A 57671-nucleotide genomic window follows, 5' to 3' on the forward strand; every position below is an offset into this window, starting at 1 on the left:
GAGGGCGGCATCCTCCGCAACGGCCTCGGCGAGCGCTTCATGGGCAAGTACGACGCCGAGCGCCTCGAGCTCTCGACCCGCGACCGCGTCGCCCTCGCCTGCTACACCGAGATCAAGGAGGGTCGCGGCACGCCGAACGGCGGGGTCTGGCTCGACGTCTCGCACCTGCCGCGCGAGACGATCATGACCCGGCTGCCGCGGGTGTACCAGACGATGCTCGAGCTGCAGATGCTCGACATCACGAAGGACCCGATCGAGATCGCGCCCACGGCGCACTACTCGATGGGCGGGGTCTGGGTGCGCTCGGACGACCACAGCACCGACGTCCCCGGGCTCTACGCGATCGGAGAGGCCTCCAGTGGACTGCACGGCGCCAACCGCCTCGGCGGCAACTCGCTGATCGAGCTGCTGGTGTTCGGCCGCATCGTCGGTCAGGCGGCGGCGGAGTACTCCGCCTCACTGACCGCCCAGACGCGCTCGGCCGCGTCCGTCCAGGTCGCCCGCGACGAGATCGCCGGCCTGCTCGCGGCCGACGGCACCGAGAACGTCCGCGCCCTGCAGCGCGCGATCCGCAACACGATGACCGAGCACGCCGGAGTCGTCCGCGACGAGGAGGGCCTGCTCGCCGGGCTCGCCGAGCTGGACGCGATCGAGGCGCGCATCGCCGACATCGGCGTGCACCCGGACATCGCCGGCTTCCAGGACCTCGCCCACGCCTTCGACCTCAAGTCGGCCGCGATGGCCGCGCGGGCCACCCTCGAGGCCGCCCTCGAGCGCCGGGAGAGCCGCGGCTGCCACAACCGCAGCGACTACCCGGACATCGACCCGGCCCTCCAGGTGAACCTCGTATGGTCGCCCTCCACGGGGATCACCCGCGAGGAGATCCCCGCGGTGCCGGAGGAGATCCAGGCGCTGATCAGCGGCGAGGTCGCCACCGCGGGCAAGCTGCTCGAGTAGCCGGAACCGCGACGGCACGACGCCGGTCGCCCTCACCGCCTGCTCGCCGGGCACCACCGGCGCCCAGGCGCCCCCGGGATCCTCCTGGGGACCACGGACAAGGTCACCGCCCTGGATCCCGCCGGCTCCTGGGATCTCGGCTCGGCAACGCTGCAGAACCAGGTCTTCTCCTGGCTGCTGACCTCCGCCCCCGGATCGACGGATCCCGTGCCGGACCTCGCGGCCTCGGCCGAGTTCACCGACCCCACCCACTACCGCGTCGCCCTGCGCGAGGACGCCGCCTTCGCCAACGGCAATCCGCTCACCGCCTCGGACGTGGTCTTCACCTTCGAGAGCCAGGTGGCGATCACCGCTCCGAACGGCCCCTCGTCGCTGCTCTCCGACATGGTCTCGGTCGAGGCGGAGGACGACTCCACCGTCGTCTTCACGCTGGCCACCCCGGACAACGCCCTCTGGCCCCAGATCCTCACCAGCCCCGCCGCCGCGATCGTCGACGAGGACGTCTTCTCGGCCGACTCCCTCACCACCGACGACGACATCGTCGCCGGCGACGCCTTCAGCGGGCAGTACTCCATCACGAGCTACACGCTGAACTCGCTCGTGCAGCTCACCCGCAGCGACTCCTATGACGGCCTCCTCGGCGCCGCCGCCAACGAGTCCATGATCATCCGCTACTACGCGGACGAGAGCAACCTCAAGCTCGACATCCAGCGCGGCGAGATCGCGGTCGCCTACCGCACGCTGAACGCGACCGACACCGAGGACCTCCGCGGCGAGGAGGGCCTGACGGTGCACTCCGGTCCCGGCGCCGAGATGCGCTTCCTCGTCTTCAACCCCGAGACCATGCCCTACGGCTCCGCGACCCCCGAGGCCGACGCCGACAAGGCGCTCGCCGTCCGCACCGCCGTCGCCGACCTGATCGACCGCGACGAGCTGTCGGACCAGGTCTACAAGGGCACCTACGCGCCGGTCTACTCGATCGTCCCCAGCGCCCTGACCGGATCGACGCCGGCGTACGAGCAGGCCTTCGGCGACGGGAGCGGCGGTCCCAGCGCGGACGAGGCCGCCGCCGCGCTCCAGGCCGCCGGGATCACCTGTCCCGTCGATCTCAAGCTGCAGTACAACACCGACCACTACGGCTCCAGCACCTCGGACGAGTACGCGCTCATCAAGAACCAGCTCGAGCGCAGCGGGCTGTTCACGGTCGACCTGCAGTCGACGGAGTGGACGCAGTACGTGAAGGAGAAGTCGACGTCCTACCCGCTCTACCAGCAGGGCTGGTTCGCGGACTACCCGGACTCGGACAACTACCTGAACCTGCTCTACGGCACCGACGAGGCCCCCTCCATCCTCGGCGCCGCCGTGAAGGACGACGCCTACAACGAGGTCGTGCTGCGCGAGCGGAGCCTGGCGCCCGGCGACGAGCGCACCGCGGCGATCGAGGAGGCGCAGCGCCTCGCGGCGGAGAAGGCGATCACCGTGCCGCTCCTCGAGGGCACGGAGACCGTCATCGCCTCCTCCACGATCTCGGGCATCGACGACACGCTCGACGGCTCCGGCCGATTCCGCTTCGGGCTGCTCCGGAGCGAGTGATCGGGGCGCGCTGATCGGCCGGACGGGCCGCGGCGCCGCAGGAGGGGGAGACCCTCGGCGGCCGCCGCGGCCCGTCCGTGCGTCCGGGGGCGGCACTGCGAGGGCGGCTCTGCCAGGACGGGGCACCCGGATCGATCAGCGCGCCAGCGCCGCCAGCTCCGCCCGGGTGCGGGCCCCGGCCTTGCGCAGCAGGTTCGACACGTGGAACTTCACGGTGTTGCCGCTGATGCCGAGGTCGTCCGCGATCCGCTGGTTCGAGGCGCCGAGCGTGATCAGGTTCAGCACCTCCCGCTCGCGGGCGCTGAGCTCGGCGAGGTCGAGCCCGTCGGGCTGCGCCGGCGGATCGAGGGGGAGGCGGATCGACAGGGTCGACCCCCAGCCCGCGGTCGACGCGACCGAGAGCTCCCCGTCGAGCCCGCGCACGCGCTCGGCGATCGGGCGCAGGGCGTCGTCGCGGGTCGTCAGCTCGCCCCGGCCGTCGTCGCGGATCTCGATGAGCAGGTTGAGCCCGTCGCAGTCCCACTGGATCCGCACCCGGCGCGTCTGCTCCGACTCCACGAACGCCAGCACGGCGCTCCGCACGATCGCGCGGGCCCCGTGCGCCACTTCGCCGGGGAGGGCGCGCCCGGTGGCGGGCGGCTCGACGAACTGCACGTCGAGGTCGCCGAAGCGCACGAGCGGACGCAGGTCGCTCCGGAGCCGCGCGAACGCGCCCACGACGGGTTCCAGCATCGCGCTGCGCTGCTCGTCCGAGGCGGTGCGCAGCTCGACCAGGGCGTTCGCGGCGATGTCGATCGCGACGGTGCGGGCCGCACGGTCGTCGAGGCGCTCGGCGCGCAGGGCGGCGAGCACCGACTCCAGCGCCACCGCGTGCCGGTCGGCCTGCTCGGCCACCGTGCGGGCGTGCTGCTGCAGCAGGGTGCGGGAGGCGGGGGACTCGGCGGGATCCATCCTCCGAACCTACCCGTCCTACCCGCGAGCGGCATCGCCCACCCGATCGGGTAGGCGGACCTCCTCGATCAGGTGGCGCGCGGATCCGGTCGCCGGGCGCACTGTGGATCCATGCCCGCTGACGACCGCACCACCGACCCCGCAGAGGCGCTCGCCGTGATCGCCGCCGAGGTGTCCGCCGCGACCGCCTCGCTGACGACCGACCGCCTCGAGCCCGTCCTCGAGCTGCTCGCCGGCGCCGATCGCGTCTTCATCCACGGTGCCGGCCGCTCCGGCCTCGCCCTGCGGATGACCGCCATGCGCCTCATGCACCTCGGACTCGTCGTGCACGTGGTCGGCGACGTGACGACCCCGGCGATCCGCAGCGGCGACGTGCTGCTCACCGCGAGCGGCTCCGGCACCACCGGGGGCATCGTCCGCGCCGCGCAGGCCGCCGTCGACGCCGGAGCGCGGGTCGCGGCGATCACGACCGCCGCCGACTCCCCGCTGGCCGGGCTCGCCTCCGCCGTGGTGGTCGTGCCCGCCGCCGACAAGCTCGACCGCTCCGGGGCCGCCTCGGCGCAGTACTCCGGCGGGCTCTTCGAGCAGGTCGTCGTGCTCACCGGCGACGCCCTGTTCCACGCGCTCTGGCAGCGCCGCGGCGACAGCGCCGACGAGCTCTGGCCGCGCCACGCGAACCTCGAATGACCCGACTCCCCACCTCGACAGGAAGAAGAACCCCGTGAAGCTCCAGTTCGCCATGGACACCCTCAGCACCGACGCCGCCCTCGAGCTCGCCGCTGCCGCCGCCCCGCACGTCGACATCCTCGAGCTGGGCACCCCGCTCATCAAGAGCGCCGGCCTCTCCGCCATCACCGCCATCAAGGAGGCGCACCCCGACAAGACGGTCTTCGCCGACCTCAAGACGATGGACGCGGGCGAGCTCGAGGCCGACATGGCCTTCGCGGCCGGCGCCGACCTCGTGACGGTCCTCGGCGTCGCCGGCGACAGCACCATCGCCGGCGCGATCGCCGCCGGGAGGAAGCACGGCAAGGGCGTCGTCGTCGACCTCATCGGCGTGCCCGACAAGGCCGCCCGCGCCCGCGAGGTCGTCGCCCTCGGCGCCGAGTTCGTCGAGATGCACGCCGGTCTGGACGAGCAGGCGGAGGAGGGCTTCACCTTCGAGACCCTGCTGCGCGACGGCGAGTCCTCCGGCGTGCCGTTCTCGGTCGCGGGCGGCGTGAGCACCGCCACCATCGAGTCGGTGCAGCGCGCCGGCGCCCTCGTGGCCGTCGCGGGCGGGGCCATCTACGGCGCCCCGGACGTCGGCGAGGCCGCCGCGGCCCTCCGCGCCGCCATCGTCTGACCCGTCGGCGCCGCCGCCCCCGAGGCCCGCTGATCCGGGTCGCGAGGGCGGCGGCGCCCGCGTCCGCGCGGGAGGCGGCAGCGCATCCCCGCCGGACGCCCGGCCCCTCTCGACTCGCCGACGGCGCGGTCCTACAGTGGCTGCGACGACCCTCGACTCCCGCCGCGGGACCGACGGCGCCGTCGCGAGCGGAGGGAAGCCGTGTCCTCGACCGCCCCCGTGCCCGGAGCCGACGCCGACACCTCGACGAAGCTCCGCGACTTCCACCAGATCCTCCTCAACACCGCCGTCGCGAACGTGACGACGAGCTTCCTCTGGTTCGCACTCACGTTCTGGGTGTACCTCGAGACGCGCTCCGTCCTGGCGACCGGGATCATCGGCGGCGCCTACATGCTGCTCGTCGCGGTCTTCGCGATGGCCTTCGGCACGATCGTGGACCGGCACCGCAAGTTCCGCGTCATGGTGTTCGCCGGCGCGGTCACGCTGGTGTCCTTCGGCGTCGCGGGCGGTCTCTTCCTCGCGCTGCCCGAGGCGGCGCTCCTGGACTTCCGCGCCCCCTGGTTCTGGGTGTTCTCGGGCACGATCCTCTTCGGCGCCGTCATCGAGAACATGCGCAACATCGCCCTGTCCACGACGGTGACCCTGCTGGTCCCGGTGGAGGGGCACGCCCGCGCGAACGGCCTCGTCGGCACGGTCCAGGGCCTCGCCTTCGTAGTGACGAGCGTCTTCAGCGGGCTCGCCATCGGCCTGCTCGGCATGGGGTGGACGCTGGTGATCGCGATCGGCCTCTCCGCCGCCGCGCTCCTGCACCTCCTCTTCCTGCGCATCCCGGAGGACCGGCCCGCGCCGACGGGGGAGAGGGCGCCGCTGATCGATCTCCGCGGCAGCATCACCGCGGTGCGGGCGGCGACCGGGCTGTTCGCGCTCATCGTCTTCTCGACGTTCAACAACCTGATCGGCGGCGTCTACATGGCGCTGATGGACCCGTACGGCCTCGAGCTGTTCCCGGTCGAGCTGTGGGGCGTGGTGCTCGGAGTGACGGCGACCGGTTTCGTCATCGGCGGTCTGCTCGTCGCGAGGTTCGGTCTCGGGAGGAACCCGATCCGGACGATGCTGCTGCTCGTGATGGCGATGGGCCTGATCGGCGCGGTCTTCACCCTCCGCGACTGGTGGTGGCTCTACGCCGGCGGCATCTGGATCTACATGACCCTGATCCCGGCGGTCGAGGCCGCCGAGCAGACGGTGATCCAGAAGGTCGTCCCCTTCGAGACCCAGGGGCGCGTCTTCGGCTTCGCGGCGGCGTTCGAGTCGGCCGCCGCTCCGATCACGTCGTTCCTCATCGCCCCGATCGCCGAGTTCGCGCTCATCCCGTACATGGAGTCGCCGGCCGGGCGCTCGGCGTTCGGCGGGCTGCTCGGCGACGGCATCGGCCGGGGGATCGCGCTGGTGTTCCTGGTCGGCGGAGTCGTCATGATCATCGCGGCCGGCGCGGCGATGCTCACCGGCTCCTACCGCGTCATGTCGGCGCAGTACCTGCGGGAGGCCGCGGCGAGCGGGGAGGCGGAGCCCGTCGGCACGGAGGCGCCGGAGACGCACCGGACCGCGCCGAGCACCGTCGAGCAGAACCGCTAGCGCCCGCAGACGCCGCCCGTCATGCGCCTCCGGGGGGTCCGGCGGACCGGACGGCGCCGACACGAGGAAGACGTGCCGGACGCCCCCTCCCCAGGGTGCGGCGTCCGGCACGTCGGCTGCGACCACCCGGTCGAGGGGCCCTCCTCGACTCCCGAGCGCTCCGCTGCCCCGCGCCTCCGGAGGGAGACATCGGGGCATGCGGCGCCGGCGGGGGGGAGGGCTCTGGTTCCCCGCCCCGCCGGCGCCGGCCGCCCGCGAGGGGCGGCGAGGATGCTCGTTCGGGCGTGCCTCGAGTGACGGCTACATGCCGTCACTGAGCATGGACTGCACCAGCTTCACGTGGCGCTCGAGGTTCAGCTGGCTGAACTCGCTGTTGTAGTTGAGGCCGTAGTTCAAGATGTGACCCGGGGTGCACTGGATTGTCGCGTCCGGTCCGTCCCAGGTGCGCAGCAGTGCCAGGGCCGAGTCCCAGCTGCTGTTCTCGCAGTTCGTGTTGAAGGTGGTCGACGTGCCCAAGCCCGCGGTGTGCGAGATCTCGTGCATGGCGGTGCCCTCCACCATGTAGACGCGCTCCTTGCCGAAGCGGATCTGGCCGTAGATGTTCGCATCGGCCGTCGGGGTTCCGGGGCTGTACGAGACGGTCAGGGAGCGGGAGATGTTGCTGAGGCGGTTGTAGCGCGCCACGGCGCGGTCCATCGCGTCGGTGATGCGGGCGTAGGCGTCGGCCTCGTCCGCGGTCGGGCTCGCGACGCGGTTCAGCGTCCAGGTGATCTTCTGCACGGTCGGATCGGTCAGTGCCCAGCGCTGGGCCTTGGAGCCGGTGCAGGTCCACTGCTGAATGGGGGAGCCGTCGATCTGGCGGAAGTCCTTGTTGTCGAGGCAGAGGTCGCTGTGCCGATTGGCGATCTCGGCGTAGCCTCCGCCGACGGAGGTGATCCGCCACTGCTGGGCGGTGCTTCCGTTGCAGCTCCACTGCCGCACCTCCGAGCCCGGAGTGGTGCCGAAGTCGAAGTTGTCGAGGCAGAGGTTGCTGAAGGTGTTCTTGATCTCGGCGTAGCCGGTGCCGAGGTCGGTGACCTGCCAGCGCTGGTTGCTCCCCTCGGTGCAGCTCCACTGCCGCACCTCGGCTCCGGGCTGAGTGCCGAAGTCGAAGTCGTCGAGACACATGCTGCTGTGCTGGTTGCGGATCTCCTGCGCCGATCCGAGGCCGGCCGGGGCGGTGGCTGCAGAGGCGGGCGAGCTGATGCCGAAGGTCGTGATGCCGACGACGGCCGCGATCAGGGCGCCGATCAGGCGCTTGGAGGGGTGGGACTTCGTTGTCCGGGACATGGGTGCCTTTCACAGACATCCGGCGTCCCCGAAGGGACGCGGATGAGGGTCGCAGGAAGGAGCCGTGTCCGAAGGGATCGGAGCACGGCAGAGGATGCGCCGGAGCGACCGGGATGGTGATCCGGTCGTCCCGCCGCGGGACGCGTCAGCGCCGACGCTCCGAGTGGGATGGGAAGCTGATCACGACCTGCATGTTGACGTGGACAACCATCGACCGGTCGCGGAGCCGGTGTCAAGTGCCGGTCTCGAGCGGATCCGGTCCGAGCCCCGCCGGGCGAGGGTGATCCGTCCACGCGGATCCCCGTGCTCGCAGGGAGAGAGCGCTCACACCCGCCGTCGCTGCGGCATCGCCCGGGAATCCGCCATTGTTACCGTTAACAAAAGTCGGTACGGTGTCACCTGAAGTGGGCAAGCGCGTCCTCGCGCCTCGCGTCCCACTCCGACCGGTTCGAAGGCGAACCTGAGAGGAACGTCGATGATGACGACAGCACCACCCTCCCGCCGCACCCTCCCGCCGCAGGCCCACGCCCGGCCCCGATGACTGTCGGCCCGGCCGACACCTTCCACGCGGTGACCGCGGTCGGCGCCCGCAGCGCGCGACGTCTCGTCCTCGCACCCACGTCGACCTCCGCCTCCCGATCACGGGTCGCCAGGCCCGCGTCCCGGGCCGCCTTCCGGCGATTCCCTCCCCGCCAGACGGACGCCGGACTCACCACTCCGCCGGCCGATCGCGCGGGCTCCGTCCTCCCCCTCCGACCCCTCACCTGAAGGACCCCCCATGTCACGAACCCCCCGGCAGGAGCGCACCCGGCGCTCACGCCTCCCCCGAGCGGGCGCCGCGCTGACGCTCGCCATCGCCTGCCTCGGCGGCGTACTCGGACCGATCGGCGCCGCCGGCGCCGCAGAGACCGTCCCCGCTCCCGCGCTGCAGTACTCGTTCGACGGCATCGGCGCGACGCTCGCCAACGGAGCCGTCGTCGCCGACTCCGCTCCGGGCAACCACCCCGGCACCCTGATCAACTCCGGCGCGACCAGCGTCGCGGGTCCCTCCGGCGCCTCCACCGACCGCGCTCTCTCGCTCCCGGGCGGATCGAGCACGTCGGCCGCGCCGCACGTCCGGGTCGCCCCGGGCCTGATCCCCGCCGGCACGCAGGACGTCACGATGTCCGCCTGGCTGCGCTGGAGCGGTGCTCCGGACTGCACCTGGCCCTTCACGCTCGGCTCCAGCGTCGACTCCCACGTCCTCTCCACCACGAAGTGCGGACCGGCCGGCTTCGGCGCGATCAAGAGCGGCTCCGAGGTGCGGGCCGCAGGCAACACTCCGGTCGCCGCGAACCGCTGGGTGCACATGGCGGTCGTCGTCAAGGGCGGCCAGTCGGTCTCGACCTACTTCGACGGAGCTCTCGTCGGCCAGGGCAGCACGACCTTCACCGCCGCGTCCGCGATCGGCACGTCCACGTTCTCCGGCTTCCTCGGCAAATCGTTCTACGGCGCGGACGCCTACTGGGCCGGTGCCATCGACGACATGCAGGTCTGGACCTCCGCGCTCACCGCCGGCCAGGTGCAGCAGAGCGCCGCATCCGTGCACTCGGTGCTCGCGAACCAGGACGCCGCCGTCTCGCTCGGCGACACCTCGAACGTGACCTCGAACCTCGCCCTCCCCACGACCGGCGCCAACGGCTCCACGATCACCTGGACGTCGAGCGCCCCCGGCGTCGTCAGCACCAGCGGCGTCGTCACCCGGCCCGCCGCGGGCAGCCCGGACGCCACCGTCACGCTGACCCCGACCGCCGTCCACGGCGGCATCACCGTCGTCGGCCGTGCCACCACCGTGTTCGTCCCGGCGTACGCCGCCGGTGACAGCGCCGAGGCCGAGCTCGCCCGGGCCGTCGCCGACGGCATCGCCAACGATCCCGCCCTCGCCGGACCGGTGCGCGGCAGCCTGAACCTGCCCTCGACCGGAGCCGACGTCGCCGCCACCGCCGCGCGCGCGAACAGCTCCAGCGCCGTGGTCAGCTGGACCTCGTCGAACGAGGCCGTCATCACCTCCGCCGACAAGGGCACCGCGCCGAACGTCGTCGCCAAGGGCTCGCTCACGCGTCCGTCCACCGACACGACCGTCACCCTCACCGCGACGGTCACGGTGCCCGGCACCACGCCCCTCGTGCGGACGCTCACGCGCACCGTTCCGGCCGCGGCCCCCGTCGCCGCGAGCGACCTCGACGCGTACCTGTTCGCGTACTTCACCGGCGACAGCATCGAGGGCGAGAAGATCCGCTTCGCGACCTCCGACGGCAACGACTCGCTCACGTGGAAGACCCTGAACGACGCGCAGCCGATCCTCACCTCGACCCTGGGTACGAAGGGCCTGCGCGACCCGTTCGTCTTCCGCTCGAAGGAGGGCGACCGCTTCTTCCTGATGGCCACCGACCTCTCCGTCGGCACCACCGGCTTCGGCGGATCGACCAACCGCGGCAGCCGCTACCTCGAGATCTGGGAGTCCACGGACCTCGTCAACTGGGGCCAGCAGCGCCACGTCGAGGTCAACCTGCCCAACGCGGGCATGACCTGGGCACCGGAGGCCACCTACGACCCCACCATCGACGCCTACGTCGTCTACTGGACCTCGGCCCTCTTCACCGACAGCACGCGCAACGTCGAGGACGGCAACGGACCGCAGATCCTCACGTCCACCACGCGCGACTTCCGCGACTTCACCACCCCCGAGGTCTGGTTCAAGGCCGCTGACGTCCCCTCCCTCAACAAGAGCAACGGACTGATCGACGCCACGATGCTCAAGGACGGCGACACCTACTACCGCTTCACGAAGGCGACCCAGACCAGCGGCTGCCCCTCGCCCGACATCATCGGACAGAAGTCGACGAACCTCCGCGCCACCACCGCCTCCGGAGCGTGGAGCCTCATCGACACCTGCATCGGCCGCACCGCCGGAACGCCGGAGGTCGAGGGTCCCGAGATCTTCAAGACCAACGAGGGTGACCGGGCGGGGTACAAGTACTTCCTCTGGACCGACAACTACGGCGGACGCGGCTACATCCCGCTCGGCACGAACTCGCTCGAGGGCGACATCCAGTGGACGATCCCCAGCAGCTTCTCGCTGCCGACGTCGCCCCGCCACGGATCCGTCGTCTCCATCACCGCGAAGGAGCGCGACGGGCTCGCCGCGAAGTGGAACCCGTCGCTCCTGGTGACCTCGATCGACGCCGTGGCGCGGACCGTTCAGGCCGGATCGACCACCGTCGACCTGCCCGCCACGGTGGGCGCGACGTTCAAGGACGGCCACCGCGAGACGGTCGCCGTGACGTGGGCGACCGCCGATCTCAGCTCGCTGAAGAAGGCGGGCGACACCGTGCAGGTGCGCGGACAGCTCGCCAACTCGGCAGCGACGCCGGCCATCGCCACCATCACCGCCACGGCTCCTCCCGGACCGTCGCTGACGGCCTCGGCCGCGAGCCGCTGCGTCGCCGGCAAGGTGACGGTCACCGCGACCGGCACCAACACGAGCGGCTCCACGGTCGAGATGACCGTCGGCTCGCAGTGGGGGAGCAGGACCTTCGCCGGGGTCGCTCCCGGCAAGTCCGTGTCCGCCGCCTTCACCACCCGGGCGACCTCGGTCACCGCGGGCGAGGTGAGCGTCGCCTCGAAGGACGCGAACGGCACCAGGACGGCCACCGCGCCGTACTCGGCGCTCACCTGCCGCTAGGCCGGTGACAGGGGAGGGGCGGCGTCCAGCCGCCCCTCCCCTGACCTCCTCCGTTCCGGGGCCTCCGGCCACCGGAGCAGGGGAGCATGGACCCTGGGTCCGTGCTCCCCGCATCCACCTCTCCCACGGAAGTAGACGAACAATGCGGTTCCGACGCACGACGGCCCTCCTGGTCGCCGCGAGCCTGACAGCGGGAGGGGCTGCGCTCGGCGCGGCACCCGCACAGGCCGCGGTGCCCAGCCCGGTCCTCTCCTACGACTTCTCCTCGTCCGCCGCCGTCGGCTCCGCCGTGGGCGCGGGCACGACCCTGACCGACTCCGCTGCCGGCCGCTCCGCCACCGTGCGCGGGACCGGAGCGACGACCGTCGCCGGTCCGCGCGGCGGCACCGACCGCGCACTCCGCCTCCCCGGCGGCGCCGCAGGCAGCTCCGCCGCCTACGCCGAGATCGCGCCGGGACTGACCACGGCGGCCACCACCGACGTGACCATGTCGGCCTGGCTGCGCTGGGAGGGGAACCAGAACTGCAGCTGGGCGTACGCGCTCGGGCAGTCGACCGAGCGGTACCTCTTCACCACGCCCCAGTGCGGAAGCAGCCTGATCGGTGCCGTGAAGAACGGCTCGGAGCAGCGCGCAGCCGACTCCGGTCCCGCCGCCACCGGCCGCTGGAGCCACGTCGCCGTGGTCCTGCGCAGCGGCGTCAGCGTCTCGACCTACGTCGACGGCCGGCTCGCCCAGACCACCCCGACCTCCGCGACCGGAGCGGCGACTGTCGGCACCTCCGCCTTCTCCGGCCTCCTCGGCAAGTCGTTCTACGGGCCCGACCCTCTCTTCGCCGGGGCGATGGACGACGTGCACGTCTACTCCTCCGCACTGACCCAGGACCAGGTGCGCGAGGACGCGGCTCCGGCCGCTGCCGCGATCGCTGCATCGGACGCCGCCGCGGCGACCATCGCCGTGACCGGACCCGTCACCAGCGACCTCTCCCTCCCGACCCGCGGCGCGGGCGGCTCCGTCCTCACCTGGGCGAGCAGCGACCCCGCGGTGATCGGCACCGACGGCTCCGTGCGCCGCCCGGCACCCGGCTCGGCGAACGCCACCGTGACCCTGACCCCGACCGCGACGTTCGCCGGATCCGCCGCCACCGGCACCGCGCGAACCGTCACCGTCGCCGCCGACACCGAGGCCGACGCCACGGCGCGCCTGCGCACCGCCCTCGTCGTCCCGCCGACCGTCGCCTCCGGAACCGCTCTTCCCACGGTCGCCGGCTACACCGTGTCGTGGAGCGCGGACGGTGCCGGCCTGTCCGGCAGCCGCCTCGTGAACGACTCGGCGACCGACCGGGCACTCGCGCTCACCGCCTCCGTGAAGGTCGGCGCCACCACGCTGACGAAGACCTTCCGCACCACCGTCCTCAGCGCCTCCACGGCGAAGACCGTGGTGTCGTACACCCGGACGCCGACCGGCGAGGACAAGGCGAACCAGGACACGATCGCCCGCGGCCTCCACCTGGCACTCGGCTCGTCCGTCGCCGACGCAGCACCGCTCTCGGGCAACTCGGGAGTCCTCTTCGCCGACGGGGTCTTCCTCGGAACCGACAAGGCCGACAACCGCGGCCTCGCGAACCCCTCGCTGTTCACCTTCGCCGACGGCACCGTCGGCGTGATCGCCACGCGCGTCCTGCAGTCGGGCGCGTCCGACGGTACCGGGGCCTCGAGCGCTCTGATCTTCAAGGCCACGGACGCCACCGCGTCCGACTTCACCGAGCTCGGCCTCATCGACCTCGGCACCACCGGCGGCGTCGTCGCGCCGAAGGCCGTCTTCGACACGGACCAGAACCGCTACCTCGTCTCCTGGACGGACTCCTCCGGGGCGGCGAAGTACACGACCGTCACGGACCTCGCCCGCACCGAGCTCCGCGCGCAGGCGTTCTGGCCGAAGGACGGCGGCCGTCGCAGCGTCGTCGTGACCGACGGGAACCGCGGTGCGGTCCTCGGAGGAAGCCCCGCCACCGTCGCCGCTCCCGACCTCTCCGGAGTCCCGGGCCGCGTCGCCGACGCTCTGCCGGGCGGCGCGCTGACGGTCTCCGGCTCCGTCGCCGACTCGCTCGTGAAGAAGTTCGGCCGCACGGTCAACACCGGATCCTCGGTCGCACCGCAGACGATCGATCAGGGCGACACCTCCGCCCTGTCCGGAGTGAAGGCGCAGCTCTCCTACAACGACGGCTCGACCGGCAGCCTCGGCATCGACTGGAACCAGCAGCAGCTCGCCGACCTCGCCGCGAAGGGCCCGGGAACGTACGACCTCTCCGGGACCGTCCGCCAGCGGCAGTACAACGAGCCGTTCGCCTACAACCGCGCGGATCCGACGATCTACCGCTACGAGCGCAACGGGAAGACGCAGTACCTCTTCACCGCCACGGACGACACGAACAACAACAACGTCGCCTCGCAGCACCTGCCGATCCGGGTCGCCGACAGCATCGACCAGCTCAGCGACGACAACGGCGGACGGGCCCGTGAGGTGGACCTCCTCAACCGCACCACGCGGATGGACCGCACCGCCGAGGGCAAGGTGATCGCGGGCTGCTACTGGGCCCCCGAGATCCACGAGATCGGCGGCAAGCTCTCCATCCTGTTCGCCCCGTGCTTCAACCCGGACAACGACCAGTCGAACCAGAACGGTCAGTGGTTCACGGTGCAGGCGCACATCATGCAGCTGCGCGACGGCGGAGACCCCGCGAACCCCTCCGACTGGAGCGCGCCGCGCGCCGTCGTGAAGAGCGACGGGAGCGCCCTCGGACGCCCCGGCACGGGACGCAACATCAGCCTCGACATGACCTACTTCGAGTCCGGTGGAACTGCGTACTACGCCTGGTCCCAGCGCTACGTCGACAACGGAGTGAGCGACCCGGCGACCTGGATCGCCAAGGTCGATCCCGCGAACCCCACCCGCGTCATCGGCGAGCCGACCCCGATCATCGTGCCCTCGCTGACGTTCGAGGACCACCTGTCCGAGGGAGCGTTCGCGATCCAGCGCGACGGGAGGATCACGCTCGTCTACTCCAGCAGCGGCGTCAGCCCGAAGTACATCGTGGGCGGCGCCTGGGCGAAGGAGGGCAGTGACCTGACCGACATCGCGAGCTGGACCAAGTACGACGCCCCGCTCCTGCAGAGCGTTCCCATGCCCGACGGCGTCCTCGACTACCGCACCTACGAGCAGGGTCCCGGCCACGGAGCCGTCACCCAGGACGAGGACGGCAACGACGTGTACGTCTACCACACCTGGGGCAACGGAGTCGGGGGTGACGGCCGCGACACCCGTCTCGCCCGCATCCACTACGCCGCCGACGGCCGGCCGGTCTTCGACCTGACGCCGACGGAGGAGGTCGCACCCGCGAACCGGACTGTGACCGCCAAGGTCACCGTCACGTCGCCCCTGACCGTGACCGCCACGGCGTCGACCCGCTGCGTCAGCGGGAAGGTCGTCCTGACCACTGTGGTCAAGAACGACAGCCGCTCGATCATAGACATCACGACCGTCACCGCCTTCGGCTCGAAGACCGTGACCGGAGTAGCTCCGGGATCGTCCGCGTCGAGCGCCGTCACCACCCGAGCGGTCTCGATCCCCGCGGGGTCGGTGGCCGCGACAGGAAAGGCCGTCGTCGACGGGAAGACGGTCAGCACGCAGACGAGCGTCGACTACCCGGCGCGCAGCTGCCGTTGAGAAGGCGGGGGAGCGGGCGCCACGATCGCCCGCTCCTCCGCTGTCCCGCCCCGACCGGCACTGCGCCCGACCTGCAGCGCCGCCACCTCTGGAGGACGACCGACGAGATGCACCACAGAGTGAGAACCAGGACCGTCCCGACCACCGGGCTCGTGCTGACGAAGGTCGTGCAGTCGCACCCCCTCACCGAGGAGAAGGACGACGGAGCGGCCGGGAGCGCAGCTGCCGTCGGAGGACACGACCTCCTGCTGATCAACGGCAACGCCCTCCCTCTCTCCTGAGCCCCCCTGCGCCGTACGGACGGGTCCTCGACCCTGATCGCCCGACGATCCCGCCGCGGCGGCATCACCACCGGCTGCGGACCGGGGCGGCGATCGGGCCGTATCCTGCTGTCCGGACCGATCGCTGATGTGCGAACCTCTCCTGAGCGGACTCCCGGATGCGGGCCGACCGTGACCGGTCCGGCCCGTTCCTCTCGTTGCAGCAGGAGACCGCCGTTCCCCAGGAGATACCCGTGATGCGCCTCGATCGATTCCTCGTGTCCCTGGCACGCTCTGCGCGGTGCACGAACCGCTGCGGAGCCTGCGGGCTCGACTGCAGCATCGACGTCTTCATCCTGATCGCGCTCGCGACCGGAGAGAACCGCGACGAGACCCGCCTGCGAGCAGTCCTCGACCTCCGCTCCGGCGACCGTGTCGAGGTCCTCGAGGTGCGCAAGCGGCTCCTCCGGCTCTCCCGCCGGGGCCTGGTGCTCCTGGAGAGAGGCAGGAGGACCGCACTGCAGCGCATCGAGCGCTTCTCGATCACGCGCGACGGCCGGGCCTTCCTGGCGTCCCACGCCAGAGCACTGGACCTCCTCGCCGAGGAGATCCACGTCGCGCTGCTGTCCCGCTGACGAGCGGAGTGCCTGTGCGGGCGCACGCGGGACGTCTCCTGGTCGGCCGTCGTCGGATCGGTCGTGTCGGTGACGCTCCACGTGGCGCGACTTCGACATGGACGTCGCCTCCGGCTGCGTCCTGGGCGCTCCGGGGCAGCACGAGGCGTCGCCGACCATCCTGGGCGCCGCGTTCGCGACCGTGCTGCCGTGGCGCGACGCGATGGCGGCGCTCCTCGAGGAGGCCGTCCCTGCTGCATCCTCAGCAGTGCGAGGCCGGCCTGGGGCTCGCCTCGACCCAGGAGCCGGGTCCGGGGACAGGCCTGTCCTGATCCTCGACCGCAGAAGGAAGAGTCTCGGTCCCGGTCGAGCTCCTCCGACCGGGATCCGCCTCGCGCCGGAAAGTGCCCTTCGTGCATCACCCCGTGCTGGAGAGCTGGATGATCTCGGAGATCACCGCGGCTCGAGTGTCGTCCGGTATCCGATCGCCTCCGAGGGAGTGGTGTGACCACAGGCCGTCAGCCGCAAGGCAGGCGATGAACTGGCGGAGAGTGATCGGATCGGTCGCGGTCTCCTCTGCGGAGGGCGTCCACCTTCGGCGCACCTCCGCTACCGGCGCTCGGAGAGCGGTGTCGCTGCCCGTGGCCTGGAGGAGTCCGATCTGCATGTGCGTCGACGGCGTCAGGGCGACGGTGACGTAGGCACTCACGCGCTCCGTCAAGGTGGCCTCGTCCGCCGTCTTCCCCGCGACGTCGATCAGCTGGGCTTCCCAGCCGGCCGCGACGTGCTCCTGGAGAGCATGGGCGAGATCGGCTCGATCGCGGAAGTGGTACATCATTCCACCGCGTGTCAGCCCAGCCTCTTCGGCAGTCGCTTCGAGCGTGACGCGAACAGAACCTTCCCTCGCCGCGACACGGACCGCTGCGTCGAGGATCCGAGTCCGGTTGTTGGGTCGCGTCGCGCGAGGAGACGTCCGAGGAGAGGGCAGGACCCCCTCACCGCTGGGCGGGTTCGGTTCCATGTCGTGATCGATTCCGCCGCTCCCTCGGTCCGAGTGAGCGGCTAGGGACGGCGGGTGCTGCGGCGCCCGGAGGGTGTCGACGCGTCACCGCACGAGCGGGTGCGACAGCGTCGGCCGCCAGTCTGCCATCCTCTCCTGCCGACGTCGGAAGGTGAGGCCCGACCCCCTCGGTGTCGAATCGTCCTGACGACGGACTGCACCCGGAGGGATGGCTGTCGCGATCGATGAATCAGGGAGAAACAGTACATTCATGATTGTAAAGTTATGGTACCGTGATCGCCTGCCCAGCTTCGGAGCTGCGGGCGGTCAGATGCACTGCCGGTGCGGGATCCGAGGCTGAAAACCTCCAGCAACTTCATTCCTCAGAAGCCTGGAGGTTTCTTCATGTCCAGAATCGCGGACAAGCCGAACGCCCGCTGGTGGGCGCTCGCCGTTCTCGCCATGACCCAGCTCGTCGTCGTCCTCGACACGATGATCGTCACCATCGCCCTGCCTCAGGCCCAAGTGGATCTCGGGATGAGTGACAGCCTGCGCCAGTGGGTCGTCACCGCCTACGCCCTCGCCTTCGGAGCACTTCTCCTTCTGGGCGGTCGGATCGCCGATTACTGGGGCCGCAAGCGCACCTTCATGGTCGGAATGATCGGCTTCGGAGCGGCCTCGCTCTGGGCCGGACTGTCGCAGAGCGGCATGGAACTCGTCATCGCTCGCGGCGTCCAGGGCGCCTTCGCGGCGCTGCTCGCCCCCGCCGCGCTCGCCATGCTCACCGTCACGTTCACCCACGGCAAGGAGCGCAATCTCGCCTTCGCCGTCTTCGGCACGGTCGCCGGATCCGGAGCCGCCATCGGCCTGATCCTGGGCGGCGTGCTCACCGAATTCACCGACTGGCGCTGGTGCCTCTTCGTCAACCTCATCTTCGTCGCCTTCGGCCTCGTCGGCGGGGCTCTCGTGCTTCGCGAGAGCAAAGCAGAAGGAGACAACCGCTACGACGTCTGGGGAACCGTCACCGTGACCCTGGGACTGGGCGCGATCGTCTACGGGTTCACCCGAGCCGAGCACGGATGGGGCGCGATCGACACCGTCGCCTTCCTCACACTCGGCATCGTCCTGCTGACCGTCTTCGTGCTCAACGAACGCACGGTCGACCAGCCGTTGCTGCCCCTGCGCGTCATCCTGCGTCGTGTGCGAGGCGGCGCGATCCTGATCCAGGCCGCCAATGGCGCCGTGATGATCGGGGCCATCCTCTATCTCGCGTTCTACTTCCAGATCGTGCTCGGAATGGGACCGCTGATGGCAGGACTCGCGAACCTCGCCATGACCGTCGCGATCATGGCGTTCTCGCCCGTCACCACGAAGATCCTCAACACGTTCGGCCCCCGACCCCTGATGATCGTCGGGCCGCTCGTCTCGGCAGCAGGGCTCTTCCTGCTCCTCGGCATCACCCCGGACGGAAACTACTTCCTCCAGGTCCTGCCCGCCCTGGTCGTGCTCGGAATCGGACTCTCCATGCTCTTCGTGCCCGTCCAGAACCTCGCCCTTCTCGGGGTCGAGAACGAGGACGCCGGAGTGGCCTCCGCCGTCGTCAACTCCGTCTTCCACATCGGCGGGTCCATCGGTCTCGCGGTGTTCACCGTGTTCTACGCGAGCACCGCGGACTCCGCCATCGCGTCCGGAACGGCCGAGCTCACCGCATTCACCGACGGCTACAAGGCCGTGTTCCTGGCCGCAGCAGTGACCATGGTCGCCGCCTCTCTCACCGGATTCCTCCTCATCCGAGGGAAGAAGGAAGACCTGAACCCCGCCTGGGACGAGGCGGAGGCCGCCCTCGTCCACTGAGACGATGCCGAAGGGGCGGGCCGGTTCGTGCAGCAGCGGCAGACCGGCTCGCCTCTTCCCGTCCGACTCACGACACCCCGTACGTCGCCGACCGACGACCTCCCCTCGATGGGGAGTCGTTCGTGGATCGCAACGGTCCGGTCGTCCGACGCGGCCGCGTCATCCGGTGGGTCTTCTCCCGCGATGCCGGCTGCACCGCCGAGATCATCGAGGGTCGCGACCCGGTCGCCCGGCACATCACCGCAGACCGGAACGACGACGCCCGGCCGCCCTCAGGTGAGAGGCGGCCGGGCGTCGTCGGTCGGAGGACCCGGTCAGGTCAGCCGCAGCGGAGCGCCGGGTAGGCGGCGCTCACGGGAGCGGAGGCGCTGCCGACGGTGGCGACCCCCTGGACGGTGCCGGCGGCGACCGAGGCGGCCCGCGTGGTCACGGCCAGCGAGGCGGTCCGGCCCGCATCGATCTGCTGCGTCTTCGCGCCCCACAGGGTGTTCCAGCGGAGGTCGGCGGTCGACGCGGCCTTGTTGACAGTGGTCAGCGTGACCACCACCTTGCCCGCGACGCAGCGAGCCGCTGCAGTGGCGGTGACGGGCACAGCCGGCGCCTTCACGGTGATCGTCGCCGTGACGGTGCGGTTGGCCGAGGCCACCTCCTGCTCCTTCGAGAGCGAGAGGTCGAGCCGGCCGCTCGCGCGGATGTTCACACCCTTGAACCAGGTGTTGCGGTCCGAATCGAACAGGCCGCCCGCGTTCTGCGGATCGGTCGCCGTGTGCGGGTCCGGGTAGGGGCGGGCGTGGTAGGCGAGGAGCAGGTTGCCCGACTCGTCCTCGACGAACGAGTTGTGCCCGGTGCCGGCCTGCTGGCGCGAGAAGTACTGCGTCTCGTCCGCGCCGAGGCGGCCCAGGTAGGTGTCCTCGGTGTCCAGCACGGGGAACGCGGTCTGCGTCCACGTCGCGGGGTTGAGGAGGTCGGCACTCGCGTCGGCCGTGAGCAGGCCGAGCGAGTAGTACTTGTCGACCGTTCCGCCCGAGTAGGTGAGGTACATGCGTCCTCCCTTGGACACGATGAACGGCGCCTCGACGACGCCCTGGTCGTTGCCCTCGGTGGTGTCGGACGGGGTCGGCGAGCGCTTGCCCGACTCCCACGGCTGGCTCTCGCCGTAGATGCGGCTGACCGCACCGGTCACCAGCGGGACGGTGCCCTTGGGCCCCATCGTCGCCTTGGCAAGGGAGAGCGTGTTGCCGTTGGGCAGAACCCAGTAGCCCTGGGTGGCGCCGTTCTCCTGGCGGTCGATGTAGCTGACGTCGAAGGCCGCACCCTCGAGGACGACCGGCTCGCCCCACTTCGTCTGGTCGAGGAATCCGCCCTCGGCGATCGAGGCGTCGGTCCCGGTGTAGGGGATCAGGACGGTGTTGTCGCACCAGCCGCCCACAGGTGCGTAGCCCTTGTTCATGCCGGCGACGATCCACCAGGTGCCGTTGATCTTGTGGAACTCCTGCGCCCAGATGTATCCGCCCCAGCCGTAGAAGGTGTTCGGGTACTGGCTCTGGCGACCGGGCGTGCCGGCGTCGGGGTCGATCACGATCTGCTCGGGAGCGGAGTCGAGACCGGCGATGGTCTTCGAGCGCTTGAGGCCGATCTTGCGGTAGCTGGAGCTCTCCTCGATCGGGCCGAGCGAGTCCTGACCGTAGTGCGAGCCCGTGAGGTAGTAGTAGCCGTCGTCCTCGTTGAAGAAGACGTGCGGATCCGCGCGGGCCTCGTTGACCATCGCCTCGGGGTCCTGCTGGACGGAGCCCGTGACCCGGTAGGTCCCGGGACGCGACGTGTCGACGGCGGTGGTCAGATCGTCCTGCCAGTCGACGTTGAGCGACTTGGTCGAGCCGTCGTTGTACTCCATCACGGCCTGCCCCGGGAGCGCTGCGGCGATCGCAGCGGATCCGGCGCCGGAGTCGACGGAGCCGCTGAGCGACTTCACACCGGTGTTCTTCAGGTCGACGTACTCGCGGTAGAACGTGCTGAACTCGGTCGAGGTCAGCGCCGTCTCGCCGGCCTGGCCCTGGGTGAACCCGGCGGGGAGACCCGAGCCCTGGACACCGGGGACGCGGGCGTCGGCGCGGGTGGTCGCTCCGGGAGCGGTGCCGGAGGCGAGGTCCGTGAACAGCGTCACGCGGCCCTCGGTGGTGAGCAGATCGGTCCAGAACAGCTTGTAGACGCCGAGGGCGGAGTCGAAGACGATCCGCGGGTCGGTCACGACCGAGCCCGGCGCGACCCGGAGGACGCGCTGGTCGCGGAACGTGCGGCCGTCGGCGGAGCTCCAGAGGTAGACGGAGTCCGTGGCGTTGTTCTGCGACGAGACCGCGCCGAGCGAGCCGTCCTTCGAGCGGAACAGCAGCGGCGAGCCCATCTGGGCGTTCGGGCGCTGCGCCTGATCGCCGTCCTTGAGGACGGAGAGGATCGACTGCGAGCGGTTCAGCGGCTCCCAGGTGGTCGCGCCGGCGGGCAGTGCGGCCGTGAAGAGCGAGTCCGCGCGGCGGTCGTCGTTGTACGCCAGCGGGTCGTCCTTCACTCCGTTCGTCGTGGTGACGGTCTTGACGGAGGTGGCGATGCGCCCGCCGGGCACGGCGAGGGTGCTGTCCCACGCGTAGGTCTGCCCGGCGACGGCTGCCTGGAGGCGGACGGCGACGGGAGCGGTGAGGCCCGAGAGGTTCACGGCGCCGGTGGAGGAGACGCGCGCGGCGCCGGCGCCGGAGGCGGTCCACGTCACGGTGTTCCCGAGGACCTGCGCGGGCAGGTCGCCGAGCACGGTCGTGGGGACGTCGAGGGCGGCGCGCAGGTCGGTCGCCACGGTGCTGCTCGTCGCGCCCAGCTCGGCCCCGGTCAGGGCGCGGTCGTAGACGCGCAGATTGTCGAGGAGTCCGGTGAAGTACTCCCCGCCGCCCCAGTTGGCCTTGCCGATCTGCAGGACTCCGCCGGTCGATCCGAGGACCGTCGCGAGCGAGGGGCCGGCCGTCGTGACGGCGACGGGCTTCGCGTCGACGTAGAGGCGGGCGGTGCCGGCGCTCAGCACGAGATCGACGTGCTTCCACTCCGTGCTGCTCGGGCCGGTGAGGTTGCCCGAGGAGTCGCGGGCGCCGCTGTTGGCGTACCGCTCGACGGTGATGCCGTTCGTCCTGTCGAGGACGCCGACGTACTTCTCCTGGGCGTAGTCCTGGGTCGCGGCCGAGCGAGCGGCGAAGACCGACCAGCCGACGTTGTCCGCGGCGGCGGGCTTGGAGTCGTACGACAGAGTGACGGAGTCGCGACCCTTCAGCAGCGGCTGCCCGTCGGTCGCGGTGAGGTCGAGCCAGAACGAGGACGACAGCGAGACGGCGCTGCCCTGCCCGGTGCGGCCGGCGACGAGGGTCGGCGTGCCCTTCACGGCGGCGCGGGTCGACCTGTCGGTGAAGGCGCCTCCGCTCGGGGCGGTGTCGAAGGTGAAGTCCGCGAGCAGGCTCTGCGCGGGAGTGGTCGCCGCTGTCGCGGCGACGGCGACCGGCACGGCGGCGCCGGCGGCGAGGGCGATCGTCGCGGATGCGGCGAGGGTGGCGGCGAGCAGGCGCGAGGGCCTGCCTCCGCCCGGGGGTCGTGACGTCATCGTCGACGTGTCCTCTCGGGTTCTGCAGCGAACCGGTGGGCGGACGGGGGATCCCGCCTGCGGTGTGGTCTTCGCACGGTACCGGCGATTGTTCACGGTAACAAGGGAGCACGACCGACAGTTGCGAAATTCCCACACCCGTCGGTCGGCCCTTTCACGCAGAAAGCCGTAGCGGGCGGACCGACAGCTCCGCGCCCGCCCCCGCCCCCGCCCCGCCCGGTCAGTGCCCGCGCGCGATCCACTCCTCGCGGTGCGGCGCCTCCGCTCCGATCGTCGTCGAGTCGCCGTGGCCGGTCCGGACCACCGTCGCGGCGGGCAGCGTCAGCAGGCGCTCCGTGATCGAGTCGATGATCGTCGGGAAGTCGCTGTACGAGCGGCCGGTGGCCCCCGGCCCGCCCTGGAAGAGCGTGTCGCCGGTGAACACCGTGCCGAGCGCCTCGGCGACGAAGCAGACGGCGCCGGGGGTGTGGCCCGGGGTGTGCCGCACCTCGAGCTCGACGCCGGCGACGGGCACGATCCGCCCGTCGACCAGACCGCCGCTCGGGGCCGTGCCGGGGTGCACGGCGTCCCACAGCATCCGGTCGGCCTCGTGGAGCAGCACCGGGGCGCCGGTCGCAGCGCGGACTCCCTCGACCGCGTCGAGGTGGTCGTCGTGCCCGTGGGTCAGCAGCACGGCGAGGAGTCGGCGCTCGCCGACGGCCGCGAGGATCGCGTCCGCGTCGTGGGCGGCGTCGATGACGACGCACTCGGAGTCGTCGCCGACGATCCAGACGTTGTTGTCGACATCCCAGGTGCCGCCGTCGAGGCTGAAGGTGCCGCTCGTGACGAGCTGCTCGATCCTCGCGCCCATCAGAGCACCACCACCGAGCGGAGCACGTCGCCGCCGGCCATCGTGGCGAAGGCCTCCTCGACGTCCTCGATCCCGATCCGCTCGCTCACGAACTCGTCCAGGGGCAGTCGGCCCTGGAGGTAGAGGCCGGTCAGCATCGGGAAGTCCCTCTCCGGCAGGCAGTCGCCGTACCAGCTCGACTTCAGCGAGCCGCCGCGGCCGAAGACGTCGAGCAGGGGGATCTCGAGCGTCATCTCGGGAGTCGGCACCCCGACCAGCACCACGGTCCCGGCGAGGTCGCGGGCGTAGAACGCCTGGCGCCAGGTCTCGGGGCGGCCCACGGCGTCGATGACGACGTCCGCTCCGAAGCCGTTCGTCAGGGCCTGCACCGCCGCGACGACGCCCGCCTCGTCGAGGCCGCTGGAGTCGATGACGTGCGTGGCGCCGAGCTTCTCGGCCGCAACCAGCTTCTTGGGGTCCCGGTCGATCGCGATGACCGTGCCGGCGCCCGCGAGAGCGGCGCCGACCACGGCGGCCGTGCCGACTCCTCCGCAGCCGATGACCGCGACGGAGTCGCCGCGCGTCACGTTCCCGGTGTTCATCGCCGCGCCGAGGCCGGCCATGATCCCGCAGCCGAGCAGGCCCACCGCGGCGGGGTCCGCCTCCGGATCGACCTTCGTGCACTGCTTCGCGTGCACGAGGGTCTTCTCGGCGAAGGCGCCGATCCCGAGGGCGGGGCTGAGCTCGGTGCCGTCCTCCAGGGTCATCCGCTGAGTCGCGTTGAAGGTGTCGAAGCAGTACCAGGGCTCGGCCCGGGTGCAGGCCCGGCACTCGCCGCAGACCGCGCGCCAGTTGAGGACCACGAAGTCGCCGACCGCGACATGGGTGACTCCCTCTCCGATCGCGCTGACCCGTCCGGCCGCCTCGTGACCGAGGAGGAAGGGGAAGTCGTCGCTGATCCCGCCCTCGCGGTAGTGGAAGTCGGTGTGGCAGACACCGCAGGTCTCGATGTCGACCACGGCCTCGCCCGGGCCCGGATCGGGGACGACGATGTCGACGAGCTCCACGGGAGCGCCCTTCGACCGGGCGATGACGCCGCGCACAGTGGTGGGCATGGGGGCTCCTTCGACGGGGGCGTGCAGGTCCGCTCCACAGTAACGACCGCGGGAGGCGGGTGCGCCGGGTGGACGCGGGCGCTCCCGCCCACTCCGGGGCCGGGCCGCCCGCCTCGCGGACCGCGACCCTGACAGTCGGTAGGGTGCGGGCCATGCGCACTCTGTACCCCGAGATCGAGCCCCACGACTCCGGGATGCTCGACGTCGGCGACGGCCACTCGCTCTACTGGGAGGTCTCGGGCAACCCCGAGGGCAAGCCCGTCGTGTTCCTGCACGGCGGCCCCGGAGCCGGCACCTCGCCCGCCCACCGGCGGCTGTTCGACCCCGAGAAGTACCGCATCGTGCTGTTCGACCAGCGGATGTGCGGCCGCTCCACCCCGCACGCCGGCGAGCCGGAGGCCGACCTCTCGACCAACACCACCTGGTACCTGGTCGCCGACATCGAGCGCCTCCGCGAGCACCTCGGCGTCGAGCGCTGGCTCGTGCTCGGCGGCTCCTGGGGCTCGACCCTCGCCCTCGCCTACGCCGAGACCCACCCCGAGCGGGTCAGCGAGATCGTCCTCCGCGGGATCTTCACCCTCCGGCGCGCCGAGCTCGAGTGGTTCTACGAGGGCGGCGCCGCCGCGGTCTACCCGGACCTCTGGGAGGGCTACACCTCCGTCGTCCCGGCCGGCGAGCGGGGCAGCCTCATCGAGGCGTACTACCGCCTGCTCCACGACGCGGACCCCGCCGTGCACGGCCCCGCCGGTGTCGCCTGGACCACCTGGGAGGCGTCGACCATCACCCTCCTGCAGAAGCCGGAGCTGATCGCGGACTGGTCCGATCCCGTCTTCGCGCTCGCCTTCGCCCGCATCGAGAACCACTTCTTCGTGCACAGGGGCTGGTTGGAGGAGGGGCAGCTGATCCGCGACGCCGGCGTCCTCCGCGACATCCCGGCCGTCATCGTGCAGGGCCGCTACGACATGTGCACCCCGGCCTTCACGGCCTGGGACCTGCACCGGGCCTGGCCCGAGGCCGACTTCCGGATGATCGCCGACGCGGGCCACGCCTTCGACGAGCCGGGGATCCTCGACGCGCTGATCGAGGCGACGGACCGCTTCGCGTCCTGACGGGCGGGGCGGTCCGCGCCTCGCGGCCGGGATGCCCGGGCGCCCGTGCCTGAGCGTCCCGCGCCCGGTGCCGTCGTGTCCCGGGAGCGGGTCTACCCTGATCAGATGCGCGCGGACGACGCCTCCGGGATGGAGGACTGGCCCACCGGCCGGCTGCTCTCCACCGCCTCCCGGATGGTCGAGCACGCCTGGCACGGCGCCCTCGCCGAGATCGGCCTCACCCACGCCGGTCTGATCGTGCTGCACCTCCTGCAGGCGGGTCCCGTCGCGCAGAAGGAGCTGGCCGCCGCGGCCCACGTCGAGGTGCAGACCATGTCGCGCACCATCGAGCGCCTCGAGCGCGAGGGCCACGTCTCGCGCACCACGGATCCGTCGGACCGCCGCCGGCAGCTCGTCGCGCTCACCGACGTGGGCAGCGAGGCCTGGCGCCGGGCGCACCGCCTCGAGGTCGACATGTTCCCGGGCTCGCTCGAGCACGGCCCCCTGCGCGAGGCGCTGCTCGAGATCATCCGCTCGGCCAGCGAGTCGCGCTGGGGCTGACCGCAAGCCCGAGCGGAGCCCGTCCGCGGAGCGCTAGCTTCGTCGGCATGACCTTCAACGACGACTCCCAGCTCAGCGGCGGCAAGGTCCGCCGTCGCGGCCGCACTACCGGCATCGCCGTCGGCGGGGGCGCGGTGGGCGTGGTCGTGCTCGCGCTGCTCTCGCAGCTGCTCGGCGTGAACCTCTCGGGCCTCGGCGAGGTGTTCGGCGGAGGCGGGTCCTCGCCGGAGGGCGTCACCTCCACCGCGGTGGCCTGCGACAGCGGCGCCGACGCGAACACGCAGGTCGACTGCCGCCTCGAGGGTGCGGCTGAGTCGCTCGACCGCTACTGGGGCGAGCAGACTCCGACCCTCGGAGTCGCCTACACGACCCCGACCGGCGTCGACCTGTTCGAGGACAGCACCACCACCGGCTGCGGGAGCGCGACCGCCGCGGTCGGCCCGTTCTACTGCCCGCCGGATCGGACGATCTACCTCGACACCGACTTCTTCGACGAGCTGCGCACCCGGTTCGACACCTCGGGCGGATCGCTCGCGCAGATGTACATCCTCGCCCACGAGTGGGGCCACCACATCCAGAACCTGACCGGCGCGATGGAGTCGGCGGACCGCTCCGGCACCGGCCCCGAGTCGGACTCGGTGCGCCTCGAGCTGCAGGCCGACTGCTTCGCCGGCGCCTGGGTGGGCGACGCCTCGACGGTGCCCGACGAGACCGGCACGCCCTACCTCAAGCCGGTGACGGCGCAGGAGTACCAGGACGCGCTCGGCGCCGCGGCCGCCGTCGGCGACGACCGCATCCAGGAGCAGGCCACCGGCACCGTCGATCCGGAGGGGTGGACGCACGGCTCGGCCGAGCAGCGCCAGCGCTGGTTCCAGGCCGGCTTCGAGGGCGACGCCACCAGCTGCGACACCTTCGCGGCCGCGCAGCTCTGACCGGGCGCCGCTGAGGGCTCCTCGCCACTCCCTGGGGACCCGCGCGGGTCAGGACACGGAGTCGGCCGGCTCCTCCATGTACCACTCGGTGAACGAGCGCGCCCGCCCGTCGGGGGCGAAGCGGATGACCCAGAGGTTCAGGTAGGTGCGGTCGCCCGGATAGACGGTGCGCGCCTCTACCACGGCGGTCTCCTCCGTCAGCGCGACCAGGCCCCACGCGAAGGTCGGGTCGGCGGGCTCCTCCTCCGCCAGCCACCACTCCACGATCGCGTCGCGCGGAGTGATCGCGTCGCGGTGCGGCGCCGTGAAGTACTCGGCGTCCTCGGTGAACAGTGCGGCCACATCGGCCGCGTCGTCCGTGGCCCAGGCCTTCTCGTAGCGGGCGATCCAGCTCTCGATGTCGATCATCCGCCCATCCTCGTCCTGCCCGACGCGCGCGGGAAGGAGAAGGAGGGAACAAAGCGGCGCCCCGCGCCGTTGAGCCCCGAGCCGGTCGAAAGCAGAGCCGAGCGATACGATCCCGCCGACGACGGCCCGCCCGCCGCCGCGGTCCGGGTGCGCGTCCGCCGCCGACACGAAGGACCGCCGTGCCCGACTCCGACAGACGCTCCCTGACCCGCTCGCCGGACCCGCGCCTCATCACCGCCGTCCTCGCCTTCGCGGGGATGAGCGCCTCCTTCATGCAGACGCTGGTCGTCCCGATCCAGTCCGAGCTGCCGACGCTGCTCGGCGCCGACCGCACCGAGACCGCGTGGGTGATCACCGCGACGCTGCTGAGCGCCTGCATCCTCACCCCGGTCTCGGGCCGCCTCTGCGACCTCTACGGCAAGCGGCGGATGGCTGTGGCCGCGCTGGTCGTCCTCGTGATCGGCTCGATCGTGTGCGCCTTCGCGGGCGACGTGTGGACGCTGGTCGTGGGCCGGGCCCTCCAGGGCGCGGTGATGGGCGTCATCCCGCTCGGCATCTCGATCCTCCGCGACACCCTCCACCGCGACCGGCTCCCCGGCGCGATCGCCCTGGTCAGCGCGACCCTCGGCATCGGCGGCGCGCTCGGCCTGCCGCTCAGCGCCCTCATCGCGCAGAACACCGACTGGCACGTCCTGTTCTGGATGTCCGCGGGCCTCGGCGTCCTCGACATCGTCCTCGTCCTCCTGGTCGTGCCGGTGTCGACGCTGCGCTCGCCCGGCACCTTCGACGTGGTCGGCACGATCGGCCTCGCCCTCGGACTGAGCGGCGTGCTGATCGCCGTCTCGCGCGGCAACGACTCCGGCTGGACCAGTCCCGCGATCCTGGGCTCCGGCCTCGGCGGCATCGCCGTCCTGCTCCTCTGGGGCTGGTGCGAGCTGCGGCAGGAGAGCCCGCTCGTCGACCTCCGGGTGGCCGCCCGCCCCGCCGTCCTCTTCACCAACCTCGCCTCGGTGGCGGTCGGCTTCGCGTTCTTCGGCGCCCAGATCACGCTGCCGCAGCGCCTCGAGCTGCCGACCGCGTCCGGCGTCGGCTTCGGCCTGAGCCTGATCGTGGCGAGCCTCGTGCTCGCGCCCTCGGGCCTGGCGATGATGGCGACGTCCCCGCTCGCCGCCCGCCTCTCGGCGCAGTCCGGGCCGCGGCTCGTGCTGATCGCCGGCTCCGGGCTGATCGCGGTCTCGTACCTGCTGATCCTCCCGTTCGGCGGCGAGGTGTGGCAGATCCTGGTGATCAACGCCCTCATCGGCGTCGGCCTGGGCCTCGCCTACGCCGCGATGCCGACGCTCATCATGCACGCCGTCCCCGCCTCCGAGACCGCCGCCGCGAACGGGCTGAACTCGCTGATGCGCACCCTCGGCACGACGCTCTCCTCCGCCGTGACCGCGGGCGTGCTCGCGCAGCTGACCGTGTCGGTCGGCGACGTGCAGCTGCCGAGCTCGCAGGGCTTCGAGACCACGTTCGTGATCGGCGCGATCGGAGCGCTGGTCGCCGTCGCCCTCGGCCTGCTCATCCCGCGGGCGCCCCGACCGGAGGCGCGACCCGCTCTGCCCTGACCGGCCCGCGCGTCGTCGGCCGCGAGTGCTCCTCGCCGAGGAGACCTGGTCGCGGCCGGCGACGCGCGTCCGCTACTCGTCCTCGAGCAGCATCCGCTCGATCTGCAGCTCGCGCAGCCGCGTCGAGGCCTGCAGGTTCTCGCGCGCGGCGAGCACCAGGCGGCACAGCAGCACCAGCAGGACGATCGCGAGCACCGCGACCGCCGTCACGACGACTCCGTACAGCGCGGTCAGGACTCCCCAGGTCTGGATCATCCCTCGACGCTACGGAGCCGCACCCGCCCTCGCGTCCCCCGCCCGACGGAGTGCGCGGGGCGAGGCGAGCGACCTGTGCAGGGGCAGCGGACGCGCAGAGCCCGGCCCGCGACGGCTCAGCCCGCGAACGCCCCGCGGTACGCCCGCGCCGGGTGCGTCGCCGGCAGCTCGTCCGTCCCGAACAGCTTGCGGCGCAGCGTCCCCTCGGCGTACTCGGTCTGCGCGAGGCCCCGCTCCTGGAGCACCGGCATCACCCGGTCGACGAACTCCTCGTAGCTGCCGGGCAGGATCCAGTTGACGACGTTGATCCCGTCGATCCCCGCGTCGCGCCAGCCCGCCAGGTGGTCGGCGATCTGCTCGGGAGTGCCGACGACCCGTCCGCGCAGCTTCGCCGAGAGCCGGGCCAGGTCGCGGACGGTCGGCTCGCGGTCGGGGGAGGCGTCCCGGATCCACTGCAGGTGGCTCTGGCCGGCGTAGGTCTCGATCGCCGAGAGCGGCAGGTCGGGGTCGAGCTTCTCGCCCGTCGCCGGGTCGAAGCCGAGGTTCGAGTGCACGAGGAAGGCGTCGGAGGAGAGGTACTCGTCGATCTCGCGCTCAGCGCGTCGCGCCTCCTCCTCCGTGTCGCCGGTGATGAAGGAGAGCCCCAGGTAGAAGGAGGGCGCACCCGCTCCGCGACCGGCCGCCGCAGCGAGGGCCCGCGTGTCCTCGATCAGCTCGCGGGTCTTCTCCGGCGACCCCGAGAACACGAACTGCGCCTCCGCGTTCCGCGCGGCGAAGCGCCGGCCCGCGGGGGAGGAGCCGGCCTGGAAGAGCACGGGGGTGCGCTGCGGCGACGGAGCCGAGAGGTGCGGCCCCTGCACGCGGTAGCGCTTCCCGACGTGGTCGATGCGGTGGATGCGCGCCGGGTCGGCGAAGGAGCCGCTCTTGTCGCGCAGGAGCGCGCCGTCGTCCCACGAGCCCTCCCACAGCTTGTAGACCACGTCGAGGTACTCCTGCGCCCAGGCGTAGCGCTCGTCGTGCTCCTCGAGCCGGTCGTAGCCGAAGTTGCGGGCCGCGCCGTCGAGGGCGCTGGTGACGATGTTCCAGGCGATCCGCCCCTTCGAGAGGTGGTCGAGGGTCGAGACCTTCCGGGCGAAGTCGAACGGATGCGACTGCAGCACCGAGCTCGTGAATGCGAAGCCGAGGTGCTCGGTGCTCACCGCCAGGGCCGAGAGCAGCACGGACGGGTCGTTGCTGGGCAGCTGCAGCCCCTCGCGGGCGTTGACGTCCCAGTCGCCGTCCGCCGGACCGTAGAGCCCCGCCACGTCGGCGAAGAACATCGCGTCGAAGCGGCCGCGCTCCAGCGTCCGGGCGAGGTCGATCCAGAGCTGCACGTCGTCGAACTCGTGCTGCCTGGCGTCGGGGTGGCGCCAGAGGCCGTGCTGGATGTGGGAGGCGGTGTTCATGACGAACGCGCAGAAGCGCAGCGGGCGGGGCTCGGTGATCACGCTCCCAGGCTAGGCCGGGCGCCTCCCACCGGTCTCGAACGACTCCGCGCGTAGGGTGTCCGACTGTGGAATCCCGCATCCCCGAACCCGCGCACGCCGTCCCTCCGCTGACGGATGCCGTCGCCGAAGCGCTCGACGCCACCACCGTCGCCGAGATCCGCGCCCTGCGCGACGACTTCGCGCGCTTCATGCTCCAGTACAAGTTCGGGATGGACGAGATCGTCACGAAGGTGTCGATCCTGCAGGAGGAGTTCCGCGAGCTGCAGGAGTACAACCCGATCGAGCACGTCACGAGCCGGCTCAAGTCGGCCGACAGCCTGATCGAGAAGATCGAGCGCAAGGGCTGCGAGACGACCTTCGAGGGCATCGCCGACGCGATCACCGACATCGCCGGCGTGCGGATCACCTGCAGCTTCGTCTCGGACGTCTACCGCGTCTTCGACCTGCTCACCTCGCAGTCCGACGTGACGGTGCTCGAGGTGAAGGACTACATCGCCGAGCCGAAGGAGAACGGCTACAAGAGCCTGCACGCGATCGTCGAGGTGCCCGTGTTCCTCTCCGGCGGATCGGTCGACGTCTGCGTCGAGGTGCAGTTCCGGACCATCGCGATGGACTTCTGGGCGAGCCTGGAGCACAAGATCTACTACAAGTACGACCGCCAGGTCCCGCAGGAGCTCCTCGACGGCCTCGCCGACGCGGCCCGCACCGCCGCCACCCTCGACGCCGACATGGAGCGCCTCCACCGCCAGGTCCGCGGCCCGCTGCCCGGGGCGCGCACCTACGACGTCTGACGCGCCGCCCCACGCCCCCGATCGGGCCGCCCCGACTCCTGCCGATCGAGCACCCCGCGCAGCGGGCCTCTCGAGATCCCCCTACGGAGTCAGCAGCGGCAGCAGCGCCAGCAGCAGCACCGCGGAGCCGTTCAGCGTCGCGTGCGAGACGATCGCCGCTCCGAGCCGCCCGGTGGTCGTCGCGATCCAGCCGTGCGCGAGTCCCGCGGTGACCGTCGTCACGCCGAGCGTCACGATCGTCGCCGGGTTCACCATCTGGTGCCCGTGCAGCAGGGCGAAGACCGCCGTGGACGCCAGGATGCTGAACACCATCGCCCAGACGCGGCGGCCGCGGGTGGGCGCCGACTCCGCGGAGCCCCGGAGCATCCGGTTCCGCACCGCGCGCATCACGACGCCGCGGCAGAGGACCTCCTCGACCAGCGGCGCGACGACGACGGGGATGAGGACCGAGCTCAACACGAACCACAGCGGATCGGGGTCGATGTCGAGGTTCCCCTGCGCGTCCTGGAGGAGCGGAGCGAACGCGGCGAGCACGAACAGGATCACGACGCGCACCGCGATGCCGAGCCCGATCCCGATGGGCACGTCGATCCAGCGGAACCGCAGCCCGAAGTCGGCCGCCATCGTGCCCAGCCCGCGCAGCCGAGACGCCGCGAACGGGACGATCAGCGCGACGAGGTAGCTCGCGAGCGCCCCCGCGAAGGCGAGTCCGGCGGAGTAGGGGAGCACGCCGAACCCGAACAGCAGGATGAGCACGGCCAGCGGCAGGACGATCCCGACGATCGTGAGCACGGCGGTCGGCAGGCCCCAGCGGACCCGAGGATCGGGCAGGTAGAGGAGGGAGGAGTAGGGCGCGTGGACCGAGGGGAGGGGCTCGGCCGGCCACGACGTCGTCGCAGCGGAGTCGGGCGCGAGCGTCGCGGGATCGGGCGGCGGGAAGGCGTCGGGTTGCATGGCCGGGCCAGCCTACGCAGACCGCCTGGACGGGATCCGGGGCCGCAGTCGCTGCCCGGCGGGGTCCGGACTGGCAGGACGGGCGCACGTAGCGGATCGCGGCGGCGGGGACCTCCGGGTACGAAGAAACCCCCGCCATGTAGAAGCTAGGCGAGGGTTCCAGTGGCTCCGACGGGCGTCGATCCCGTGACCTCACGATTTTCAGTCGTGCGCTCTACCAACTGAGCTACAGAGCCGTTGCGACGTGATGTCGCTGGAGAGGTGATCTCCTGAAAAAGGCCCTTCCTCTCGGAAGGGCCTCTTTGCGACCCTGACGGGACTTGAACCCGCGACCTCCGCCGTGACAGGGCGGCACGCTAACCAACTGCGCTACAGGGCCTCGTTGCGAAGACAAGCATACTGCCTTCGAGGCTGTTCTATTTTCACGCCCCGACCCTCTCGAGCCGGCGCACTTTCCGGTGGTGCTGGTACTTCTGGTGGTGCTGGTAGTACCGACCCATCCGTGACCCCAACGGGATTCGAACCCGTGCTGCCGCCGTGAAAGGGCGGTGTCCTAGGCCACTAAACGATGGGGCCGGAGACTCGCGGGGCGACCCTGCGGCCGACCCCCCATGACTACCGACACGCAAGCATAGGGGGCCGCGGCGCAGGATGCAAAATCGACGGTTCCGCAGGCGGCGTGCACCCCGTCCGGGGTTGACCCGGGTCTAGGAGATCGGGCAGGGCCGCGGTTAGGGTGGGGCGGAATCGCTCTTCCCCCCACCCGCGCGCCGGAGCCGCACCGCCGCGGAGGGAGGGCCCCCTATCCCCGAGGTCCCATGCCCCACTCCCTGCGCCGTCCGCGTTCCGCTCGCCTCCCCGGCGCGCCGCGACTCGGGCGACTCCGAGGTGCTGCCCTGGCCTCCGCCGTCGTCGCGCTCGTCGCCGGCCTGCTCGTCGCCACTCCCGCCCAGGCGGTCGAGTACCCGTCGTGGGCCGACGTCGAGGCGGCGAAGGGCGACACCGCCGCCGCGGCCGCTCAGGTCGACCGGATCACGTCCCTGATCGGCGACCTCCAGAGCGAGGTCGCCTCCGCTCAGCAGCTCGCGCAGCAGCGCGGCGACGAGCACTTCGCCGCTCAGCAGGCGTTCGACGAGGCCTCGGACCAGTCGAAGAAGCTCGAGGACCGGGCCGCCGCCAGCGCCGAGGAGGCCGACAAGGCCTCGCAGCAGGCGGGCCTCCTCGCCGCGCAGCTCTACCGCAGCACCGGCACCGACCTGTCCGTCAACATCTTCCTCGACCAGAAGGCCGGCCAGGCCGACCAGCTGCTGTCGAAGATCGGGAGCATGACCAAGCTGGTCGAGCGCTCCTCCGCGATCTACGAGCAGGCCAGCACCGCCCGCAACACCGCGTCGTCCCTCGCCGACCAGGCCGAGGTCGCGCAGACGGAGCGCGAGCGCCTCCGCGTCGCCGCCGAGCAGAAGCTGGCCGAGGCGACCGCCGCTCAGGAGGCGTCCGAGGCCGCGCTCGCCGAGCAGCAGGAGCAGAGCGTCGTGCTCGAGCAGCAGCTCGCCGCGCTCCGCGACACCGAGTCGAAGACCGTGGCCGAGTACGAGGCCGGCGTCGCCGCCCGCGAGGCCGAGCGCCTCCGGAAGCTCGCCGAGGAGGAGGCCGCCCGCCAGGCCGCCGCCCAGGCCGAGGCCGCGCGCCGCGAGGCCGCTCGGGCCGCAGCCGCATCCAGCGGCGGCAGCGGTGGCGGTGGCGGGTACGTCGCCCCCTCGGGCGGCGGCGGCTCCAGCGCCGTCAGCGACTCCGGCTGGGTCCGCCCTGCCGGAGGCCGCATCACCGGCACCTTCGGCCCGCGCGACAGCATCTCGACCGGCGGAGGGTCCTCCGGCTCGTACCACCGCGGCACCGACCTCGCGGGCGGCTGCGGCATCCCGATCTTCGCGGCGCACAGCGGCACCGTCTCCTACGCGGGCCCCAACGGCACCTACGGCAACTGGGTTCTGATCGACCACGGCAGCGGCATCAGCACCGGCTACGCCCACATCATGTCCGGCGGGATCTTCGTCCGCGTCGGCCAGCAGGTCCAGGCGGGCGAGCAGATCGCCGCCGTCGGCTCGACCGGCGCGTCCACCGGCTGCCACCTGCACTTCGAGACCCGCGTCAACGGCTCCGCCGTCGACGCCCAACCTTTCATGGCCCAACGAGGAGTCACCCTTGGCTGACGCACAGACGACCGCACGCACCTTCACCCCGGCACCCCGGGAGCGCGCCTGGAAGGGCCGCCTCCCGCTCGTCATCTCCGCCGCCTTCGCGGTCACGGCGGTCACCGCGTCCCTCGGCATCACCCCGGCCCTCGCCGACGACGCGAAGTACCCCTCGTGGGACGACGTGCAGAACGCCAAGAAGGACGAGGCGAGCAAGCAGGCCGAGATCGACTCGATCACCGGCCTCATCGCGAGCCTGCAGACCGCGGTCGACGAGAAGTCGATCACCGCGATGAAGAAGGCCGAGGCCTGGCGCCAGGCCAAGGAGGCGCTCGACGCCGCTGCGAAGGCCGTCGCCGACCTCGAGGAGAAGGCGACCACCGCCTCCGCCAAGGCCCAGACCTCGAAGATGCGCGCCGGCCTGCTGGCCGCGCACCTCTCTCGCGCCGCCGGTGGCGACCTCTCCGCCAGCCTCGTGGCCAAGGGCAAGGACGCGGGCGACCTGCTCTACCAGCTCGGCGCGATGTCGCAGCTCTCGGAGCAGTCGCAGAAGGTCTACGCCGACGCCCTCGCCGACAAGCAGAACGCGGAGTCGCTCGGCGACCAGGCCGACCGCGCCGTCACCGAGCACCAGGCGCTCTCGGACGAGGCCGACGCCGCCCGCAAGGACGCCGACGCGGCCGCCGAGTCGGCCCGCGCGTCGCTCTCGGCGCAGGAGGAGAAGTCGCAGGAGCTGGTCGCCCAGCTCGCGCTGCTGAAGGACTCCTCGGTCGAGGCCGAGACCCAGTACCTCGCGGGCGAGCAGAAGCGCCAGGCCGACGAGGCCGCCGCTCAGGCGCAGGCCGAGGCGGAGGCCGCCGCTCAGGCGCAGTCCACCGCCCGCTCCGCCCAGCAGCAGTCCTCGGCGCAGGCCGACACCGCCGCCCCGTCGCGTCAGACCGCGTCCCTCCCGCAGCCCGCCGCGCCGCAGCCCGCGCAGCAGCAGCCCGCTCCTGCTCCGGCCCAGCCCGCTGCTCAGCCGATCGCCCAGCCGGCGGCTCAGCCGCTCCCGCAGCCGGTCACCGCTCCGGTCCTGGTGCCGACCAGCGGCGCCGTCGAGAACGCGATCTCGTACGCGATGGCGCAGCTCGGCGAGGAGTACGTCCTCGGCGGCATGGGCCCGGACCAGTGGGACTGCTCGGGCCTCACCAAGGCCTCCTACGCGTCCTCGGGCATCTACATCGGCACCCACTCGGCGACGAACCAGTACAACACGATGGCTGGCGCCGGCAAGCTCGTCCCCTACAGCCAGCGCCAGCGCGGCGACCTGATCTTCTGGGGTGGCGGCGGGGACTACTACCACGTGGCCATCTACCTCGGGAACAACCAGATCATCGAGGCCGCCGACTACGGCAAGCCCGTGCGCATCTGGAACACCTGGGGCACGCCCGCCGGCATGGTCGGCCGCCCGGCCGCCTGAGCCGCGGCCGCACCGCGAAACGAGAGAACCCCCTCCTGTCGAGACGACGGGAGGGGGTTCCTTCGTTGATGCGAGGGGTCAGTGACCCTCTTCGGCCAGCTTCTTGATGCCGTCCTGGACGATCTGCTCCGCCTCGGCGGCGTCGCCCCACGCGTCGACCTTGACCCACTTGCCGGGCTCGAGGTCCTTGTAGCGCTCGAAGAAGTGCTTGATCTCGTTCTTCGTCTGCTCCGGGACGTCGCCGATGTCCTGGATGTGCTGCCAGCGCGGGTCCTTCGCGGGGACCACGATCACCTTCGCGTCGGAGCCGGCCTCGTCGCTCATGTTGAGCACGCCGACCGGGCGGACGGAGACGCCCACGCCCGGGAAGACGGGGTACTCGAGCAGCACCAGCGCGTCGACGGGGTCGCCGTCGAGGCCGAGGGTGTTCTCGAAGTACCCGTAGTCCGTCGGGTAGACGAAGGAGGTGAAGAGCACGCGGTCGAGGTAGACGCGACCGGTCTCGTGGTCGACCTCGTACTTGTTGCGGCTCCCCTTGGGGATCTCGACGACGACGTCGTATGCGGCCATGCTCTCTCCTTGAGTCGGTGGCGCCGTGAGCGGCGCATCGGCGGACGGATCGGCCTCCGGAACGCTCGCGCGGGTGCGCGCGCGGGAGGGGCGGATCGCTGGCATTACGTTACTTGATGTGCCCGATCGCCCCCGCCTGACCCCCGCCGTCGCCGATCTGCGGCGGGCGGTGCGCGAGAGCCTCGACGGGCTCGACCCCGGAGCGCTCGTGCTGGTCGCGCTGAGCGGGGGAGCGGACTCGCTCGCGCTCGCGGCGGCGGTCGCCTTCGAGGCCCCGCGGGGCGGGAGGCGGGCCGGCGCGGTGATCGTCGACCACGGGCTGCAGGAGGCGTCGGCGGAGGTCGCGCGGCGGGCCGCGGAGCAGGCGCACGGGCTGGGGCTCGCGCCGGTGCTGCGCGAGGTGGTGACGGTGTCCGCCGAGGGCGGTCCGGAGGCGGCCGCCCGCAGCGCGCGCTACCGAGCCTTCGACGACGCGCTGACCGCGACGGGCGCCGCCGCGATCCTCCTGGGCCACACCCTCGACGACCAGGCCGAGACGGTGCTGCTGGGGCTGGCACGAGGAGCCGGTGCGGCCTCGCTGCACGGGATGGCGCCGGTGAGCGGGCCGCTGCGTCGGCCGATTCTGGGCCTGCGGCGCGAGACGACCCGCCTCGCCTGCGCCGACCAGGGGCTCGTGCCGTGGGACGACCCGCACAACGACGACCCCCGCTACTCGCGGGTCCGGGTGCGGAACCGCGTGCTGCCCGTGCTGGAGGACGAGCTCGGGCCGGGAGTGGCCCAGGCTCTGGCGCGCACGGCCGAGCAGCTGCGGGAGGACGGGGACGCGCTCGACGCGCTCGCCCTCGACTGGGCGCTCGAGCTGGTGGGCCAGGACGAGGCGGGGCACGTCACGGTCGACGCGCGCGGGCTCGCCGCGGACCCGCCGGCGCTGCGGCAGCGGATCATCCGCCTGGTCGTGGCGAACGAGTTCGGAGTCGCGCTCTCGCGCTCGCAGACGCTGGCGGTCGCCGCGCTGGTCACCGACTGGCACGGCCAGAAGGGCGTCGACCTCCCCGGCGTCCTCGCCACCCGCCGCGGCACCACCCTCGTCTTCGCACCCGCGGCACCCTGACCCCGTCCCCGCGACGCCGGTCCCCGCGCGACGCCCGACCCCTCCCCGCGAGACGCCGCTCCGGCACGCGACTCGCCGACGGGGGTGTACCGGAGCGGACATTCGCGGAGGGGAGACGGGGGCCGGTCACCCGTAGAGTGGCCGGGTGGAAGCAGCCGACATCGCCGACGACATCACCGAGGTCCTCTACACCGAGGCCGAGATCCACGAGCGGATCCGCGACCTGGCCCGCGCCATCGAGCGCGACTACGCGGGCGAGAACCTGCTCATCGTCGGGGTGCTGCGCGGCGCCGTGATGGTGATGGCCGATCTGGCCCGCGAGCTCAAGCTCGACATCGTCATGGACTGGATGGCCGTCTCGTCCTACGGGAGCGGCACCAAGTCCTCCGGCGTCGTGCGGATCCTGAAGGACCTCGACTCCGACATCACGAACCGCAAGGTGCTGATCGTCGAGGACATCATCGACTCCGGCCTCACGCTCTCGTGGCTGCAGGGCAACCTCCGCAGCCGCGGCGCCGAGTCCGTCGAGATCTGCGCGCTCTTCCGCAAGCCCGCGGCCGCCAAGGTCGAGGTCGACGTGGCCTACGTCGGCTTCGACATCCCGAACGAGTTCGTGATCGGCTACGGGCTCGACTACGCCGAGCGCTACCGCAACCTCCGCGATGTCGCCGTCCTCGCCCCGCACGTCTACGAGTAGCCCCGCGGACACCGCGCAGGAGAGCCTCGAGCGGCTCTTCGCGGTGCCGCTGCTGGGCTACCACATGAGCTACCCGACCTCGCTGCGGGCCGACCTCGAGTTCAACTACTGGTGGCTCGCGCACGCGATCGACGCGGCCGTCGACGCCTTCGAGCGCACGGGCGACGAGGCGCACCTGGAGCGTGCCCGGCGGATCCACCGTGCGATCCGCCTCCGCAACGGCGGGTGCCTGGTCAACGGCTACTTCGACGACATGATGTGGCTCGGCGGCGCGCTCGCCCGCCTCGGGGAGGCCTCCGGCGACCCGCGCTTCCTCGACCGGGCCGACCGCCTGTGGCGCTTCGCCGTCGCGAAGGGCTGGAACCTCCGGCACGGGGCGAGCCTCGCCTGGCGCCGCCGGCAGCTGGACTACAAGAACGCGCCCGCGAACGGCCCGTTCGCGATCCTCGGCGCGCGCCTGGAGCGGCTGCGGCCCGACGGCCGGGAGGAGCTCTCGCGCGCCGCCCTCGACTGGATGCACGTGCGCCTCCGCGACGACGACACCGGCTTCGTCGCAGACGGCATCGGCCGCGAGGGAGGTTCCGCGCGCGACGACTGGGCCTTCAGCTACAACCACGCCGTCTACATCGGCGCGGCGCTCGCCCTGCACCGCCTGCGGCCCGACCCCCGCCTGGTCGCCCACGCCTCCCGCACGGCCGAGGACCTGCTGGACCGGCTCGCCCCCGACGGCGTCTTCGTCGACCAGGGATCGGGGGACGGCGCCCTGTTCGGGGGCATCGCCTACCGGCACCTCGTCGACCTCGCCACGACGGCCGGAGTCGCGCCCGCGGTGGCGGCTCGCGTCCGCGGCTTCGTCGCCGGCAGCGTCGCCGCGCTGCAGAGCTCGAGCGTCCGCCGCGGGGTGCTGCTGGCCGGGCCCCGCTGGGACGCGCCTCCGTCGCTGCCCGCCACGCTCTCGGCCGAGATCGGCGCCGTGCTCGCCCTGGAGGCGTCAGCGCGACTGGACCGGTCGCCGGTGCCGTCAGACTGACGGGGTGAAGGCACCCGAGAAGCGCACCGTCGCCGTCGTGATCAACCCGAGCAAGTTCGACGACGTCGGCGCCGCGGAGGACCTGGTCGCGACGATCGCGCGCCGCCACGGCTGGAACGAGCCGCTCTGGTTCGAGACCAGCCCGGGCGACTCCGGTGCCGCCGCGGCCCGCGCCGCACTCGAGGCGGGCCCGGACCTGGTCTGCTCGATGGGAGGCGACGGCACCGTCCGCGCCGTCGCCACGGTGCTGCGGGGGACCGGCGTCCCCTACGGCCTGCTGCCCAGCGGCACGGGCAACCTCCTCGCGCGGAACCTCGGGATCCCGCTCGGCTCGCTGCCCGAGGCGGTCGAGATCGCCCTGCTCGGGCAGGACCGCACCATCGACGTGGGCACGGCCGCGTTCGACGACGGCGAGGAGCGGGTGTTCATGGTGATGGGCGGGGTGGGCCTGGACGCCGAGATCATGGACAAGACGGACGAGGAGCTGAAGAAGCGGGTGGGCTGGGGCGCCTACTTCGCGGCGGGCGCGCCGGCGATGTTCAAGGCCGGATTCGAGGTGACCCTCACGATCGACGGCGCGGAGGAGCCACCGCAGCGCTGCTTCATGGTGCTGGCCTGCAACTGCAGCTCGGTGGTCGCGAACATCGAGCTGGCCGCAGGAGCCGTGCTCGACGACGGCGACCTGGAGCTGGTGCTGCTGCGTCGGCGCTTCGGCCTCGCGCTGGATGTCGCGACCGGCAACCGCAACGGGCTCGCCTCGCTCCGGCAGTGGCCCGGCCGCGAGTTCTCGTTCGAGCTCGACCAGCCGGTGCTCGCCGAGCTGGACGGCGATCCGGTCGGCCGCACCCGCTCCGGGCGCTTCGGCGTGGATCCGGGCGCCCTGCTCGTGCGCCTGCCGGTGCCGACGCCGCGGAGCCCGGGACTGACTCCGCACGACTCGGTGATCGTCGACACGTCCGCCATCGCGACGCTGCTCCCGGAGCCGCCCTCCTCCTGACGCTTGCGCGCTCTTCTTTACGGTTGTAAGTTATCTGACGGACGTAAAGAAGGCGCTCCTCGCGCCGGGAAGAAGGACCCCGTGACCGATCCGCGGCTCACCCGCTCGCGCGAGCTCCTGCTCACCGCGATCACGACGGCACTCGACCGCCCGGGCGACGACCAGCCCTCCATCACGGAGCTCTGCGGCGCCGCGGGCGTCAGCCGCCCCACGTTCTACCAGCACTTCGGCGATGTGCCGTCCCTGATCGAGGCCGCCGCGGTGGAGCGGATGCACGCGCTGTTCGGCGACGTCGCTCCCGGCACCGCCCCCGCCGACTGGGAGGGCGCGGTCCCCCGCATCGTCCGCGGGCTCCTCGAGGGCCTGCTCGTGCACGCCGACTTCTACCGCCGCGTGCTGAGCGGAGGCACGGCCCGCGCCGTGCAGGAGTCGGTCGTCGCGTTCCTCGCGCAGCGGCTCCTCGCCTTCTCGCCCCTCGCCGAGCGCGGATCGGGCGGCGGCGACCATGCCCGCGTCGAGCGCTTCGCCGTCCTCCTCGCCGCCGGCACCACCTGGCTTGTCGTCGGCTGGCTCCTCGACGGCGACGCCCGCCGTCCCGCGGCCTCGGCCTCCGCCGACATCGCCGAGCTCCTCGTCACCGGAGTCGCCTCGCCGCGGCTCGCCGCCCTGCACTCCACGAAGTAGAAGGACCATGACCACCTCCCCGCTCCGCCGCGCCCTGCGCGCCGTGAACCCGCGCCTCGTCGTCGTCTTCGCCGCGATCGCGCTCATCCCGCTGATCTACGCGGGACTGCTGACCTCGGCCAACCTCGATCCCACGCACCACCTCGACACGGTGCCCGCCGCGATCGTCAACGAGGACACCGGCGCGACCGCCTCGGACGGCTCCGCGCTCGCCCTCGGCGACGACCTGACCGAGCAGCTCACCACCGACACCTCCGGCTCGGACTTCGCCTGGACGGCGACCGGTGCCGACGAGGCGTCCCGCGAGCTCGCCTCCGGCGACGTCCTCGCCGTGCTGACGGTGCCGGCCGGCTTCTCGGCCGACGTCGCCTCCGTCGGCGGCGACGACCCCGCCGCGGCCGTGCAGGCGAAGCTGTCGATCGAGACGAACGACGCGGCCAACCTGATCGTCGGCAACATCGCCTCCACTATCGGCACCACCGTGACGAAGACGCTGGAGGAGAAGGTCGGCGCGACCTACCTCGAGAACGTCTACCTCGGCTTCACCGACGTGCACTCGAGCCTCGAGCAGGCGGCCGACGGCGCCGCTCAGCTGGCGGACGGCGCCGGGACCGCCGCGTCCGGCTCCTCCGAGCTGGTCGTCGGGCTCGCGCAGCTGCAGGACGGCACCGCGCAGCTGGCGACCGGCGCCGACTCCCTCCGCTCGGGCGCGGGGAGCGCGGCCTCCGGAGCGTCCGACCTCTCGTCGGGACTCCAGCGGATCGCGAGCGGGACCGGTCAGCTGCCCGACCAGGCGGCGGCGCTCGACACGGGAGCCCGCACGGTCGCCGACGGCGCCCAGCAGCTCGACGGCGGAGCGGCGTCGCTCGCCTCGGGCGCCGCCGACCTCGTCGCGGGGTCGTCGACCCTGAAGGACGGCGCGGCCTCGGCGGCGTCCGGCGCCGCGGCGCTGGCCACCGGGTCCGCCTCCCTCTCCGACGGAGCGGGGAAGGCCCTCGCAGGAGCCCAGCAGCTCGCGACCGGCGCGGGAGCGCTCGCGACCGCCACTCCGGGACTCGCCACCGGAGCGACCGGAGTCGACTCCGGCCTCGCCTCCCTGCTCTCTCTGTACGACTCGCTGTCCGACGCCCAGCGCGTGGCCGAGCTGACCGCCCTCGAGGAGGGTGCGGCCGCCCTCGCGGGCGGAGCCGCCTCGGCGGACGCGGGCGCGCAGACGCTCGCCTCCGGTGCGACCGCGCTCGTCGGCGACGACGGCAGCGGACTGACGGCGCTCGCCGCCGGTGCCGCCACGGTCTCGAGCGGAGCCGCCGACCTCGCGACCGGCACCGCCGCTCTGTCCACCGGGGCGACCTCCGCCGCCGACGGCGCCCAGAAGCTGCAGACCGGTGCGCAGGCCCTCGCCCAGGGAGCCGCGACCCTCGACGGCGGAGCCGCCCAGGTCGCCGGCGGAGTGGACACCCTCTCCGGCGCGGTCGGCCCGCTCACCAGCGGGATCGCCTCCGCGGCCGCCGGCGCCTCCGACCTCGCCTCCGGGACGGCCGCCCTCGCGACGGGCGCGTCGGACCTCGCGGACGGCGCCGAGACCGCCGCGACCGGCTCGGCCGACGCGGCCACCGGTTCGCTGGACCTCGCCGACGGGATCGACTCCCTCGCCTCCGGATCGCGCACCCTCGACACGAAGCTCTCGGACGGCGCGGACGACGTGCCCACCTACACCGGCGAGCAGGCGCAGGAGCTCAGCACCGTCGCGGCCGCCCCGGTCGGGATCGACGCCGAGCGGATGAACCGCGTGCCGTCCTACGGCTACGGCCTCGCGCCCTACTTCATGGCCCTCGCGCTCTGGGTCGGCGCGCTCGCCTTCTACCTGATGAGCGCCCCGCTCAGCTCCCGCCTCCTCGCCACGCGCCGGCCCGCCTGGGTCATCGCGCTGCGCAGCTACCTGCCCGGCGCGCTGATGGCGGTCGCCCAGGGCGTCCTGGCCGCGCTCGTCATCCGCTTCGGAGTGGGCGTCGAGGCGTCGAACCTGCCCGGGCTGATCGGGATCGCCGTGCTCACGAGCCTCACCTTCGTGGCGATCAACCAGGCGCTGATCGCGCTGCTGGACGCCCCGGGCCGGTTCCTGGCGCTGCTGATGATCGTGCTGCAGCTGTCCTCGGCCGGAGGCACCTACCCGGTCGAGACCGCGCCCGCCTTCTTCCAGGCCATCCACGGGGTGCTGCCGCTGACCTGGACGGTGGAGGCGTTCCGCTCGCTGATCGCCGGCGGCAGCATCGGAGTCGCGCACGCGGTCCTGGTGCTCGTGCTCTGGCTGGTCGGGGCGCTCGCCGTGACCGTGCTGGCCGCCGCCCGCCGCCGCCGCGGCCTCGTGCCCGCCCTCCGCGACCCGGAGCCCCTCCTCGAGTCGGCCTGACCCGGCCGGGCGGTCCCGGTCCGTCCGCGCCTGCTGCCCCTCGTCGCGGCACGCCCCGCCCCGACACCTTCGCCCCCTCCGAGACCGCAGTAGTCGTCGCTGTCGAGCCCGAGTGCGACAACTCCTGCGCTCTCGCGGCGCGTCCCTACCGCCGAAGCGCCGATCCCCGCGACCTCCACCCACAATGCAGAGGACGCGGACCGGGAAACGCGTGTCAGCGTTTCCCGGCAGTCCGACGAGACCCGCTCTGCGGAACGCACCACCTCGCGAAGCCGACCGCGCGCGGGGATGCGGCCCGCCGCATCCCCGCCAGACGACACAGCCCGCGGCCGTTCGGCCCACGGCGAACGCGTGGGCGGCGCTCAGAGTGCGGGAGGTAGCCTGGCAGGCACAATCTCCTCGTCAGAAAGGCGCCGGGTGTCGCACCCGCAACAAGCATGAACGTGAAGCGCATCTTCCGGGGTCCCATCCTCTACGTCGTCCTGGCGATCGTCGCGGTGTGGATCGGCTCCTCGCTGATCACCATGTCCGGCTTCCGGCCGGTCACGACGCAGGAGGGTCTCGACCTCCTGAAGGACGGCAAGGTCGACTCGGCGAAGATCGTGGACGGCGAGCAGCGCGTCGATCTCACGCTCAAGCAGGCCGACGGCGACAACGGCACGCAGGTGCAGTTCTACTACGTGGCCCCTCGCGGCGCGGAGGTCGTCGACGCGGTGTCCGCGGCCGATCTCGGCAGCACCGGCTACAACGACGAGGTCCCGCAGACCAACTGGTTCCTCTCGGCTCTCGGCTTCCTGCTCCCCATCCTGCTGATCGGCGCGTTCTTCTGGCTGATGCTCTCGGGCATGCAGGGCGGCGGCAACCGCGTCATGCAGTTCGGCAAGTCGAAGGCGAAGCTCGTCTCGAAGGAGTCGCCCAAGGTCACGTTCGGCGATGTCGCCGGCGCCGACGAGGCGATCGAGGAGCTGCACGAGATCAAGGAGTTCCTCAAGGAGCCCGCGAAGTTCCAGGCCGTCGGCGCCCGCATCCCGAAGGGCGTCCTGCTCTACGGCCCTCCCGGCACCGGCAAGACCCTGCTGGCGCGCGCGGTCGCGGGCGAGGCGGGCGTCCCCTTCTACTCCATCTCCGGATCGGACTTCGTCGAGATGTTCGTCGGCGTCGGCGCGAGCCGTGTCCGCGACCTGTTCCAGCAGGCGAAGGAGAACTCGCCGGCCATCATCTTCGTCGACGAGATCGATGCCGTCGGCCGCCACCGCGGCGCCGGGATGGGCGGCGGTCACGACGAGCGCGAGCAGACCCTCAACCAGCTGCTGGTCGAGATGGACGGCTTCGACGTCAAGACGAACGTCATCCTGATCGCGGCGACGAACCGCCCCGACATCCTCGACCCCGCACTGCTGCGTCCGGGCCGCTTCGACCGCCAGATCGGCGTCGACGCCCCCGACCTGCTCGGCCGCAAGCGGATCCTCGAGGTCCACGGCCGCGGCAAGCCGCTCGCCGGCGGAGTCGACCTCGAGGTCGTCGCCCGCAAGACCCCGGGCTTCACCGGCGCCGACCTGGCCAACGTCCTCAACGAGGCCGCGCTGCTCACCGCCCGCTCCAACGCGCAGCTGATCGACAACCGCGCGCTCGACGAGGCCATCGACCGCGTCATCGCGGGGCCGCAGCGCCGCACGCGGGTCATGCGCGATAAGGAGAAGCTGATCACCGCCTACCACGAGGGCGGACACGCTCTGGCGGCGGCGGCGATGCGCCACACCGACCCCGTGACCAAGGTCACGATCCTTCCGCGCGGTCGCGCCCTCGGCTACACGATGGTGCTCCCGCTGGAGGACAAGTACTCCACGACCCGCAACGAGCTCCTCGACCAGCTCACGTACGCGATGGGCGGCCGCGTCGCGGAGGAGATCGTCTTCCACGACCCCACCACCGGAGCGTCGAACGACATCGAGAAGGCGACCTCCATCGCCCGCAAGATGGTCACCGACTACGGCATGTCCGCGAACGTCGGAGCGGTCAAGCTCGGCCAGTCGTCGGGCGAGATGTTCCTCGGCCGCGACATGGGCCACCAGCGCGACTACTCCGAGCAGATCGCCGAGACGGTCGACGCCGAGACGCGCCAGCTCATCGAGCAGGCGCACGACGAGGCGTGGCAGGTCATCAACGACAACCGCGACATCCTCGACCGCCTCGCGATGGAGCTGCTCGAGAAGGAGACGCTCGACCACGACCAGCTGGCCGAGATCTTCAAGGACGTCCGCCGCATCGACGAGCGCCCGCAGTGGCTCTCGAGCGACAAGCGCCCCCTGTCCGACCTGCCGCCCATCGCGGTCCCGGTCGCCAAGGCGCCGATCGACTCGGGTGCGACCGACGGGGGAGTCTCCTCCGCCGGTGCGGACGGGGTCGCGCCGAAGCGTCCGCCGCTGATCAACCCGCGCCCCGCGACGGCGTAGCGCGCGCGTGCCCGTCGACAAGGCGCGCATCGAGGCGGCCGTCGCCGAGATCCTCGCGGCCATCGGGGACGACCCGGGCCGCGAGGGACTCCTCGACACGCCGCGGCGGTTCGCCGAGGCGTACGAGGAGTTCTTCGGCGGGTTCGACGACGACGCCGCGGCCCAGCTGACCGAGACGTTCGCGGTGGTGGAGGGCGGCCAGGAGTCGCCGCTCGACCAGACGGTGATCGTGCGCGACCTCGCCTTCCGCTCCGTCTGCGAGCACCACCTCCTGCCGTTCCTCGGCGTCGCGCACATCGCCTACCGGCCGCGCGAGCGGGTCGTCGGCCTCGGCCGGCTGCCGCGCGTGGTCGAGACGGTCGCGTCGCGACCGCAGATCCAGGAGCGGATGACCGAGCAGATCGCCGACGCGCTCGAGCAGGGCCTCGCTCCCGAGGGAGTGCTCGTCGTGGTCGACGCCGAGCACGGCTGCGTGCGGATGCGCGGGCCGCGCCAGACCGCGAGCTCGACCGTGACGGTCGCCGCCCGCGGCTCCCTCGCCGACCCGGCCGCCCGCGCCGAGATCATCGCGCTGATCGGCGCCGCGCGGGGGGAGTGACGTGGCCACCACCGTCGCCGACCTCACGCCGACCGGCCGCGCCGCGCTCCTCGGGATCCTCAACGTCACTCCGGACTCGTTCAGCGACGGCGGACGCTGGCTGTCCGTCGACGACGCCGTCCGCCACGGCCTCGACCTGACCCGGCCCGCCGGGGACGGACCCGCCGCGTTCGGCGCGGACCTGGTCGACGTCGGCGGAGAGAGCACCCGCCCCGGTGCGGCGCGCGTCGACTCCGCCGCCGAGCAGGGCCGCGTGCTGCCCGTCGTCCGCGCCCTCGCCGCGGAGGGGGTCCGCGTCAGCATCGACACGATGAGCGCCGCCACGGCCGAGGCCGCCCTGGATGCCGGCGCCGTCGTCGTCAACGACGTCTCCGGCGGCCTCGCCGATCCGCGGATGCTCCCGCTCGTCGCCGAGCGCGGCGCCGTCTACATCGCGATGCACTGGCGCGGGCACAGCGCGGGCATGACCGCTCTCGCCTCCTACGGCGACGTGGTGGCGGACGTCCGCGGCGAGCTCGCGCGCCGCGTCGACGCCGCCCGTGAGGCCGGGATCCGGGACGACCGCCTCCTGCTCGACCCCGGCCTCGGCTTCGCGAAGGTCGGCGCGCACGACTGGGCTCTGCTGGCCGGGCTCGACGCGATCGTCTCGCTGGGCTTCCCGGTCCTGGTCGGCCACTCGCGCAAGCGGTTCCTCGCTCCGTTCGCCCCCGCCGGCGCCCCGGCCGCCGAGCGCGACGAGGTCTCCGCCATGCTGAGCCTCGTCGCCGCCGAGCACGGCGCCTGGGGCGTCCGGGTCCACGACGTCCGCTCGTCCGCCCGCGCCCTGGCCCTCGCCGCCCGACTCCAGGAGGAGACCCCGTGACCGCGATCGACCCCGCCGCCCTGGCCGTGCGCGACTCCATCACCCTCACCGGGCTGCGCGTGCGCGCGCACCACGGCGTCTTCGACTTCGAGCGCGAGAACGGCCAGGACTTCGTGATCGACGCGACGGTCTGGCTCGACACCGCGCCGGCGGCCGAGGGCGACGCGCTGGCCGAGACGGTGCACTACGGCGAGCTCGCGATCGCCCTGGCCGACGCGGTGACCCGCGACCCGGTCGACCTCATCGAGACCCTGGCCGAGCGCCTCGCCCGGGTGGCCCTGGGCTTCGCCGCCGCCGACGTCGTCCGCATCACCGTCCACAAGCCGGACGCGCCGATCCCGCTGCCGTTCGAGGACGTCGCCGTGCAGATCACGAGGACCCGCTCGTGAGGCCGCGGCAGGAGCGCGTCCGCCCGGTGCGCCACGTCGTGCTCGCGCTCGGCAGCAACCTCGGCGACCGCCTGGCGCACCTCGAGGAGGCGCTGCGGGCCCTCGCCACGACGCCGGGCCTGCGCATCGAGGCGGTGTCCAAGGTCGTGGAGTCGCCCGCGTGGAAGCCCGAGGGCGTCGACGAGGACGCGCCCGGGTACCTCAACGCGGTCGTGACCGGCTCGACCGTCCTCGAGCCCGACGACCTGCTCGCGGCGACGGCGGCGATCGAATCGGCCGGCGGCCGGATCCGCGGCGAGGGCGAGGAGCGCTGGGGCGACCGGACCCTCGACATCGACGTGATCGCGGTCGGCGGCGTGCTCCGCGACGACCCGCACCTGACCCTCCCGCACCCGCGGGCCGCCGAGCGGGCGTTCGTGCTCGAGCCGTGGCTCGACGCCGAGCCGGCGGCGGTCCTTCCCGGAGCCGGACCCGTGGCCGAGCTGCGCGCACGGGCGACCGACCGCGTGACCGACCACCCGGCCGGGTTGACCTGGCCGGGGCGCGACTCCGCCCGCGGCACCACCGCCGACCCCGAGAGCAGGACCCCGTGAGGCGCACCCGCATCAGCACCCTGCTCGGACTCGGCCTCGCCGGGGCCGTCGCGGGGTTCCTCCTCGACCTCGCGATCGCCGCCGCCGGCCGCCCCGTGCTCATCCCGCCGCTGACGGTTCCGCTGACCCTGATCGTGGTCGCGGCCCTCGTGCTCGGCTTCGCCGTCCCGATCCACCGCGCCACGAAGGGCACGCTGCGCCGGCCCATCGATCCGTTCCGGGCGATGCGCGTCGTGGTGCTGGCGAAGGCGTCCAGCCACGTCGGTGCTCTGCTGCTCGGAGCCTCCGGCGGCATCCTGGTGTACCTGCTGAGCCGTGCGATCCCTTCGCTAGGCTCCGTGTGGCAGGACGTCGCGACCATCGTGGGTGCGCTCGTCCTGCTGGTGGCCGGCCTGGTCGCCGAGCACCTGTGCACCATCCCGCCGAGCGACGACGACGACAGCGCCGTCGGCGAGGTGAACCACGCCTGACGCCGACGCCCGGACCGCCGCGGGCAGTGAGGACGACGCCATGCCCGCCGAGCCCGAGGACGCGTCGCCGACGACCCGCCGCGACGCGAGGGGACGCCGGCGGGACCGCCTCGACATCACGGGGGAGTGGCGCCGCGTCTCGCCCCGGTACGTCGCGGTCGAGGTCGTGTCGGCCGTCGTGTCGAGCGTGCTGCTGCTCGCCGTGCCCGTGGTGCTGATGCTGATCGGCCTGCCGTGGGGCTGGATCCCGCTGGCCGCCGCGGCCGCCCTCGCGGTGACCCTCCTGATCGTGGCCCCGCGCCGTGCGCGCGCCTACGGCTACCTCCTGCGCCAGGACGACCTGCTCTTCCGCCGCGGCATCATGTTCCAGCGCTTCGTGTCGGTGCCGTACGGGCGGATGCAGCTCATCGACGTCAACCGCGGGCCGCTCGCCCGGGCGCTCGGCCTCGCCGACCTCCGCTTCGTCACCGCCGCCGCGGCGACCGGCGTCAGCATCCCGGGCCTGGCCGAGCAGGATGCGGAGGAGCTCCGCGACCGCCTGGTCGAGCTCGCCGAGTCGCGCCGGGCCGGCCTGTGACCGAGCTCCGCGCCGTCGAGACGGACCTCGCCGACGGGGAGTGGCACCGCCTCCATCCCGCGACCCCGGTCCTCAAGGGCGGGATCGGCCTGCTGGTCGTCCTCGGCATCGTGATCACGAACCTCCGCGAGCGCCTGGTCGAGCTGTTCCTGCCCGGGCCTGAGGGGTACGAGAGCGGCGATCCGGTCGACGAGCTGCTGCGCCGCGGTCTCGTCGGCTGGGCGCTGCTGGCGGTCGCGGTGGGCCTGGCGGTCGCCGTCTTCGCGTTCTGGCTGTCCTGGCGGATGCACACCTTCCGCATCACGGACGAGCTCGTCGAGGTGCGCTCCGGCGTGCTCTTCCGGACCAACCGGCGGGCGCGGCTGGACCGCATCCAGGGCATCGCGGTGCAGCGTCCGCTGTTCGCGCGGCTGTTCGGGGCCGCGAAGCTCGAGGTGAGCGTGGCCGGGCAGGACGCGAACGTCCAGCTGTCGTACCTCGGCTCGCGGCTGGTGGACGCCCTGCGCCGCGACATCCTGCGGCTCGCCTCCGGGGTGCGCGAGCGGGAGGCGACGGTCGACGGTGCGGCTCCGGCGGGCGGGTTCCTGGCGCGCCGGCTGGAGGAGTTCGGCGAGCCTCAGGACGAGACGCCGCCCGAGTCGGTCGTCTCGATCCCGCCGGGCCGACTCCTCGGCTCGCTCGTCTTCAGCGGCTTCACGCTGTTCCTGGCCGCCTCGGTCGTCGCCGTGGTGTTCGTCGCCGTCTACGGCTCGCCCTACGTGCTCTTCGCGATCCTGCCGGGCCTGATCGGCTCGGGCAGCTACTACGTCCGCCAGTTCGTGCGCTCGCTCCGGTACTCGATCGCCGCGACGCCCGACGGCGTGCGGGTCGGCTACGGCGTGCTCTCGACCAGCAGCGACACGATCCCGCCCGGCCGGATCCACGCCGTCGAGATCACGCAGCCGCTGCTCTGGCGCCCCTTCGGCTGGTGGCAGGTGCGGATCGACCGCGCCGGCCACGCGGCCTCCCGCGGGGCGAACGGCGAGCCGAACACCACGATCCTGCCGGTCGGCGACCTCGCCGCGGTCGAGCGCGTCCTCGCCCTCCTGCTGCCCGGACCTGCCGAGGGAGCGGAGTCGACGCCCGTCGGAGACGCGCTCCGGCACCGCGACGCGGCCGGCTTCACCCGGGCGCCGCGCTCGGCGGTGTGGCTCCGCCCCTTCTCGTTCCGGAGGACCGGGTACCGGCTGACGGACGAGGTCGCGATCCTGCGCAGCGGAGCGGTCTGGCGGCGGGTCGCCGTGGTGCCCCTGGCGCGGATGCAGAGCGTCGGGGTCCAGCAGGGACCGCTCCAGCGCCTGCTCGGGCTGGCCTCGGCGCGCGTGCACACGGTGGCCGGCCCCGTCACTCCGCTCGTGCCGGTGATGAGCGCGGCCGACGGGCTCGCCTTCTTCGAGAGCCTCGCGACGGCCGGAGTGCGGGCCGCCGACCGCGACGCGAGCCACCAGTGGGGGCGGCGCGCGGCCGCACCCGCCCTGCCCGTCTGGCCCGCTCCGGAGGGGGAACCGCATGCCTGAGAACCGCCGCGACGGACGCCTGGGCGTCGGCGTGATCGGTGCCGGACGCGTGGGCCCGGTGCTCGGTGCCGCGCTCGCCGGGGCCGGCCACGCCGTGATCGGGATCGCCACCACCAGCGAGAGCGGCCGCGAGCGCGCCGATGCGCTGCTCCCAGGCATTCCGGTGCTCGCGATCCCCGAGCTCGTCGAGCGCAGCGAGCTGGTGATCGTCGCCGTCCCCGGGAGCGAGATCGCCGCCCTCGTCGCGGGGCTCGCCGCGACCGGAGCGTGGCAGCCCGGTCAGCTGGTGCTGCACACGGCGCCTGAGCACGGCTACGGGGTGCTCGCTCCGGCGCTCGCCTCCGGGGTCATCCCCCTGGCAGTCCACCCGGCGATGGCCTTCAGCGGCACCAGCCTCGACCTGGCGCGCCTCGCCGAGACCTACTTCGCCGTGTCGGCGCCGGGCCCGGTGCTGCCGATCGCGCAGGCGCTGGTGGTCGAGATGGGCGGGGAGCCGGTGACCGTGGCGGAGTCGGACCGCGCCGCCTACGCGGAGGCCGTCTCGACCGCCACGACCTTCTCGACCGCGATCGTCGACCAGGCGGCGGGCCTGCTGGCGGGCATCGGCGTCGAGAAGCCGGGCTTCTTCCTCTCCAGCCTCGTCCGCTCCTCCGTCGATGACGCCCTGCGCCGGGCGGCGGGCTGACGCGCGGCGCCGCTCGTGACGCCGCTCCCCGGGTGGGACGCCGCTCGGGAGGCGGCGCCTCGCGGAGGAGCGCGGCGTCCCGGTGTCGAGGGCCCCGGTGGACGCGGGACCGCCGGTAGCATCGTCGGGTGATCAGCACCGTCCACCGCATCGGCGACCTCCGCGAGCGGCTGCAGGAGGCGCGGCGGGCCGGTCGGGGCATCGCGCTCGTGCCGACGATGGGCGCCCTGCACGCCGGGCACCTCGCCCTCGTCGAGCGGGCGCGCGAGCTGGCCGACGTCGTCGTCGTGTCGGTGTTCGTGAATCCGCTGCAGTTCGGCCCGACCGAGGATCTGGACCGCTACCCGCGCGACCTCGAGGGCGACACCGCCCTGCTCGACGCGGCCGGGGCCGACCTCCTCTTCGCCCCGGGAGTCGCCGAGATGTACCCCGACGGGCCGTCCTCGACGCGGGTCGTCGCGGGCGAGGTCGGCGGTCTTTATGAGGGGCGTGCGCGGCCGGGCCACTTCGACGGGATGCTCACCGTCGTCGCCAAGCTCCTGAGCATCGCCCAGCCGCACGTCGCGGTCTTCGGGCAGAAGGACGCGCAGCAGCTGTTCCTCGTGCGCCGCATGGTCCGCGACCTCGACCTGCCCGTGGAGATCGAGGGCGTCGGCATCGTGCGGGAGGAGGACGGGCTCGCCCGCTCCAGCCGCAACCGCTACCTCGACGAGGAGCAGCGCCGCGCGGGCCTCGTGCTGCCGCGCCTCCTCGCGGCCGCCGCGGAAGCCGCGGACCGCGGTGCCGCCGCGGCGATCGAGGCCGCCGAGGCCGTCGCGCACGCCGAGCCGCTCGTTAAGCTGGACTACCTCGTCGTCGTGGATCCCGCGACGCTCCTCCCGGTCGACGCCGACCACCGCGGCCCGGCACTCGTGCTCGTCGCCGCGATCGTCGGCACCACCCGCCTCCTCGACAACGCCCCGATCCTGCTCGCCTGATCGCGGCCGTCCGCCCCGAACCGAAAGCACCGCGACCCCTCATGGCCGACACCCCTGACGTCCCCGAGTCCACGACCCCCGCCGCCGAGCAGTCCGCCGCCGAGCAGGCCGCCGCCGAGCGGGCCGCGCAGCAGGAGGCCTCCGAGCAGAAGGCCGTCCGCCTCGCCAAGCGCGAGCGCCTGCTCGAGCTCGCGGGCGACGACCTCGGCGCCGGCGCCTACCCCGTCGCGGTCGGAGTCACCGACACCATCGCGGCCGTCCGGGCGCGCCACGAGGGCATCGAGCCGGACGTGAAGACCGGCGAGCGCGTCGGCCTCGCGGGCCGCGTGGTGTTCCAGCGCAACACGGGCAAGCTCTGCTTCGCGACGCTGCAGGCCGGCGACGGCGAGCGGATCCAGGCCATGGTCTCGCTCGGCGACGTGGGCGAGGAGTCGCTGGCGGCGTGGAAGGAGCTCGTCGACCTGGGCGACCACCTCTTCGTCGAGGGCGAGGTCGTCTCGAGCAAGCGCGGCGAGCTGAGCGTGTGGGTGTCGCAGTGGACGATCGCCGCGAAGGCGATCCTGCCGCTGCCGAACCTGCACAATGAGCTCGGCGACGAGACCCGGATGCGCCAGCGCTACCTCGACCTGATCGTGCGCCCCCAGGCCCGCGAGACGGTCGTCACCCGCGCCCGCGTGAACGCCTCCCTCCGCGACACCTTCGCCTCGCACGAGTTCCTCGAGGTCGAGACCCCGATGCTGCAGGTGATGCACGGCGGCGCCTCCGCCCGCCCCTTCGCCACGCACTCGAACGCCTTCGACACCGAGCTGTACCTGCGCATCGCGCCCGAGCTCTACCTCAAGCGGGCGGTCGTCGGCGGCATCGACCGGGTCTTCGAGATCAACCGCAACTTCCGCAACGAGGGCGCCGACTCCACCCACTCGCCCGAGTTCGCGATGCTCGAGGCCTACCAGGCGTACGGCGACTACAACTCGATCGCCGACCTCACCCAGGAGCTGATCCAGAACGCGGCGCAGGCCGTCGCGGGCTCGCACGTGGTCACCTGGGCCGACGGCACCGAGTTCGACCTCGGCGGCCGGTGGGACCGCGTCTCGATGTACGAGAGCCTGTCGCTCGCGGCCGGCATCGCGATCACGCCGGAGACGGAGCTCGCCGAGCTCGAGACCCTCGCCGCGCGCGAGGGCGTCGAGGTGCACGTCCCCACGCACGGCAAGTACGTCGAGGAGCTGTGGGAGCACTTCGTGAAGGGCGGCCTGACGCGCCCGACCTTCGTGATGGACTTCCCCGTCGACACCTCGCCGCTCGTGCGCGCGCACCGCAGCATCCCGGGCGTCGTCGAGAAGTGGGACCTCTACGTCCGCGGCTTCGAGCTGGCCACCGGCTACTCCGAGCTGATCGACCCGGTCGTGCAGCGCGAGCGCTTCGTCGAGCAGGCCCGCCAGGCCGCCGCGGGCGACGACGAGGCGATGCGCCTGGACGAGGACTTCCTCCGCGCCCTCGAGCACGGCATGCCCCCCACCGGCGGCATGGGCATGGGCATCGACCGCCTCCTGATGGCGATCACCGGGCTCGGGATCCGCGAGACGATCCTGTTCCCGCTCGTCAAGTAGGGTCGCAGGAGCCGAGGGGGAGACATGGTCAGGGCATCGAGCATCGTCGCGGCCGTCGCGGCGGGCGTCCTCACGATCGCGCAGTTCGGTGTGGGGACCGCGGTCGCCGCGAGCGTCCTCACCTCCTCCGGCGACGTCGGCACCGCGCTGGCCGACCGGCGAGCGGCCGAGGCGTTCACGCCCGACCCCACGATCGCCGGCTTCGCGGAGCGGACCGCCATGTCCGACCGCGGCCGCGCCCTCTACTACGCGTCGAGCCCGTCGGTCGAGCCGACCGCCGGCTTCAACGACCTCTGCGGCTACGGTGCCTCCGACGACATCGTCCTCGGCTGCTACACCGGCACCAGCATCTACATCTCGGACGTCGCCAACCCCGACCTCGACGGGATCCGCGACGTGACGGCGGCGCACGAGATGCTGCACGCCGCGTGGGTGCGGCTCGACGCGGAGGAGCAGGCCGAGCTGGGCGACGAGCTCGAGGCCGCGTACGAGACCCTCCCGCAGGACGGCACGATCGCCGAGCGCCTCGAGCTGTACCGCACCGGCGGCCTCGGCGAGCGCGTCAACGAGCTGCACTCGATCCTGGGGACCGAGGTGGCCGACCTGCCGCCGGCGCTCGAGGCGCACTACGCCGAGTTCTTCGACGACCGCTCCGTCGTCGTGGGCCTGAACGCCCGCTACGAGGCGGTCTTCACCGATCTCGAGAACCGCATCGAGGACCTGGTCTCCCGGATCGAGACGATGTACGCCGACCTCACGGCGCGGGTCGACGCGAACAACGCCGAGTACGACGCGCTCAACGTCGAGATCGACGACTTCAACTCGCGCGCCGACAGCGGCGACTTCGGATCGACGGCCGAGTTCGAGACGGAGCGCGCCGATCTGCTCGCCCGCAGCCAGGCCGTCGACGCCACCCGGGCCGCCATCGACGCGGACATCGCCGTGTACGACGGCCTGCGCTCGGAGCTGGAGGGCCTCAACTCCGACGCCGCGGCGTTGAACAAGTCGGTCGAGAGCCAGTAGCGCCCAGCGCCCGCGAAGGCCGCTGGGCGCACGGGCCTCCGGGCTCACGGCTCCCGCGCCGGTGCCGCGGGTAGGATCGCCGCATGGACTGGGAGCTGTGGAACCAGGGGCTGTGGGCCCTCGTGCCGACGATCACGGTCGGAGCCATCTTCTGGTTCGTGATGCGCGCCCTCATCCGCTCGGACCGCAACGAGCGCCGCGCGTACGACCGCATCGAGGCCCGCGAGCGCGAGCGCCGCGGCCTGCCTCCCCGCGACGCCTCCTGACCACCGCCGCCGCGCGGGTGCCTCCCGCGCCCGCTGAGCGGCTCCGCACGACGAACGAGGAGGCGCGGTGCCCGCACCCGACTGGGCCGTGATCCTCCCGATCGCGGCCGTCGTCGTCGAGCTCGTGGTCCGCGTGATCGCCGTGATCGTCGTGCCGCGGAACCGCCGTCCGACCACCGGCCTCGCCTGGCTGATGGCGATCTTCCTGATCCCGTACGTCGGCATCCTGCTGTTCCTCTTCATCGGGAGCTACCGGCTGCCGCGCAAGCGCCGCCGGAAGCAGCAGGAGATCAACCGGTTCATCCTGGAGTCGACCGACGGCATCGACCGCGTCGCCCGGGAGCACCCGTGGCCGCAGTGGCTGGAGTCGGTGGTCACCCTCAACCGCAACCTCGGCGCGATGCCGCTGGTCGGCGGGAACGACGCGCGCCTCCAGGGCGACTACGAGCAGACCATCCGCGCGATGGCCGCCGAGATCGACCGCGCCCGCCGGTACGTGCACTGCGAGTTCTACATCCTCGCCGCCGACTCGACCACCGCGCCCTTCTTCGACGCGCTCGACCGCGCGGTGGCCCGCGGGGTGCGGGTGCGGATCCTCCTCGACCACATCGCGTCGATCCGCGTGCCCGGCTACTACAGCGGCACCCACCGCCGGCTGCGCGCCCTCGAGCGGGCGGGCGCCTCGTGGTCGTACATGCTCCCCGTGCGGCCGTGGCGCGGGCAGTACCAGCGGCCGGACCTGCGCAACCACCGCAAGCTGCTGATCGTCGACGGCAACGCGGCCTTCATGGGCTCGCAGAACGTCGTCGACTCCAGCTACAACAAGCGCGGCAACATCCGTCGCGGCCTGCACTGGCACGACCTGATGGTGCGCCTCGAGGGGCCGGTGGTGCAGGGCATCAACGCCATCTTCATCACCGACTGGTACAGCGAGACCGACGAGCTGCTCCTGCGGGAGTCGGAGCCGATGGAGGCGCTGCAGCAGCGCGACACGATCGACTGCCAGGTGGTGCCGAGCGGGCCGGGGTTCGAGGGCGAGAACAACCTGCGGCTGTTCCTGACGCTGCTCTACTCGGCGCAGAAGTCGATCATCATCACCAGCCCGTACTTCGTGCCCGACGAGGCGATGCTCTACGCGATCACCACGGCGACCCGGCGGGGCGTGCACGTGGAGCTCTTCGTCTCCGAGATCGGCGACCAGGCCGTGGTCTACCACGCCCAGCGCTCGTACTACGAGACGCTGCTGACCGCGGGCGTGCGCATCTGGATGTACCGCAAGCCGACCATCCTGCACGCGAAGCACTTCACCATCGACGACGACGTCGCCGTGATCGGCTCCAGCAACATGGACATGCGCTCCTTCACGCTCAACCTCGAGGTCTCGCTGATGGTGCGCGGCTCGGAGTTCGTCGAGGACCTGCGCCAGGTGCAGCAGGACTACCGCGAGCACTCCCGTGAGCTGACCCTCCGCGAGTGGCGGCAGCAGCCGCTCCGCTCGACCCTGCTCGACAACCTGGCGCGGCTCACCTCGGCGCTGCAGTAGCGCGGCTCCCGTCCGCCCGCAGGCGGAGGATGCGCGGGACCGATTCGTCGCGCAAGTCCCTGTGCGGGCCGCCGCGCCCCGCGTAGCGTCGGAGCGTCCTCAGCACCATCCGGTTCCGCCTGCCCGGCGCCGGGTTCGAGAAGGGAACGGACATGACGGCATCCCGTACGACGCGCATCCTCATCCTCGGCGGCGGCTACGTCGGCCTGTACACGGCCTGGGGCCTCGAGAAGAGACGGGGGGAGGCGCCGATCGACGTCACCGTCGTCGAGCCG

49 protein-coding genes and 3 tRNA genes (2 of these 52 cut by a window edge) are annotated in these 57671 nt (G+C 72.3%); 38 read left to right on the forward strand and 14 right to left on the reverse strand.

Going from position 1 to position 57671, the window contains the following annotated elements:
* Together C5C36_RS07330 and C5C36_RS07335 are read left to right on the forward strand one after the other, a co-directional pair.
* Positions 1–957, forward strand: the 3' portion of a protein-coding gene (locus C5C36_RS07330) for an L-aspartate oxidase (protein ID WP_104224384.1). Its footprint begins 795 nt before the window's first position; the window shows 957 of its 1752 coding nt (coding positions 796–1752); its start codon lies beyond the left edge, outside the window; it ends in the stop codon at positions 955–957.
* A gap of 207 nt (positions 958–1164) precedes the next feature.
* Entirely contained in the window at positions 1165–2550 is a 1386-nt protein-coding gene (locus C5C36_RS07335) for an ABC transporter substrate-binding protein (RefSeq protein WP_104262328.1), read from the forward strand.
* 135 nt (positions 2551–2685) lie between these two features.
* Here C5C36_RS07335 and C5C36_RS07340 read toward each other — a convergent pair whose 3' ends face one another.
* Positions 2686–3501 carry a response regulator transcription factor family protein gene (locus tag C5C36_RS07340; RefSeq protein WP_104262329.1) on the reverse strand — a complete coding sequence of 272 codons (816 nt, stop codon included), beginning with the start codon at positions 3499–3501 and terminating at the stop codon, positions 2686–2688.
* Between the two features lie 111 nt (positions 3502–3612).
* Here C5C36_RS07340 and hxlB point away from each other — a divergent pair, with 111 nt between their 5' ends.
* The 3 genes from hxlB to C5C36_RS07355 all read left to right on the forward strand — a co-directional run bounded on the left by hxlB (position 3613) and on the right by C5C36_RS07355 (position 6478).
* Complete coding sequence (hxlB, locus tag C5C36_RS07345) at positions 3613–4188, forward strand: 6-phospho-3-hexuloisomerase (protein ID WP_104233664.1); 576 nt, start codon at positions 3613–3615, stop codon at positions 4186–4188.
* Positions 4189–4222: 34 nt separating this feature from the next.
* Positions 4223–4846, forward strand: coding sequence for a 3-hexulose-6-phosphate synthase (gene hxlA / locus C5C36_RS07350; protein WP_104224387.1), 624 nt, complete (start codon positions 4223–4225; stop codon positions 4844–4846).
* Positions 4847–5047: 201 nt separating this feature from the next.
* The gene (locus C5C36_RS07355) at positions 5048–6478 is read left to right on the forward strand and encodes an MFS transporter (RefSeq protein ID WP_104309486.1); all 1431 of its coding nucleotides are present in this window, start codon (positions 5048–5050) and stop codon (positions 6476–6478) included.
* A 300-nt stretch (positions 6479–6778) separates the two neighbouring features.
* Here C5C36_RS07355 and C5C36_RS07360 read toward each other — a convergent pair whose 3' ends face one another.
* Positions 6779–7807 carry an RICIN domain-containing protein gene (locus tag C5C36_RS07360; protein ID WP_104309487.1) on the reverse strand — a complete coding sequence of 343 codons (1029 nt, stop codon included), beginning with the start codon at positions 7805–7807 and terminating at the stop codon, positions 6779–6781.
* Between the two features lie 778 nt (positions 7808–8585).
* On the opposite strand from C5C36_RS07360, the gene C5C36_RS07365 reads away from it, so the two are divergent.
* The 4 genes from C5C36_RS07365 to C5C36_RS07375 all read left to right on the forward strand — a co-directional run bounded on the left by C5C36_RS07365 (position 8586) and on the right by C5C36_RS07375 (position 16150).
* The gene (locus C5C36_RS07365; protein WP_104309488.1) at positions 8586–11531 is read left to right on the forward strand and encodes an immunoglobulin-like domain-containing protein; all 2946 of its coding nucleotides are present in this window, start codon (positions 8586–8588) and stop codon (positions 11529–11531) included.
* Between the two features lie 142 nt (positions 11532–11673).
* Complete coding sequence (locus tag C5C36_RS07370) at positions 11674–15255, forward strand: family 43 glycosylhydrolase (protein WP_104309489.1); 3582 nt, start codon at positions 11674–11676, stop codon at positions 15253–15255.
* A gap of 119 nt (positions 15256–15374) precedes the next feature.
* Positions 15375–15536 carry a hypothetical protein gene (locus tag C5C36_RS17560; protein WP_181027229.1) on the forward strand — a complete coding sequence of 54 codons (162 nt, stop codon included), beginning with the start codon at positions 15375–15377 and terminating at the stop codon, positions 15534–15536.
* A 233-nt stretch (positions 15537–15769) separates the two neighbouring features.
* On the forward strand, positions 15770–16150 hold the full coding sequence (locus C5C36_RS07375) for a hypothetical protein (protein WP_104249689.1): 381 nt from the start codon (positions 15770–15772) through the stop codon (positions 16148–16150).
* 397 nt (positions 16151–16547) lie between these two features.
* Here the strand turns inward: C5C36_RS07375 and C5C36_RS07380 are convergent, their stop codons facing one another.
* Positions 16548–17150, reverse strand: a complete 603-nt coding sequence (locus C5C36_RS07380) for a TetR/AcrR family transcriptional regulator (RefSeq protein ID WP_104287749.1) — start codon at positions 17148–17150, stop codon at positions 16548–16550.
* A 384-nt stretch (positions 17151–17534) separates the two neighbouring features.
* Here C5C36_RS07380 and C5C36_RS07385 point away from each other — a divergent pair, with 384 nt between their 5' ends.
* Positions 17535–18983, forward strand: coding sequence for an MFS transporter (locus C5C36_RS07385; protein ID WP_104309490.1), 1449 nt, complete (start codon positions 17535–17537; stop codon positions 18981–18983).
* Between the two features lie 319 nt (positions 18984–19302).
* Here the strand turns inward: C5C36_RS07385 and C5C36_RS07390 are convergent, their stop codons facing one another.
* The 3 genes from C5C36_RS07390 to C5C36_RS07400 form a co-directional block, all read right to left on the reverse strand.
* Entirely contained in the window at positions 19303–22614 is a 3312-nt protein-coding gene (locus tag C5C36_RS07390; protein WP_104309491.1) for a family 43 glycosylhydrolase, read from the reverse strand.
* A gap of 220 nt (positions 22615–22834) precedes the next feature.
* Positions 22835–23464, reverse strand: coding sequence for an MBL fold metallo-hydrolase (locus tag C5C36_RS07395; RefSeq protein WP_104262335.1), 630 nt, complete (start codon positions 23462–23464; stop codon positions 22835–22837).
* Positions 23464–24558, reverse strand: a complete 1095-nt coding sequence (locus tag C5C36_RS07400) for an S-(hydroxymethyl)mycothiol dehydrogenase (RefSeq protein WP_104309492.1) — start codon at positions 24556–24558, stop codon at positions 23464–23466. The genes C5C36_RS07395 and C5C36_RS07400 overlap by 1 nt, the downstream gene beginning before the upstream one ends.
* Positions 24559–24710: 152 nt before the next feature.
* Here C5C36_RS07400 and pip point away from each other — a divergent pair, with 152 nt between their 5' ends.
* The 3 genes from pip (at position 24711) to C5C36_RS07415 (ending at position 27139) form a co-directional block, all read left to right on the forward strand.
* The gene (gene pip / locus C5C36_RS07405) at positions 24711–25667 is read left to right on the forward strand and encodes a prolyl aminopeptidase (RefSeq protein WP_104226020.1); all 957 of its coding nucleotides are present in this window, start codon (positions 24711–24713) and stop codon (positions 25665–25667) included.
* A 105-nt stretch (positions 25668–25772) separates the two neighbouring features.
* A complete protein-coding gene (locus C5C36_RS07410; protein WP_104247849.1) occupies positions 25773–26207 on the forward strand; it encodes a MarR family winged helix-turn-helix transcriptional regulator in 435 nt (144 codons plus the stop codon).
* A 47-nt stretch (positions 26208–26254) separates the two neighbouring features.
* Positions 26255–27139, forward strand: a complete 885-nt coding sequence (locus C5C36_RS07415) for a neutral zinc metallopeptidase (protein ID WP_104224400.1) — start codon at positions 26255–26257, stop codon at positions 27137–27139.
* Between the two features lie 48 nt (positions 27140–27187).
* Here C5C36_RS07415 and C5C36_RS07420 read toward each other — a convergent pair whose 3' ends face one another.
* The gene (locus C5C36_RS07420) at positions 27188–27547 is read right to left on the reverse strand and encodes a nuclear transport factor 2 family protein (RefSeq protein WP_104247847.1); all 360 of its coding nucleotides are present in this window, start codon (positions 27545–27547) and stop codon (positions 27188–27190) included.
* A gap of 179 nt (positions 27548–27726) precedes the next feature.
* Here C5C36_RS07420 and C5C36_RS07425 point away from each other — a divergent pair, with 179 nt between their 5' ends.
* The gene (locus C5C36_RS07425; RefSeq protein ID WP_258072221.1) at positions 27727–29157 is read left to right on the forward strand and encodes an MFS transporter; all 1431 of its coding nucleotides are present in this window, start codon (positions 27727–27729) and stop codon (positions 29155–29157) included.
* Between the two features lie 72 nt (positions 29158–29229).
* On the opposite strand, the gene C5C36_RS07430 is transcribed toward C5C36_RS07425, so the two are convergent.
* Entirely contained in the window at positions 29230–29412 is a 183-nt protein-coding gene (locus tag C5C36_RS07430) for a hypothetical protein (RefSeq protein ID WP_104224402.1), read from the reverse strand.
* 116 nt (positions 29413–29528) lie between these two features.
* Positions 29529–30857 (reverse strand): NtaA/DmoA family FMN-dependent monooxygenase, encoded by a 1329-nt coding sequence (locus C5C36_RS07435; RefSeq protein ID WP_374953130.1) that lies wholly within the window; start codon positions 30855–30857, stop codon positions 29529–29531.
* Between the two features lie 230 nt (positions 30858–31087).
* Between C5C36_RS07435 and C5C36_RS07440 the strand changes: the two genes are divergently transcribed.
* Positions 31088–31690, forward strand: a complete 603-nt coding sequence (locus tag C5C36_RS07440) for a GTP pyrophosphokinase family protein (RefSeq protein ID WP_104234325.1) — start codon at positions 31088–31090, stop codon at positions 31688–31690.
* An 81-nt stretch (positions 31691–31771) separates the two neighbouring features.
* Here the strand turns inward: C5C36_RS07440 and C5C36_RS07445 are convergent, their stop codons facing one another.
* From C5C36_RS07445 to C5C36_RS07460, 4 genes are all read right to left on the reverse strand, one after another.
* Positions 31772–32644, reverse strand: coding sequence for a CPBP family intramembrane glutamic endopeptidase (locus tag C5C36_RS07445; RefSeq protein ID WP_104309493.1), 873 nt, complete (start codon positions 32642–32644; stop codon positions 31772–31774).
* A 163-nt stretch (positions 32645–32807) separates the two neighbouring features.
* Positions 32808–32880 (reverse strand) — tRNA-Phe (locus tag C5C36_RS07450).
* 69 nt (positions 32881–32949) lie between these two features.
* Positions 32950–33023 (reverse strand) — tRNA-Asp (locus tag C5C36_RS07455).
* Between the two features lie 124 nt (positions 33024–33147).
* Positions 33148–33220, reverse strand: a tRNA-Glu gene (locus tag C5C36_RS07460).
* A gap of 242 nt (positions 33221–33462) precedes the next feature.
* Between C5C36_RS07460 and C5C36_RS07465 the strand changes: the two genes are divergently transcribed.
* On the forward strand, positions 33463–34854 hold the full coding sequence (locus C5C36_RS07465; RefSeq protein ID WP_104261161.1) for a peptidoglycan DD-metalloendopeptidase family protein: 1392 nt from the start codon (positions 33463–33465) through the stop codon (positions 34852–34854).
* Positions 34847–36295: a C40 family peptidase gene (locus tag C5C36_RS07470; RefSeq protein WP_258072222.1), complete on the forward strand. Its 1449-nt coding sequence runs from the start codon at positions 34847–34849 to the stop codon at positions 36293–36295. Before C5C36_RS07465 ends, C5C36_RS07470 begins: the two co-directional genes overlap by 8 nt.
* Before the next feature lie 78 nt (positions 36296–36373).
* On the opposite strand, the gene ppa is transcribed toward C5C36_RS07470, so the two are convergent.
* Positions 36374–36865 carry an inorganic diphosphatase gene (gene ppa, locus C5C36_RS07475; protein ID WP_068255683.1) on the reverse strand — a complete coding sequence of 164 codons (492 nt, stop codon included), beginning with the start codon at positions 36863–36865 and terminating at the stop codon, positions 36374–36376.
* 118 nt (positions 36866–36983) lie between these two features.
* On the opposite strand from ppa, the gene tilS reads away from it, so the two are divergent.
* The 21 genes from tilS to C5C36_RS07575 all read left to right on the forward strand — a co-directional run.
* Positions 36984–37976 (forward strand): tRNA lysidine(34) synthetase TilS, encoded by a 993-nt coding sequence (gene tilS / locus C5C36_RS07480; RefSeq protein WP_104309494.1) that lies wholly within the window; start codon positions 36984–36986, stop codon positions 37974–37976.
* Positions 37977–38121: 145 nt separating this feature from the next.
* A complete protein-coding gene (hpt, locus tag C5C36_RS07485) occupies positions 38122–38673 on the forward strand; it encodes a hypoxanthine phosphoribosyltransferase (RefSeq protein WP_104224109.1) in 552 nt (183 codons plus the stop codon).
* Positions 38639–39703: a glycoside hydrolase family 76 protein gene (locus C5C36_RS07490; RefSeq protein ID WP_104309495.1), complete on the forward strand. Its 1065-nt coding sequence runs from the start codon at positions 38639–38641 to the stop codon at positions 39701–39703. Before hpt ends, C5C36_RS07490 begins: the two co-directional genes overlap by 35 nt.
* A 4-nt stretch (positions 39704–39707) precedes the next feature.
* Complete coding sequence (locus C5C36_RS07495) at positions 39708–40700, forward strand: diacylglycerol kinase family protein (protein WP_104309496.1); 993 nt, start codon at positions 39708–39710, stop codon at positions 40698–40700.
* A gap of 81 nt (positions 40701–40781) precedes the next feature.
* The gene (locus C5C36_RS17565) at positions 40782–41384 is read left to right on the forward strand and encodes a TetR/AcrR family transcriptional regulator (protein WP_104248069.1); all 603 of its coding nucleotides are present in this window, start codon (positions 40782–40784) and stop codon (positions 41382–41384) included.
* Positions 41385–41391: 7 nt separating this feature from the next.
* A complete protein-coding gene (locus C5C36_RS07500; RefSeq protein WP_181133789.1) occupies positions 41392–43794 on the forward strand; it encodes a YhgE/Pip domain-containing protein in 2403 nt (800 codons plus the stop codon).
* A 437-nt stretch (positions 43795–44231) separates the two neighbouring features.
* Positions 44232–46247 (forward strand): ATP-dependent zinc metalloprotease FtsH, encoded by a 2016-nt coding sequence (ftsH, locus tag C5C36_RS07505; RefSeq protein ID WP_104309498.1) that lies wholly within the window; start codon positions 44232–44234, stop codon positions 46245–46247.
* 7 nt (positions 46248–46254) lie between these two features.
* Positions 46255–46845 carry a GTP cyclohydrolase I FolE gene (folE, locus tag C5C36_RS07510; protein ID WP_104224103.1) on the forward strand — a complete coding sequence of 197 codons (591 nt, stop codon included), beginning with the start codon at positions 46255–46257 and terminating at the stop codon, positions 46843–46845.
* Position 46846: 1 nt separating this feature from the next.
* Positions 46847–47707 carry a dihydropteroate synthase gene (gene folP, locus C5C36_RS07515; RefSeq protein WP_104309499.1) on the forward strand — a complete coding sequence of 287 codons (861 nt, stop codon included), beginning with the start codon at positions 46847–46849 and terminating at the stop codon, positions 47705–47707.
* Positions 47704–48096, forward strand: a complete 393-nt coding sequence (gene folB / locus C5C36_RS07520) for a dihydroneopterin aldolase (protein ID WP_104347803.1) — start codon at positions 47704–47706, stop codon at positions 48094–48096. The genes folP and folB overlap by 4 nt, the downstream gene beginning before the upstream one ends.
* Entirely contained in the window at positions 48093–48689 is a 597-nt protein-coding gene (gene folK / locus C5C36_RS07525) for a 2-amino-4-hydroxy-6-hydroxymethyldihydropteridine diphosphokinase (RefSeq protein WP_104309500.1), read from the forward strand. The genes folB and folK overlap by 4 nt, the downstream gene beginning before the upstream one ends.
* Positions 48686–49159 carry a DUF3180 domain-containing protein gene (locus tag C5C36_RS07530; RefSeq protein WP_104238407.1) on the forward strand — a complete coding sequence of 158 codons (474 nt, stop codon included), beginning with the start codon at positions 48686–48688 and terminating at the stop codon, positions 49157–49159. Before folK ends, C5C36_RS07530 begins: the two co-directional genes overlap by 4 nt.
* Positions 49160–49199: 40 nt before the next feature.
* A complete protein-coding gene (locus C5C36_RS07535) occupies positions 49200–49736 on the forward strand; it encodes a PH domain-containing protein (protein ID WP_104309501.1) in 537 nt (178 codons plus the stop codon).
* A complete protein-coding gene (locus tag C5C36_RS07540; RefSeq protein ID WP_104309502.1) occupies positions 49733–51292 on the forward strand; it encodes a PH domain-containing protein in 1560 nt (519 codons plus the stop codon). Before C5C36_RS07535 ends, C5C36_RS07540 begins: the two co-directional genes overlap by 4 nt.
* Entirely contained in the window at positions 51285–51977 is a 693-nt protein-coding gene (locus C5C36_RS07545) for a Rossmann-like and DUF2520 domain-containing protein (protein ID WP_104309503.1), read from the forward strand. The genes C5C36_RS07540 and C5C36_RS07545 overlap by 8 nt, the downstream gene beginning before the upstream one ends.
* A gap of 128 nt (positions 51978–52105) precedes the next feature.
* A complete protein-coding gene (panC, locus tag C5C36_RS07550; RefSeq protein WP_104248063.1) occupies positions 52106–52954 on the forward strand; it encodes a pantoate--beta-alanine ligase in 849 nt (282 codons plus the stop codon).
* Positions 52955–52995: 41 nt separating this feature from the next.
* A complete protein-coding gene (lysS, locus tag C5C36_RS07555) occupies positions 52996–54564 on the forward strand; it encodes a lysine--tRNA ligase (RefSeq protein WP_104309504.1) in 1569 nt (522 codons plus the stop codon).
* Positions 54565–54588: 24 nt separating this feature from the next.
* Positions 54589–55587 carry a hypothetical protein gene (locus tag C5C36_RS17570; RefSeq protein ID WP_104255539.1) on the forward strand — a complete coding sequence of 333 codons (999 nt, stop codon included), beginning with the start codon at positions 54589–54591 and terminating at the stop codon, positions 55585–55587.
* An 83-nt stretch (positions 55588–55670) separates the two neighbouring features.
* Positions 55671–55853, forward strand: a complete 183-nt coding sequence (locus tag C5C36_RS07565) for a hypothetical protein (RefSeq protein WP_104224094.1) — start codon at positions 55671–55673, stop codon at positions 55851–55853.
* A 67-nt stretch (positions 55854–55920) separates the two neighbouring features.
* Complete coding sequence (gene cls / locus C5C36_RS07570; RefSeq protein WP_104224093.1) at positions 55921–57396, forward strand: cardiolipin synthase; 1476 nt, start codon at positions 55921–55923, stop codon at positions 57394–57396.
* Positions 57397–57548: 152 nt separating this feature from the next.
* Positions 57549–57671, forward strand: partial view of an NAD(P)/FAD-dependent oxidoreductase gene (locus C5C36_RS07575; protein ID WP_104272976.1) — the start only. 1260 nt of this gene lie beyond the right edge of the window; only the first 123 of its 1383 coding nucleotides appear in the window; the start codon lies at positions 57549–57551; the stop codon falls past the right edge of the window.

It is taken from the genome of Rathayibacter sp. AY1G1 (genome assembly GCF_002932095.1).
In the GTDB taxonomy this organism is placed as follows: Bacteria; Actinomycetota; Actinomycetes; order Actinomycetales; family Microbacteriaceae; genus Rathayibacter.

What these genes read in the sequence shown, in the direction of transcription:
- C5C36_RS07340 (WP_104262329.1), bottom strand. Translation starts at nt 3,501, where the DNA reads ATGGATCCCGCCGAGTCCCCCGCCTCCCGCACCCTGCTGCAGCAGCAC.
- hxlB (WP_104233664.1), top strand. Translation starts at nt 3,613, where the DNA reads ATGCCCGCTGACGACCGCACCACCGACCCCGCAGAGGCGCTCGCCGTG.
- C5C36_RS07360 (WP_104309487.1), bottom strand. Translation starts at nt 7,807, where the DNA reads ATGTCCCGGACAACGAAGTCCCACCCCTCCAAGCGCCTGATCGGCGCC.
- C5C36_RS07365 (WP_104309488.1), top strand. Translation starts at nt 8,586, where the DNA reads ATGTCACGAACCCCCCGGCAGGAGCGCACCCGGCGCTCACGCCTCCCC.
- C5C36_RS07370 (WP_104309489.1), top strand. Translation starts at nt 11,674, where the DNA reads ATGCGGTTCCGACGCACGACGGCCCTCCTGGTCGCCGCGAGCCTGACA.
- C5C36_RS07380 (WP_104287749.1), bottom strand. Translation starts at nt 17,150, where the DNA reads ATGGAACCGAACCCGCCCAGCGGTGAGGGGGTCCTGCCCTCTCCTCGG.
- C5C36_RS07385 (WP_104309490.1), top strand. Translation starts at nt 17,535, where the DNA reads ATGTCCAGAATCGCGGACAAGCCGAACGCCCGCTGGTGGGCGCTCGCC.
- C5C36_RS07390 (WP_104309491.1), bottom strand. Translation starts at nt 22,614, where the DNA reads ATGACGTCACGACCCCCGGGCGGAGGCAGGCCCTCGCGCCTGCTCGCC.
- C5C36_RS07395 (WP_104262335.1), bottom strand. Translation starts at nt 23,464, where the DNA reads ATGGGCGCGAGGATCGAGCAGCTCGTCACGAGCGGCACCTTCAGCCTC.
- C5C36_RS07400 (WP_104309492.1), bottom strand. Translation starts at nt 24,558, where the DNA reads ATGCCCACCACTGTGCGCGGCGTCATCGCCCGGTCGAAGGGCGCTCCC.
- pip (WP_104226020.1), top strand. Translation starts at nt 24,711, where the DNA reads ATGCGCACTCTGTACCCCGAGATCGAGCCCCACGACTCCGGGATGCTC.
- C5C36_RS07410 (WP_104247849.1), top strand. Translation starts at nt 25,773, where the DNA reads ATGCGCGCGGACGACGCCTCCGGGATGGAGGACTGGCCCACCGGCCGG.
- C5C36_RS07415 (WP_104224400.1), top strand. Translation starts at nt 26,255, where the DNA reads ATGACCTTCAACGACGACTCCCAGCTCAGCGGCGGCAAGGTCCGCCGT.
- C5C36_RS07420 (WP_104247847.1), bottom strand. Translation starts at nt 27,547, where the DNA reads ATGATCGACATCGAGAGCTGGATCGCCCGCTACGAGAAGGCCTGGGCC.
- C5C36_RS07430 (WP_104224402.1), bottom strand. Translation starts at nt 29,412, where the DNA reads ATGATCCAGACCTGGGGAGTCCTGACCGCGCTGTACGGAGTCGTCGTG.
- C5C36_RS07435 (WP_374953130.1), bottom strand. Translation starts at nt 30,857, where the DNA reads ATGAACACCGCCTCCCACATCCAGCACGGCCTCTGGCGCCACCCCGAC.
- C5C36_RS07440 (WP_104234325.1), top strand. Translation starts at nt 31,088, where the DNA reads ATGCTCCAGTACAAGTTCGGGATGGACGAGATCGTCACGAAGGTGTCG.
- C5C36_RS07445 (WP_104309493.1), bottom strand. Translation starts at nt 32,644, where the DNA reads ATGCAACCCGACGCCTTCCCGCCGCCCGATCCCGCGACGCTCGCGCCC.
- C5C36_RS07465 (WP_104261161.1), top strand. Translation starts at nt 33,463, where the DNA reads ATGCCCCACTCCCTGCGCCGTCCGCGTTCCGCTCGCCTCCCCGGCGCG.
- ppa (WP_068255683.1), bottom strand. Translation starts at nt 36,865, where the DNA reads ATGGCCGCATACGACGTCGTCGTCGAGATCCCCAAGGGGAGCCGCAAC.
- C5C36_RS07490 (WP_104309495.1), top strand. Translation starts at nt 38,639, where the DNA reads ATGTCGCCGTCCTCGCCCCGCACGTCTACGAGTAGCCCCGCGGACACC.
- C5C36_RS07500 (WP_181133789.1), top strand. Translation starts at nt 41,392, where the DNA reads ATGACCACCTCCCCGCTCCGCCGCGCCCTGCGCGCCGTGAACCCGCGC.
- ftsH (WP_104309498.1), top strand. Translation starts at nt 44,232, where the DNA reads ATGAACGTGAAGCGCATCTTCCGGGGTCCCATCCTCTACGTCGTCCTG.
- C5C36_RS07535 (WP_104309501.1), top strand. Translation starts at nt 49,200, where the DNA reads ATGCCCGCCGAGCCCGAGGACGCGTCGCCGACGACCCGCCGCGACGCG.
- C5C36_RS07545 (WP_104309503.1), top strand. Translation starts at nt 51,285, where the DNA reads ATGCCTGAGAACCGCCGCGACGGACGCCTGGGCGTCGGCGTGATCGGT.
- lysS (WP_104309504.1), top strand. Translation starts at nt 52,996, where the DNA reads ATGGCCGACACCCCTGACGTCCCCGAGTCCACGACCCCCGCCGCCGAG.
- C5C36_RS17570 (WP_104255539.1), top strand. Translation starts at nt 54,589, where the DNA reads ATGGTCAGGGCATCGAGCATCGTCGCGGCCGTCGCGGCGGGCGTCCTC.
- C5C36_RS07565 (WP_104224094.1), top strand. Translation starts at nt 55,671, where the DNA reads ATGGACTGGGAGCTGTGGAACCAGGGGCTGTGGGCCCTCGTGCCGACG.